Origin of the sequence: Celeribacter halophilus (assembly GCF_900114135.1) — a bacterium.
In the GTDB taxonomy this organism is placed as follows: domain Bacteria; phylum Pseudomonadota; class Alphaproteobacteria; order Rhodobacterales; family Rhodobacteraceae; genus Celeribacter; species Celeribacter halophilus.
This window is the reverse complement of record NZ_FORY01000004.1, coordinates 230,687-271,859: the sequence shown is the minus strand read 5'-3', so window position 1 is coordinate 271,859 and position 41,173 is coordinate 230,687. Positions and strand designations below refer to the sequence as shown.

Here is a 41,173-nt window from a genome sequence, read left to right as displayed (position 1 = left end):
CCGTCAGGGGATTTCCACCGCTGGACTGTCCGTGCATCAAGCCCTAACTCGGCGCAGGCCCTGAATTGACGTGCGCCTGCCGCCATAGCCTCATCAATGAGGGAAACAATCTTCTTGCGATCCGAAGCAGAGGTCATTCGTCCTCTCCCTCCGACTGGCCCCAGATCGCATTGGCTTTTTTTCGCAACACCATCAACGCGGCGGTCTCTGCCAGTGCTTTTTCCTTACGCAAGAGTTCGCGTTCCAGCTCCCGGATGCGTTTCTTGTCGCCCTTCGTCTCTTTCGCAATTTGACGGCTGGCGGCCTGATCCCAGTCATTGGCCCGCTCACACGCTGCGCGCCAAGTCTGGATCTGTTCCGGGTACAAGCCTCGCTCTCGGCAATACTCCGACAACTCGGCTTCATTCAGCGCTGCTGTTTCGACTACCACCGCAAACTTGTCACGTGCAGTCCATCCCTTTGGGCCTGACTGGCCGTCGGGAAGAAGTTTGCCTTGAGCGCGCGCCTCTGCGCGCCAGCGCGACAATGTTCCCTCGGAAATCCCTTCTTCCCGTGAAAGTTGCCGCAGAGATAAGTTGTGAGGGGGAAGCATCTTCGCAATCACTGATGCCTTACGCTCTCTTGAATAAGCCACGTTCGTATCCGTTCTCCGCCGTCCTCAGACCATTATGAAAGTTTGAAAACCAACCGGCAACTATCCTGACTGAGGGGGAAAGCCACTGGAAGATGTAGACAGGCTGGACCAGTACACTACCGAGGTCGCGCTGGCTCTCGGCAATGTCGAACTTCTCAAGGGACACTTCGGCGATAAGGCGCAGGAGAAAATAGACTTTGATGCCATCAAGGAAGCCATCAAAACAGCGGAAGGTGGCGAAAAGCGTAAGGAACTTGAAACGGCTATTATAGTCATCACTGCTCTGGAGACACTGGGAATCCACGACGCGGCGGCGATTAGGGAAGGGCAGAAAGAGGTCAAGGCGCTCATTGCCGAGCGAGATGAACTTCTGGCCGCGGCCCGCGGTGATCTGTTTGAAAAGCTCTATTCTGCGGCGCAGGACGTGGTCCAGAGCGATGTTTGGCCCCATGATGTCCAGTGCCGCTCTGCGAGAGCGATCTCAAGACCTCCATAAGTGCGCACATCAAGCACCAACTCACGCAGTACGCCGAAACAGCCTAATTGGCAGCAAAGCAATCCTTTTAGAAACGGGATCGTCGAGCAAGAGTAGAAGGGAGCCCGAAAACTGTTCCAGCGGGGATTAGTTCAAAAACCCGACTTTTGTCGTAAAGACGTAATTCCCGTGTCGGACGACACCATCTACACTATCATGAAAAATGGCGAGCCGTGGAGGACTCGAACCCCCGACCTGAGAATTAGAAGTTCCCTGCTCTAATCCAGCTGAGCTAACGGCCCGCACTTGTGGTGGCTGTATCTGCCAAATTCCCTATCCTTGTCAACTTGGTAGTCTTTCGTGACGCAAGCTTCGTGAATTTTCCTTTGATATATGGTGGCGCATGGCCTTTTGACGTGGGAAGGCCATGCAATTCGGGATCGGTGCGAGGCTGTTGGCGGCTAGGCAGCACACTCATTAATTCTTGTTTAATAGCATAGTCTTGTGATTCACTTCCGGACGGACATAGTATGGGAGGAGACGAATGGCACGGTCCGACATGAGCGATCTTGAATGGGAATTCATCAAGGCGGTCTTGCCCAACAAGACAAGGGGCAAAAAACGCGTTGATGACCGCCGTGTGATTAATGGCATTTTCTATGTCCTGCGCACCGGCATTCCTTGGGCTGATCTCCCCGAACAATACGGCCCGCCGACTACGGTCTACAACCGCTTCAACCGGTGGAGCTATGCGGGCCACTGGGACCGGATCATGGAGGCCATTGCCGACGCTCACAACGTCGACATGGTGATGGTCGATGGGACCAGCGTGCGGGCGCATCATTCTGCCACCACGCTCAAAAAAAGACCCGCGCCGCTGTTTAGGTCGTTCACGGGGCGGGTTAGGGACGAAAATACATGCACTTACCAATCAGGACGGGTTACCGATCCGATATGAATTGACGCCCGGCCAGGCCCATGATGCACCGCCGTGCAAGACACTGCTCGACAAGCTGCAGCCCGGTCAATTTGTGCTGGCGGACAAGGCATATGACGCTGACTGGATCAGGAACATGATCTGGGAGCAGGGCGCTATCGACGTGATACCTTCCAAGAGCAACCGCAAACTGCCCGCGGAATTTAATGCGGCAATCTACCGAGAACGCAACAGAATCGAGCGGTTCTTTGGGCGACTGAAAGCCTCGTTTCGCCGCATAGCAACCCGATACGAGAAAACATCACGAAATTTCATGTCGATGATCAAACTGGCATCCGTCAGGCTCTGGATCGAATTTTATGAGTCTGCTGCCTAGTCCTGACACAGGCTAGGGCAGGAAAAGAGGGTGCCGTGCCATGCGCCAAGGGCTGTGCGGGTTCCGACGATGAGCCAGATAACTGCGAGAGCCCCGATCAGGACAGCGGCCAGCCCTCCGATCAAAGCGACGCGTAGGTCAACACCAATTTTGACCGTGGCAACCGAGAAGACGCCGAGCGGGAATGTATAGCCCCACCAACCAAGGTTGAAGGGCAGGCCCTCACGAAGGTAACGCAGGGTGATGAGTGTCGCCATGGAGAGCCACCAGAGGCCGTAGCCCCACAGGAGCAGCCCGCCGATCAGGCCAACGCCGGTGAACGTCGCACTATATTGCTCAAGCCCCTGCGCGCTCAGAATAGCCGGAGCGGCATCGCCCAAGGTCATCAGACCGAGTGCGCCGGTGCCGATGGGGCCGAGCGCCAGCCAACTGGTCGCCGCCATCGAGGCATGGGGAAGCTTGTGCAGGACAAGCCGGAGAAGAAGTATGACGATCACACCCATAGCAATCGGCACGGACAGCGCCCAGAGCACATAGGACAGGACCAAGACCATCATTTGCATCTGCGGCGCAACAAGATGCGGGGCCAGCAATCCACCAGAGACTGCGGCGACCTCTGCGGCCACCATCGGCAGGAGCCAGACAGCAGTCATCTGTTCAACGCTATGATCCTGTCGGGTGAACATCAGATAGGGGACCGCAATGCCGCACAGGACAGACAAGCCGACGTCAATCCACCAAAGGGTCTCTGCAATGTGGACGGCTGTCTCTCCGAGGTGAGCGGTCCCGTAGATGAGAAATCCGTTTATGACCGTGGCCAGCCCCATCGGGATGCAGCCGAAGAACATGGAGACAACAGGGTGATTGAACACGCGCATGGCTTCGCCAAAGAATAAGACCCATCGGGCGATAAGCAAGACACTGAACAGAGTGAAGAGGAGGATATTGAACAGCCACAGAGCCTCACCAAGAGCAAAGAAAGGCGTTTTAGAGAGTGCAATGGACAGAATGCCCGTGCCCATTGTGGCGGCAAACCAGTTCGGGGTGAATTGCCGGATCACTTCACGAGGGTGTTGGAGTTGATTGAGCGGGCGATGTGAGCAGTCGTTGGTGCGCGTGTTTTGAAAGGTCATGGTGAATCTCCTTGAGGAGGAGATAGCGAAGCTTGATTGATCAATCTAACGGATTTAAGCTGTCATTATGATCGGGTTTTTCGATTGATCGGCAAGATTTGTTGGCAAGGCAGAGCATGACCCTCGAACAGCTTCGTATTTTCATCGCCGTCGCGGAACGGGAACATATGACAGACGCGGCACGGGCGCTGAACCTGACCCAGTCGGCCACCAGTGCTGCCATCGCCGCGCTGGAAGAGCGTCATGATGTGCGACTGTTCGACCGTGTTGGGCGCGGTATCGCCTTGACCGCACTGGGGCGTGACTTTCTACCGGAGGCGCGGGCGGTGGTTGCGCGGGCCGAGGACGCTGTCGCCTTTCTCGCGGCATCGGCAGGGTTACAGCGCGGACGGGTGCGGCTTGTCGCCAGCCAGACTGTCGCCAACTATTGGCTGCCTCCGCTTATGCAGGGTTTTCACGAAGATTATCCCGGCATCGAACTGCATTTGCAGATCATGAACACCCATGATGCAGGGCAGGCCATCACTGAAGGCGCTGCTGATCTGGGCTTTGTCGAGGATGAGGTCAGCTCGCCCGCCTTTACTCTGTTGCCTGCGGCGGAAGATCAGCTTGTGGTGGTGTCCGCCACGCCGGTTGCGGAGCTGGCCGCCGCCAAATGGGTGATGCGCGAGCGCGGGTCGGGGACGCGGGCGGTGCTCGAACAGGCGTTGGACAGGGTCGGGATTGTGCCGGATGTGCGGATGGAACTGCCATCCAACGAAGCTGTGCGCGCTGCGGTCATTGCCGGCAGTGGCGTATCTGCCTTGTCTCGCCTTGTCGTAAAAGTCCCGCTCGCTGCGGGACAGTTGGTGGAGATTGATGTCCCGATTCCGCCACGCCGCTTCTATGCCCTGCGCCCCGACCAGCGCCATGTCAGTTGCGCGGCGCAGGCATTTCTGGATTATGTGCTGAAATAGGCATCAAATCCCTGCATTGATGTGAAAAGGCATTTCGTGAGGCAGCAGCGCAGGTTCCTAGGGGTGCCATGCAACATATTGATGTCGTGGGCTTTCACAGCCAGCCCGCGTTGCAAGGCTATTGCAAAAAACGTCATTCCTTCGTTGCCACACCGAGAATCTCGCGTTAAGGTTGAATTGACCGTGCGTTAACCTCCTAGCCACCTGAATTCACTGCGCGGACGTGAACTGGTTACACCTCTCCGCCGGAACTATCGGCGCTCTGGCCGGTCATTCAGCAGATATAAAGCATTAGCCCCTATGTTTTGTCGATCACCCGCAATCCCCAGACAAACGGAACCGAGTAATGAGTGACCCGATGGAAGACCTGCCCTACGAGGACCGTATCGCACATATCCGGTTGCGGTTTGTGGACAGTCTGGCTGAACGGTTCGAGGAAATCCGGACCGCGCTCAAATCCGCGCCGGAGGAGGGCACGCGCGACAGTCATGTGCGCACGATCCACCGCCTTTTCCACGATATGGCAGGAAGCGCCGCAATGTTGGAGATTGAGGTGCTGGAAAGTGCCGTGCGTCCGGCGGTGCATATCGCGGAGCGGGTTGATGCGGCGCAAAGCGAACTGACTGATGTAGAGAAACACGAATTAGACGCGATTATTGAGCAAGCTCAAGCTGTCGCCGTTCAATTGAAAGAGCAATTTAGACCGACATGAAACACGTTCTTTTCGCAACCGTCTCGCTCTGTATTCTGGCCTTCGGCGCACAGGCGCAAACCACCTCCTTGACCCAAAATGAAGGCGCCGCTGCGGCTGCGCCCTCACGCATGGGGAACACCCTGATCCGCAACACATCCTTGCGGGACTTGGGATTTCGGGATGGCTTCGCCTTTAGCCGCCTGTCGGGCGAAGCGACGGTCTATTTTCCAGTGCTTGATGAGGCTCCGATGCGCGACGGTTTCTTGAGCCTCGATTTCGAGCACGGGGCTACAAACGGGGTAGAGCGGTTCTTGCAGGTCCGGATCGGTGAACGCATCGCTGCTTCGGTCGGCTTGCCGGAGGAGGGGGGGCGGCTTTCCGTGCCTGTTTCGATCCGGCCTGACGATTTGCGCGGCGGTTTTGTGGCCGTGACCTTGTCTTATTCCGGTGGGTTCTCCGAGTTTGTTTGTATCGACGAGCGGGCCTCTGGCGACTTTATCCAAATTTCGCCGGACTCGACGTTGTCCCTGACACTTGCCGCTGACGAGATCGACACGCCTTGGGAATTCAACGAGCTGCGTCCTGCGCAGATCTATGTGCAGATGCCACAAAGCGACCAGATGGCGGGCTTGGCGGCAGCAGTGCGTGCGGCAACCCTCTTCGGGGCCGAGCAAGGCGGCGTGCGTTTCGGGACGGAGCCTGTCGACACAAGCAGCTATGTCTGGGAGACCGGTGTGATTGCCTTGGACGTCACCACATCGGGCACGGCCAGCGAAATGGAAGTCGTGCAGGAGGGCGGGAAACCCGTTTTGCATCTACGCGGAACCGATCCCCAGATCGGACTGTGGCAAATCTCCTCCGACTGGGCCGAACTGGCGGACGCTCCTACGAGTGTGACGGGCGCCATCTCTGGCGGTGCCTTTGACGCAGACGCTTTGGCGCTGACGGATTTGGGTGCGGATCTGCAAGCAAGGCTTGTGGCATCGTCGACGCAATTCCAAGTCCCGTTCCAGTCCTCTGACCTTCCTGTCGGCAAGACCGTGTCCGAAGTTGACTTGATACTCGCGGCGGGGCTTGATCCGTCCGGTGCGGGGGCAACGGCGACCGTCTATCTCAACGACACTTTGCTCGGCTCGCGCCCCTTAGCGAAGGGGGAGCCGGAACGTGTGAAACTCTCTGTGCCTTCGGGCGTTGTCGGTCGGGACAATGCGCTGCGCGTGCTGATCCAGCGTCAGGTTTCGAGCGGTGCTTGTCGAGAGATGCCCCAATCCTATCCCGCGCAGGTCTTGCCGGGCAGCAAGCTGATCCTCTCCGAGGCGACTGGCGGGACCGATCAGTTCTATCAACTGCGTCAGGAGTTCGAGAGCGGCGCACAGATTTTTGTCGATCCTGACATGGGGCTGTCGCATAGCGATGTGCTGCCGTGGCTCGGCAATGTGGCGGGCACAATGGTTCCCGACCAAGCGCCGATCATTCCGCGCAATGCCTTGACTGACATTGAGGCAGGCACGCCCTTTATCATCCTTTCTGATACCAACCCCGGTGATGGCGATCCGCTGATCACGGTGGACGGAGGCCGGATCGAAATCCGCGACCGAGCAGGCAATGTGATGTTCGACGGCGAAGCCTTGGACCGTCTCGGCATTGTGCAGATCGTGACGCGCAACGGGGTGCATGGCCTTTGGGTCCGTCCCGGAAGCGGCCCTGCGCCAGTGACATCTGCGCAGACGCCTTTTGTGTTGGATCGCGGGGATGTGGCCCTGATTGCGGAAGAAGGCGTGATCGTTGCGACATCCACGAATGGCAGCCCTCTGATTGAGGTGGTCTATCCCGACCGCACCAACCTGAAGCAGATTCTCGATCAGTATCGTCCGTGGATCGTGGGCGGGTTGTGGCTGGCCTTGACCCTGATCGTTTTGGCAGCCTTCCAGAGGATATACCGCCGTCGTCGTTCATCTTCTTCAACGGATACATAGATCAAGATGCCGCTTGATGCCGAAAGCGAAGCGATTGGCACATTGTTGCTGGATCGGGGGATTTTGTCTCCCGATCAGCTTTTGACGGCGGAGGACCATGCCCGTGACTGGGGGGTGTCCTTGGTCAAGGTGCTCTTGTCGCGCCGCTGGATCACCTCTGACCAACTCTATGAACAGCTGTCCTATCACTATGATTTGCCGCTGGTCGATCTCATGGAGCATCGGCCTGATGACACACTGATCCGCAAATATGACCCGCGGATGATGAACGACCGGATGACCGTTCCGATCAAGGAGAGTGACGGCGTTCTGACTGTTGCCACGGCGCGTCCGGGACCGGAGACCCTACTTTATGTGCGCAAGACCTACGGGCCGCGCGTGCACATGGTGATTGCCTCGCATTTCGATTTGTCGTGGTCGCTGCAACGTGCGTTCCGTGAGCAACATTCCCATGAGGCGGTGTTCGCACTGGCCGAGATTGACCCCGAGATGTCCGCCCAACAGGTCATCACGCCGCCGCAGATTCTGGTGCTCTATCTGCTGCTTTCGATCTTCCTGCTGGGGATTGCTTTTGCTCCTGTCCCGACCTTGATCGTGCTCAACGTGCTTCTGACGGTGTTCTACACGGGGAATTTCCTGTTTAAGGCCGTGCTTGTCTGGGTCGGAGGGGCGGCGCAAGAGTCCTCTTCGCGCGCCATTGCGGCGGAAGCGGGCCTGTTGCGCGATGAGGATTTGCCCACCTATACAGTTCTGGTCCCGATGTTCCGTGAGCCCGAAGTGTTGCCGATCCTGACGCAGGCGCTGCGCAATCTGGACTATCCCTTGGCCAAGCTGGACATCAAGATTGTCCTTGAAGAAGGCGATCACGAGACCATCGAGGCGGCGCGGAGTCTGAACCTCGAAGGCGTCTTTGAAATCATCCGTGTGCCTGCCTCGCACCCGCAGACCAAACCTAAAGCCTGCAATTTCGCGCTGCGCTATTCGCAGGGGGATTTTCTGGTCATTTTCGATGCCGAGGACAAGCCCGAGCCGGACCAGTTGAAAAAGGTCGTCGCGGCCTTCAACCAGTCGCCCGACAACACCGCCTGCATCCAATGTCGCCTGAATTATTACAACGCGCGTGAGAACTGGCTGACACGGATGTTCACGCTGGACTATTCTCTGTGGTTCGATCTCATGCTGCCGGGGTTGGAACGGCTGAAAGTGCCGATCCCTTTGGGGGGCACTTCGAACCATTTTCGCATGGATGTGCTGCGCGAGCTGAATGCTTGGGATCCGTTTAATGTGACGGAAGACGCGGATTTGGGCATTCGCCTGACGCAAAAGGGCTACCGTGTGGGGGTAATCGATTCCACCACCTTCGAAGAGGCCAATGTCTCCATCCCCAACTGGATCCGTCAGAGGTCGCGCTGGATCAAAGGTTATATGCAGACCTTTTTGGTTCATAGCCGCCGTCCCATACATTTGTGGCGCTCGATTGGTCCGGCGGGGGTGTTTGGTTTTGTTTTCTTTATTGGTGGCACCTTTTTGTCCGGTCTGCTCAATCCGGTGTTCTGGGCGGTTTTCGCAATTTGGATGATCTTTGGCGAGGATATCATCTCACCTTATTTCCCGCTGCCGGTGCTTTACCTGTCCATGCTGAACCTTCTAGCCGGCAATGCGCTTCTGATCTATCTGACGATGGTGGCGCCATTCCGACGACGCTGGACCTATCTGGCTCCTTGGGGCGTGACGGTCATTGGATATTGGGTGCTGATGACCATTGCCTCCTACAAAGCGCTGTCGCAACTGGTGTTCAATCCCTTCTACTGGGAAAAGACCCAGCACGGTCTGTCCAAACACACTGCCAATGAAGTGGCCGAAGCGAGTGCTGATGTTGAGGAGGCCAAGGGATGATGCGGATCTCCGGACGTCTGGCAGTGTTTGTCATGCTGTTTCCCATGCTTTTGCTGAGCCTTGCATGGGCGCAGGCGCACGGGTTCATTTCCGCGCGAGCTGTGATGCTCTGGTCCAAGGCGATCATGCAGGTGGACGGGCCGGCCAGTTTCAATTCGACCGATGCGTTCTTTCCGCCATTGCCTTTTGTCCTCTCTATTGCTCTGCAATGGATCACCGGAGGGACCGAGGTTCCGATCCCCTTCCTTCTGTCCGCTGGCCTTGGCGCGTGGCTCTTGGTGATGTGGTATGACAATCTGCGCACAAATGGCGGGATTTCGGTTCTCACCTGTTGTCTCGCGCTGGTTCTGCTCGCGCTCAACCCGTTTTTCCTGCGTGTGCTGGCAGAGGGGCCGGAAGCGGTTCTTACCCTGATTGGCACATGGATTTTCGCACGAGGGATCGTCAACTTGCGGCTCTCCGGCAATGCGCCAGATATGATGAAAGTCGCCGTTGGCCTGTTGATTGTGTCTCTGTCCAACAGCTATGGTTTGCTGATCGGCCTCGGTGCCTTGCCCTTCATGGTCGTCGCCGCACGTCCCAGTATGCTGGTGGCCTCGCCAATCGGTTATCTCTTTGCGATGTTTTACCCTGTGGTGGCGGCGATCCTGTCTATGGCTTTCATCAGCAGCGTCTTTGACAGTGTGCTGGTGCCCTTGCTGACCGAAGAACCCGTGCCGATCTCGATGCAGAACCATCTTGTGATCCTCGCGGGTCTTGTTCCTTTGACACTCGTTGCTGCGCTGCGCAGTCTTTTCACTCCGCATTATGTCATGCCGCTGGTAGCGGCCTTCGGTGCGACTTTTGGCGCTTACCTGCTCAACAGCGTGTGGCATGTGGAATCTGATCCGACACTGGCTCTTGCCCCGATGCTGGCGGTGCTGGTTGTTGCCATCCGCTTCTGGCCCGCGCTAGCACTTCGCGAACCGATTGTCGTAGCGCTTCTGGCGCTTGGGGTCGCGCTGGGGGTGGTTTCCTTGCGCGCCAATCCGGTGTCAGAGACCCGCAACTGGGTGGCCGCAATGCAAGGGGACATCATCGGGGATCACGCTGCGACCCGTGATCTTGCCGCCTTTCTCGAAGATAAAGACGGTATCATGGTTGATGTGGAGCGAAACCCAGAGATCGTGCCGCAAATTGATGATATACATAGGCTCTTAGTCTCCGGCCAAACAATTTACGATTGGGCGTTGGAGGGGGGGAGACTGCAAGCCCGCTATGTTCTTGTGCCGAATATGCAGGGCGGCATGATCGAAGAAGACCGCATTTTGCGCCGGTTTCCCGAACTGAAGAACGGTCGGTTAGCATTTTATGAAGAGGTTTTCATGAATGATCGGTGGCGGGTTTTTAGGAGGATTGAATCGTGAGGGGACGTAAATGAGCCAACGCATCATGGCAGTCGATGATTCTGATGTTGCTCAGGAATTTATTCGAAGCAATCTGGCTGAACTGGGCTTCGAAAATGTTGTCAGCTTTATGGATCCGCGTGCGGCCCTTGAGGCGATCGAGAGCGGAGAGGCCGAGGCTGATTTGATCCTGATGGATATCATGATGCCGGAGATCGACGGGATCGAGCTTTGCGCGCGGATCAGGGTGATTGACGCATGGCGCGATATTCCGATCATCATGCTGACCAGTCGCAAAGATATGGACGCCCTGTCCAGCGCGTTTATGGCCGGTGCGAATGATTATGTGACCAAGCCGTTTGACCGGATCGAGTTGCAAGCGCGGATGCGTAGTTGTCTGCGTCTCAAGTCCGAACTGGATCGCCGACGTGCCATCGAACATCGCGACACTAGACGCGCTGGGCAGGGGGCTGCAAGCGCGTCGCAATCAGAGGTCTCGCATGTAATGCTTGGCAGTCAGGCAGGGTTGCAAGCGGATTTTAGAGCTATGTCGCCGGAGGCACAGTCCGATTTGGGCTTGGTGGTTCTGAAGATCGACAGCCTATGCGAAAAGCGGGCTTTGACAGACTTTCAAAAGGCGGAGGTCATTCAGGCCACGGCAAAGGCTTTGGCTCAAGTGTCGATTTCTGCTGGAGAAAACTTCGTGCATTGGGAGGAGGGCCTGTTCTGTTTTGCAAGCCCGAGCGCCTCCGAGGATGATCTGCGTGCGCGGGCACAGTCTTTCATCAAGGCTGTTCAGACCGCACAAATCATCACACCGGGCACTTGGGAAAAGACACCTGTGTCCATCAGCGCGGTTCTCGCGCCGAAACAAACCGGCACGATTGGTCACCGCCTTGGAAAAGCCATTCAATTGGTGGAGAACGTGTGTGAGACGGGCCAGCTTCAGACCATAACTGTCCTGACACCCCAACGGAATGACGCCTGACCTATGAGCCATATGTTCAACAGACCCTACACGGTCCACGGAAAGCCAGATAGCGGCCGTGTGTTTATCGCCTTGGTCTTGTCTCTTGTGGTGGTGTTCGTTGCGGGGATCACCCTTTTGGTGCGCTCCGATTACAAGCGCACGGTAAATGAATCCGGAGATCAGCTTGCCTATATCGCTGAATTGCTTGAGCAATCGGTGGAGTCCACGCTGGCTGTCGCCAATTTGCATATGTGGGGCATGATTGACCAAATCGCTCTGGCGGAACTCGGGACGACGGAAGAGATCGAAAGCCGCTATGGTGATTTGTTGCGCAAGACCGTAGAGGAAATCGACCAGATCAATAGCGTGGTCCTAATTGCCCCCGATGGTAATGTGATCTGGGCTTCGGTTGATAACCTCAGTGGGCGGTATCTTGGAGATCGTCAGTATTTCCGGGAGGCTCTACGTCTGGGGGAGGGGGAATATGCCGTCGGCGTGCCTTTGATCGCGCGAGGAAGCGGGCGGCGTGTGACGCCAATTGCTTGGCCGGTGGTTTCGCCCTATGGGCGGGTGCTTGGCGTGATCGTTTCGTCCTTGGGGGAAGAATATTTCTCGGACCTTCTGACTTTGACCGAGTTTCCACCTGATCTGCATGTCGATATTCAGGCCTCGAACGGAGCCGCGGCATTCCATTCAAACGAAGCCCCGCGCAAAATCGGCTCGACCATCATCAGCGCCACCAGAGAGATTGCCTCGCTGGGGCTGACGATTGATGTCAGCCGCAGCAAACATGCCGTCATGTCAGCCTTCTATTTTCGAACCGCCGGCTTTATCGCCGTTGCGATCATACTGTTTGCCACAGCAATCGGTATGGCCATCAGCCTGAAGGCGAAGTCCGTTCAACTTGCGACCGGATTGCATCGTTCGAAAGAGGATAACTACCGCATTGTCGCCGCGCAGCGTGAATTCAACACGATTTTTGACAATGTCGGAGACGGAATCGTTATCTTTTCCGAAGATGGAACCCTGAACCGCACCAACAAGATGGCGCGTGAAATTTTGGGGGCGGAACAGAACGAAGCGGCTGTTGCACGACTGCGCACGCTTCTGCCGGAGTTTTCGGATATCAACAGTGATTTCGAAGTACATCGCATCAAAACTGACGAGACGCAGCCGGATCAAGCGGTGCAATGTCGAGTGATGAAGCTGACAACCGGCGATCAGGAAATTGCCTATTGTGTGCTCACCGATGTCACGGCCGAAGAGCGGCTCGCAGCGGCGCGCACCAATTTTATCACCTCCATCAACCACGAATTGCGCACACCTTTGACCTCGCTTGCTGGTGCCTTGGAGCTTATGGAAAACAGATATGCCGAGAGCCTGCCTGCGCCTGCAAGGCGTTTGCTGGCGATGGGCTCGCGCAATGCGGACCGTTTGCTTTTGCTGGTAAATGACATCCTGACATTGCAAGCCATTGATCAGGGGAAGTTCCATGTGGATGCTGAACCTGTCTCGGTGGAGACTGCTTTGGAAGAAGCCATTTCGACCAATTCCGGCTATGGCGTAGCCACAGGTGTGAAACTAAAACGCATCGCTTCTGTCTCCGGCGATGTGTTTGTTGATCCGGACAGGTTGCAGCAGATTTTCTCGAACCTCATCTCGAATGCGATCAAATATTCCCGCCCCGAGGGGATCGTAGAGATCGGCGCGCAGGAGACGGGTGACGAGGTCACATTCTATGTGCGCGATGCGGGGCCGGGCATCCCGAAAGCCGCCCGCCATCGACTTTATGAACGCTTTACCACGCCGCTGCATGGGCGCGGTGTGCAGATGAGCGGCACGGGCCTTGGTCTTGCGATCACCAAGCAACTGGTCGAGCGGCAGGACGGCCAGATTACCTTTGAAACGCGCACGGAGGAAGACGGGCAACAGGACACGGGCACCGTTTTCTATGTCACCTTCAAACGCCCCGCTGCGCCCGCAACGGAGAAAACCGCATGAAAGTTCTGTTTGTCGATGACGAGGCCGATATCCGTGAGATGATTGAAATCGCTTTGATGGTCGAAGAGGATATCGACGCAACCTTCGCGTCCGGTGGTGCCGAGGCCATTGAGATCCTGAAGTCGGAAACCTTCGATGCGATCCTTCTTGATGTGATGATGCTGCCGCCGGATGGAGAAGAAGTCCTCCGCACCGCGCGCAGCCTTCCGGCGCACAAGACCACGAAAATTGTCATGTGCACGGCGAAAACTTCCCAAGAGACGGAACAGGAGCTCAAGGCGTTGGGGGCGGATCGTGTTCTGCACAAGCCTTTTAAGCCCGTCAAACTGGCAGGCTATCTGCGACAGCTTTTGGGAGCGGAATAGGACTGCGGCCCCGTGGGTTTGACGCGACATTTGAATGTTCTCTGCCTGTGACGCGCGAAGGCACTTCACTTCCTTGTTATCTTGCCGTCACCTGTGAGAAACGATGTCTCATCCTGTCCTAACGTGTTGGCAATGCATCAGAATACCACTGATTGCTCCCACTGCATTTCCTCGTTCGGAATGGGCGCAAGGAGGCAAACATTGGGAACGAGCTTTGCCGTGCCCCTATCCCGTGAGGGGCAGGGCTTGGTAAAATGTGATATGCCATCTATATCAAGCCGACTTTGCGCTCGGCGAATTTTTGCCGAGGAGGAAAGCTGCGGCGTGAGGTCCGGACATTATGTGTTCGAGGCAGCGGGCTTTGGCGAACCGCTGTATGATTGGAGACGGGTATGATTGATGCGGCAATTCAGCCGTTGCAACGACGCTTGCTGACCCCGATGGGGCAGTGGTTGGTCGCGCGTTGTGTTCAGGCGGACCACATCACGCTTGCTGGCTTTGGCCTTGGCCTTTTGGCAATTCCAGCGCTGGCTTTCGGGGTCTATGGTCTGGCCCTGGCTCTGCTCTTGGTAAACCGGCTGGCGGACGGGCTGGACGGCACGGTGGCGCGCCTGTCCAAGCCGACCGACCGTGGCGCGTTTCTGGATATCGCGCTCGACTTTGTTTTCTATGCACTGTTCCCCTTGGGCTTTGCGCTTGCGGACCCGATACAGAATGCTTTGCCCACAGCCGTCCTGATCGCCGCTTTCGTCGGCACGGGGTCGTCTTTTCTGGCCTTCGCGGCCATCGCCGCCAAGCGCGGGGAGACGGCAACGGAGTTCCCGTCCAAAGGCATCTACTATCTGGGTGGCCTGACCGAAGGGTTCGAGACCATTGCGGTGTTTGTCGTGATGTGTCTTTTCCCGCAGGGCTTTGCGCTGCTGGCCTATGGTTACGCAGCGGCATGTGCCTTGACCACCGTCCTGCGCTGGCACCAAGGTTGGCAAGCCTTCTCATCACGGAAATAATGGCAGCAACTGCGCGGCTGTATCGACCAAACTTGTTTCGGAGACCCTATGAAAACTTCTCTCATCCTCGCCCTGTCATTGCTTGCCACACCGGCCTTGGCCGATTGGCAACAGACCTTGGACGCCGCACGAGGGCAGACGGTCTACTGGAACGCATGGGGCGGCGATGCGCGCACCAATGCCTTTATTGACTGGGTGGAGGACCAGACCGAAGCGCTCTATGGCGTTGAGGTCGAACAGGTCAAACTGAGCGATACGGCCGAAGCTGTCACTCGCGTGCTTTCGGAGAAATCCGCGGGTCAGGATACGGGCGGGAGTGTGGATCTCATCTGGATCAACGGGCCGAATTTTCTGGCGATGAAGGAACAGGACCTGCTCTATGGTCCTTTCGTGGCTGACCTGCCCAATGCGCGCTATCTCGACCTCGGGCCGGACTCGCCCGCTTCGGTCGATTTCACCGTGCCTGTTGAGGGGATGGAAAGCCCGTGGCGACTTGCGCGCTTTGTGTTCAGCTATGACTCCGCGCGTGTGCCAGAGCCGCCGCGCACTATGGCCGATTTCGCAGATTGGGCCGCCGCGCATCCGGGGCGGTTTACCCACCCCGATCCGTCCAATTTCATGGGCGCGACCTTCCTGAAACAAGCCCTGATCGAACTGGCTCCTGATCGCGACATCTTGCAAGAACCCGTCACCGATGTCCGATTTGCCGAAGCCACAGCACCGCTTTGGGCGTGGTATGACGCACTGCGCCCGAACCTGTGGCGCGGGGGAGAGACCTATCCGGCCAATGAATCCGTGCAGCAACAGTTGCTCAATGATGGCGAGGTGGATATTGCCATGTCCTTTGATCCCGCCTCGACCGCCGCCGCCATCGCAGACGGGCTGTTGCCGGAAAGTGCCCGCGTCTTTGTTCCAGAAGGCGGCAGTCTCGGCAACATCAGCTTCGTCGCCATCCCCTATAACGCAGCCAATGCTGAAGGGGCGATGGTCGTCGCAAACTTCCTGCTCGACCCCGCCACGCAGGCTCATATGCAGAATATCGAAGTGTTGGGCTCCTTCTCCGTGCTGGACCCCGCGCGGCTGGATGCGGAGGCCAAAGCCGTGTTTGACGCGTTGCCAAGTGCGCCAGCCTTGCCGACACGGGAGGAGCTTGGTCCGACGCTTCTGGAGCCGCATGCAAGCTGGATGACGCGGCTGACGGAAGTCTGGGCGCAGCGTTACGTCGAATGAGCCGCACCGTATGAAACACCAAGGTCGCCTGCTGCGCATGGCTGTTCTGGCAGTGGTCGGGCTTGGCCTGATCGCCCCGATAGCCCTTGGCCTGTGGCAGACAGGACGCGCCGCCTTCGGCATCCTGCCGGCCTTGGGGCGGGACGTGGTCTCGCTTGATCCGTGGCGGGCCTTGGTCGAACTTCCGGGTTTTGCCACCAGCCTGCGCCTGACATTGGTGACTGGGCTTGGCTCGACCTTGCTTTCTCTGTTGCTGGCGGTCGGGTTTTGCGCCGCCGTCCATGCGCGGATCACACCCTCGTCAGGCGCGCGTATGCTGACGCCGTTTCTGGCCATTCCCCATGCGGCGATGGCGGTGGGGCTGGCTTTTGTTCTGGCTCCCTCCGGCTGGATCGCACGGATGATTGCGCCGATTGCTGGCTGGGCGCATCCGCCGGACATTGCCACCGTCAATGACAGCTGGGGGCTGGGTTTGATGATCGGTCTGATGGTCAAGGAATTGCCGTTTCTGTTGCTGGTGATTCTCTCCGCGCTCAGCCAGATCTCCGTGGCGCGTCATATGGCGGCGGGGCGTGCGCTTGGCTACGGGCGGGGCATTGTCTGGATCAAGGTCATCATGCCACAGGTCTGGCCGCTGATCCGTCTGCCGCTCTGGGTCGTGCTGGCCTATGCGCTCTCGGTCGTGGATATGGCCATCATCCTTGGTCCTTCGACTCCGCCGACCCTGGCGGTGGCTGTGACGCGCTGGTTCAGTGATCCTGATCCGGCGATGATCCTGCCCGCCTCTGCCGGTGCGATTTTGCAGGCTGTGATCGTAGGTGGGGCAGTGGCGCTGTTGATCGGATTGGAAGCTCTGGCCAAAAGGTTTGGTCGCTGGTGGCTCAGGCGCGGAGGACGGGGACTGTCGACTGAACCGGGATTGCGCCTGGCCACTGTGGTGGTGATGACGCTGATGGCATTGGGGGTGCTGGCGATCCTGTCGCTTGTGATCTGGTCGCTGGCGTGGCGCTGGTCCTTTCCGCAGATATGGCCGGAAAGCTGGTCGCCAAAGCCGTGGGCGCGGGCGCAAGGCGGCTGGATGGAGGCGCTTGGAACCACGCTGGTTCTGGCGCTGGCAACCGTTGGGCTGTCGCTCGCGCTGGCGATTGCGTGGCTGGAGGGTGAGGATCGCGCCAACCGCCGCCGCGCTCCTTGGGCCGAAGCGATGATCTATCTGCCGCTACTGATCCCGCAAATCGGTTTTCTCTACGGGTTGAATGCCGGTTTCCTTCATATCGGCCTGTCGGGCAGTCTCTGGGCCGTGATCTGGGGGCAGGTTCTCTTTGTTTTTCCCTACGTGATGATCGCGCTGACGGATCCTTGGCGCGCGTTGGACCCGCGTATGATCCGCGCCGCAGCAGCGTTGGGGGCAGGGCCGAACCGCAGGCTTTGGGCTATCAAACTGCCGGTTCTGCTCCGTCCGATCCTGACCTCTGCGGCCATCGGGGTGGCTGTCTCAGTGGCGCAATACCTGCCGACGCTTTTCATGGGGGCGGGCCGTGTTGTGACGCTGACAACGGAAGCCGTCACCCTGTCCTCCGGCTCGGATCGTCGTGTCACCGGAGTCTATGCCACGCTGCAAGCGGGCCTGCCCTTTGCCGCTTATCTCGTCGCCTTTGCGCTGCCTGCGGTCCTGCATCGCAACCGCCGTGCCCTTTCCGGAGCTTCTGCTACATGAGCCTTGATCTTGATGCACTATCCATCCGTGCAATGAACGGGCAGCCGTTGTTTGCCCCACTGAGCCTGACGATTCCGGCGGGAGAGGTGGTGACTGTGATGGGGCCGTCCGGTGTGGGCAAATCGACCCTGTTGGATGCAATTGGCGGGCATCTTGGTCACGGATTTCACTTCTCCGGCGCGGTGCGGTTGAACGGGCGTGATGTCACTAGTCTTCCCGCCGAAGCGCGGCGGATCGGATTGATGTTTCAGGATGCACTGCTCTTTCCGCATATGTCGGTTGGCGACAATCTGGCTTTTGGTCTGCCGTGCAGTTTGCGTGGGCGAGCAAAACGTCGCGCCGCGGTGGAAACGGCTTTGACGCAGGCGGGGCTGGAGGGGCTTTATGACCGTGATCCGGCGACATTGTCGGGCGGTCAACGTGCCCGCGCCGCGCTTATGCGCACATTGTTGGCCGAACCTGCGGCCTTGCTGCTGGATGAACCGTTCTCGAAACTGGATGCAGGGCTGCGTGAGGATATGCGGAGTTTTACCTTCGAACATGTGAGATCATGTGCCATCCCGACGCTGCTCGTCACCCATGACCCCGAAGATGCCGCCGCAGCTGGCGGCCCTGTCATCGCGTTGAAAGCGGGTGGGGCCTGAGAGAGGATGTTTTCTGTTGGGCCGGGCTGAAAAAGCCATCGCACCAAACGCGCCGCCGGCGGAGTTAAGGGGCGCATTTGGTGCGGATTAGTGCGCAGGTCGCGCAGTGCTTATTTGAGGAACACGCGTTGGATGGCTTCGGCGCGTGTCAGACCTTCGGCGGCCAGAGCATCGTCCGACATGTCGGCAACGCGGCGCGCTTCTTGTGTCATTGCGACCGCTTCGGCAAGGTTGTCGAGCATGTGGTTGATCGCGATGAAAGGCCGCGCCAGCTTGTGGCGCAGGTTGGATCCGTGATGATGTGCATTGGCATATGCCATTGGAAGAACTCCGCTTATGTAACTCGGTCTCTTCCTCCCTGCCTATAAGATGGGGCGCGGCGCCGCGATTGAGCACCCCGAAAATGCAGATACCCAATATGCAACAGACGCAACTCCGCTCAAAATCCGCGCACCCTTTGCACGGGCTTCAGGGGGCTGACTTGCAGGACAAAGTTACAGATACGCCGTGGGGATGGCGGTGGTGAATTTCAATTCTTCCATAGAGATCATGGAATTGACCTGACTGAACTCCAGTTTCTGGATCATCTGTTTGTATACGGCGTCATAACGGGCCATGTCCGGCACGACGACTTTGAGGATATAATCTACCGTGCCGGTCAGGCGGTAGGCTTCGACCACTTCGGGGATTTCGTCGATCAATTCCCGAAACTTGTTCAGCCAGTCGATTTCGTGATGCGAGGTGCTAACGCCGATGAACACGGTCAAGGGCACATTGGCGCGGGTCTGGTCCACCAGAGCGACCCGTTTTTTGATGACGCCCGCCTCTTCCATCCTCTTGATCCGGCGCCAACAGGGGTTGGCTGACAGGCCTACCGCTTCGGAAATGGCCTGAATCGGCGTGTCGCTGTCTCTTTGCAGGATTTCCAGAATGCGCCGATCTGTTTCATCGAAGGTAATGCTTTCGATCGGCTTTGATCCAGTCTTGCGGGGGCGCGGTTCTGTCATGCGGGAACAAACTCCATAACTACTCCTGCTGCAAATTCGGGGCCAACACAGACACCTTTCAATGTTTCAGAAAAAGCCACATCCGACTGCTCAAGGCAACTTTTCAGGCGGTCAAGGTCGTGGGTCTTGAGGCGCAGGGTTGTGAAAGCCCCTTGCGCGGTCGCTGCGAGATTTGTCGCAGGATAACGGGCTGCCATTGCGTCCGGTGTGCACAGGATCAGGGAGGCCGAATTCGGGCCGGTGGAGACCTTGTAGCCGCCTTCAACTTCGGAGATTTGTCCCGCCGCCCAGAGCCGCGCGAAGGCTTTTGCATCTTTTTCGGGGGTCTCGGAGATGGCCAGAATGGCATCAAGGCCGCAGGCGGTGTTCGCGTGGTCGAAAAGCTCCGGAATCCACACGGTCTCCCGCGTTTTGTGCTGACACATAAAGACGCTGCCGAGGGGTGTCTCCTCTGGTGCGAAGGCAACGGTCGAGAAAGCGGCGACCCCTTCGGAGCCGTCGGGCAGAGGCACGGGGCGGGAGAAGCTGCCCAAGCCTTGCGTTGCAATGCCACGTGCGGACAGGGCTTTCGCAGCCTCTTCCGCGTCGTCGATGCGGCAGGCGACGGCATGGAGCCCTTGCCCCTGTGTTGCCAAGGTCTCCCGGCGTGCCGCGTTCAGTTCTGTCGGGGCCAAAATGCCCAGCAATTCAAAATAGTCGTTCGGGAACATGATGGTGTAATTCGCCGTGCCCTTGGCCGCCGAATGGGCACCACGGGGCGAAAGCGTAAATCCGAGGGCTTGAAATTGCGCGGCGGCAGCATCGAGATCATCGACGAGAGCAAAGCAATGGTCGATACCTTTGGCAGGGTGGGTCATTTCAAATTCTCCAAAGAAATGGTTGGCGGCGTTATTTGCGGACGGGGGAGAGCACAATTTCCGGCAGGCTGATGCCGGGTTGCATCTCTGCGACGAACACGGCGGTTTTGGCCATGTCTTCGGGTTGGATCATTGCGGCGAGTTTGTCGGTGTCAAAGCCGGGGCGCTTGGCGAGAAGCGGTGTGGCGACCTCGGCGGGGCAGAGGGCTGTCGAGCGGATGCCGTTCTTGCCCTCTTCGTCGTTGAGACTCAGCGACAGGTCGGACAACGCATGTTTCGACGCGCCATACACCACACCACTGACCGGAGAGTGAAACCGTCCTGCCCAGCTTGAGGTATGGATCATCACCCCGTCCTGTTGCGCGCGCATGATCGGCAGACAGGCGGCAATGACATTGAGCGCACCGGTGATATTCACATCAATCACCTGATCCCAGCTTTCCCAGTCCAGATCCGCCCATGTGCGTTTCGGGATGTTCAATCCGGCATTGTTACAAAGCACCGTCAGATTGCCACTCCATGCGGCGATGTCTTGGGCGGCTTGCGCCATATCCGTGCGATTCGTCACATCACCGGCGCGGATGAAAACATCTTGAGCCGCGGGCATTTCGGCGGCAACAGCTTCGAGAGCGCCTTGATTGCGGGCGGTGAGCGCCACGCGATAGCCCGCTTGGGCAAATCCAGCGGCCATCGCAGCGCCGATTCCCGACCCTGCTCCGGTGATCCATGCTACTTTCTTCATATTTTTTCCCGAATTATCCGCAATAAAAAGATCGTAACACCACTTTTTGAGCAATGTGTAGGATAAAATCCCAATTTATCTAAAATATTTAGCTTTACATGTTGACTATACGTGATCCATCTCGTCATTTGAAGCTACAAGACGCACTGCACCAACAAAGCATAAGGCCAAGCGCAATAGGGCCGATCCAGACCATCAATCGGGAGAACGAGAGACGATGACATTCAATATGAAAAAGGCAGGGCTCACACTTGCCATGACGGGGGCTCTGAGTTCCGTGGCCTATGTGGCCAATGCGGAAGAAGAAGTCCAGAAAGGCGGCACGGCGATCATCCATATGATTTCCGAGCAACGCATCCTGAATCCGGGCCTGCGTGCCTCGACCGGCGTCTATAACATCACCGGCAAAATCATGGAGCCGCTGATCGACAAGAGCTACGAGGGCTACGAACCCGTTCTGGCGACGGAATGGTCAGGCTCTGAAGACGGCAAGGCGATCACAGTCAAACTGCGCGAGGGCGTGAACTGGCATGATGGCGAGCCCTTTACTTGTGACGATGTTGCCTTTTCCGCCATCGAGCTTTGGAAAGGTCTTCTGAACTACTCCTCCGCGCTTCAGGCCAATCTCGAAAGCGTCGATTGCCCCGATCCGCATACGGCTGTGTTCAACTATTCCAAACCTATGCCGCTTGAGCTTTTCGTCGCGGCCATGCCCGATCTGGGGCATCCAGTGCCGAAACACCTGTATGAAGGCACGGACATTCTCAAGAACGAATACAATACCGCGCCGGTTGGCACGGGACCGTTCAAGTTTGTTGAATACCAGCGCGGCCAATATGTGCTGGCGGAAAAAAACGACGACTACTGGCGCGAGGGCTATCCCTATCTCGACCGGATCGTCTGGCGCTTTATCAAGGACAAATCCGCCGCTGCCGCCGCTCTGGAAGCGGGCGAAGTGCATGAATCCGGCTTTATCGGTGTGTCCATGGCTGATGTGGACCGTTTCAGCAAAGACGACCGGTTCGATGTTGGCACACAGGGTTATGAAAATAACGTTGCCCACTCCACGGTCGAGTTCAATCACCGCAACCCGATCCTTGCCGACGTGAAAGTGCGTCAGGCTATGTATCACGGTCTCGACATCGATTATGCGATCCAAACTGTCATGCACGGTTTTGCAAAACCGGGCCGCGGTCCTGTGCCGAGTGCAGGTGGCATCAATTACACCGATGAAGTGCCAACCTATGCCTATGACACAGAACTGGCCAAGACCATGCTCGATGAGGCCGGCTATCCGGTGCAAGATGATGGCTATCGTTTCCACCTGCGTCACCGTCCGGCGCCTTGGGGGGAATATACCCAGCTTTGGGCCGAGTATTTCTCGCAAGCGATGAAAGAGATCGACATTGATGTTGAGATCCTCACCAACGATGCGCCGGGCTTTTTGAACGGTGTTTACCGTGACCATGATTTCGATACAGCGAACGGCTGGCACCAGTTCCGGTCCGACCCTGCTGTGTCCACAATGGTCTGGCTGCGCTCCGGTCAACCGGAAGGCACTCCTTGGACCAACCAGTTCGGCTGGAAAAGCGATGAAATGGATCAACTGATCGATACTGCGGCGTCCGAGTTGGACGTAGAGAAACGTGCAGCAATGTATCACGAGATTCAAACCAAAGCGATGGAAGAGCTGCCGGTGATCTTCGCGATCGAGCATCCGTTCATCTCGGTCACCTCCAAAAAGCTCCACAACCACCACAACACGCCGCGGTGGAATTCGTCGAGCTGGTATGACCTCTGGCTCGAACAGTAAGACCTGTTCTCTGGCGGGCGCGTGACCCTTCGCGCCCGCCTTTTTTCCAAGACTTTCCAATGGCACGATCCCGAAGGATCCAACGACAATGACACTGCACATGCCTCCGATTCTGGTCTACGCGCTGAGGCGTCTGGCTCAGGCCATCCCCGTGGTCATCCTGATCATGATTGGCACGTTTCTTTTGCTTAAACTCGCACCGGGCGACACGGTGGACGCTTTGGTCGGTGATATGGGCGGGGCCGATGCCGCATTTATTGCGCGACTGCGGGCCGAATACGGGCTGGATCAACCGATCTGGGTCCAGCTTTGGCGCTATATGGTCAAGCTGGCCTCTTTTGATTTCGGCTGGTCCTTTGTCTATGAACAACCTGTATCAACGGTCCTGATGGAACGCCTCGGGACCACGTTGATGCTGATGGCGGCGTCTTTGAGCATTGCCTTCACCGCGGGTATCGCGCTTGGAGCGATTGCTGCGCGCCGCGCCTATTCCGCGACGGACAACCTGATCTCCGTTCTGGGCCTCGTGTTCTACGCAACGCCATCGTTTTTCCTCTCCCTGATGTTGATGCTGGTTTTCTCCGTCAAACTCGGCTGGTTGCCGGTGGGCGGGATCAAGACCATTGCCGCTTTCTACACCGGTTGGGATCACGTCTGGGATGTCATTCGCCACCTGATCATGCCGACCGCCGCGCTGTCGCTGATCTATCTGGCCTTCTACCTACGCCTGATGCGGGCCTCTGTGATGGAAGTGGCCGATCTCGATTATGTCCGCACCGCACGGGCCAAAGGCGCCAAGGAAGGCCGCCTCATGATCCACCACATCATGCGCAACGCGCTGTTACCTGTGATCACGCTTCTGGGGTTGCAATTCTCCACCGTGCTGGGGGGCTCTATCGTGGTCGAAACCATCTTCACCCTGCCCGGACTGGGACAGCTTGCCTACCAGTCTGTTGTGCAGCGCGACATGAACACCTTGATGGGGATCATCTTCCTCTGCGCCATCATCGTCGTCGTCGTCAACTTTCTCACCGACCTGCTTTACGCACGTCTCGACAGCCGGATTGAACTCGCATGACCCTTGCTGATACTGAAATCGCCCCGCCCGAGCCGCCGCGCTATGTGATGTTCTGGCGCCGCTACAAACGCAACCGTGCTGCCGTTCTGGGCCTCGTTCTCTTTGCCGTCGTGGTGCTCATGGCGCTCTCTGCTGGCCTCATCGAGCCGGGAGACCCGCTGCGTCGTGCAGGCGATCCGCTGACCCCGCCTTTCGTCAACTGGGCCACGCCTCTGGGCACGGATCAACTTGGGCGGGATGTGCTCGCAGGAGTCTTCTACGGCGCGCGCATCTCCCTTTTGATCGGGGTGGTTGCCACATTGGTTGCCATCGTGATCGGTGTCGTCATTGGCGCTCTGGCCGGATATTTTGGCGGATGGGTCGATGATGTCCTGATGCGGATTACCGAAGCCTTCCAGACCATTCCGAACTTTGTCCTTCTGCTGACACTCGTCGCGATCATGGGGTCCAAGATCGAATGGATCACGCTGGCCATCGGCATCGTGAGCTGGACCGCGCCCGCCCGTATGGTGCGTGCCGAGTTCATGTCCCTGAGAAATCGCGAATTTGTCGATGCCGCGCGCAATCTGGGCGTGTCGAACACCTCCATCATCTTTCGTGAAATCCTGCCCAATGCCATGCCGCCGATTGTGGTCTACGCCTCCGTCATCATGGCGCTGTCGATCCTGATGGAAAGCGCACTGGCCTTTCTTGCGCTTGGAGACCCGAACTATGCCAGCTGGGGCAATATGATTGGTCAGGGTCGTGCTGTGCTGCGCTCCGCACCTTACTGCGCCGTGATCCCCGGCATCGCGATCATCCTCACCGTGCTTTCCTTTTCGCTTCTGGGCGAGGGGCTCAATGATGCGCTCAATCCGAGGCAGAAAAAATGACCAAGACACCTCCTCCCGTCCTCGAACTGTGCAATCTTGAAATTTCGCTTCCGAAAGGCGCGGACCGTCCCTATGCCCTCGAAGGGCTTGACCTGATCATTGAACCCGGTGAGATCGTCTGCCTTGTGGGGGAAAGCGGCTCGGGCAAATCGCTTTGCGCCGGTGCGATCATGGGGCTTTTGCCGGAGCCGCATGTGCGCGTTACCGGCGGTGCGATCCGGTTTCTGGGCGAAGAATTGCGCGGCAAAACCGACGCCGAAATGCGCAATCTGCGTGGGGCCGACATTTCGATGATCTTCCAAGAGCCGATGACGGCTCTCAACCCGCAAAAGACTGTGGGTTGGCAGATCGACGAAGTGTTGCGTCTGCACACGAAACTGGGCAAGGCTGATCGGAAGGCCCGCGCTATCGAGATGCTCGAACGGGTGCATATCACTGATCCCGCATCGGCCTACAACGCCTACCCGCACCAGATTTCCGGCGGGCAGCGTCAGCGGGTGATGATCGCCATGTCGCTCGTTTTGTCGCCCAAGCTGATCATTGCGGACGAGCCGACCACGGCGCTCGACGTCACCACGCAGTTGCAAATTCTCAAACTCATTCGGGAATTGCAGGAAGAAGAAGGCGCGGGGGTTCTGTTCATCACCCACGACTTCGGTGTTGTGGCCGAAATCGCTGACAAGGTGGCCGTGCTGTGCCGTGGCGAACTGGTCGAAAGCGGCACCACGGATCAGGTGTTGAACCATCCGCAACACCCTTACACACGGGCCCTGATCGGCGCCGTGCCGGCACTGACGCCGCCGCCGCTCAAAATCGCGTCTGACGCGCCAGTGGTTCTCAAGGGCACAGGTCTCAAAAAGACCTTTGCGGCACGAGGCGGGATGTTTGCGGGCAAGCGCAAGGCCGTGACTGCGGTCAAGGATCTGAGCTTTGAGTTGCGTCAGGGGGAAACACTTGGTGTTGTGGGCGAAAGCGGTTCAGGCAAAACCACGGTCTCGCGGATCGTCACGCGGCTCCTGGAATGTGACCAAGGCTCTGTCGAACTGGACGGCAGTGACCTGCTGGCGGCAACACCCAAAGAATTGCGGGCTTTGCGTCAGCATATCCAAATGGTGTTCCAAGACCCGATGGCTTCGCTCAATCCCCGCAAGCGGGTGGTTGATCTGATTGCTCAGGGGCCGATTGTGCATGGCACCGATCCGGCGCAGGCCCGTGAAGAGGCCAAAAAGCTTTTGGAGCTTGTCGAACTTTCTCCCGCTGCGGCCAACCGTTTCCCGCATGAGTTTTCCGGCGGGCAGCGTCAGCGCATCGGCATTGCGCGCGCGTTGGCGCTTGAGCCGAAAGTCATCGTTGCCGATGAACCTGTCTCGGCGCTGGATGTGTCTGTGCAGGCGCAGGTTCTTAAATTGCTTGCCGATTTGCGCGATCGGTTGAACCTCTCGCTGCTGTTTGTGACCCACGATCTCAGGGTCGCAGCCCAGCTTTGTGATCGCGTCATCGTCATGCAAAAGGGTGAAATCGTGGAGACCGGCCTGACCGCCGAAGTCTTCGCCAACCCGCAGCACCCCTACACGCAAAATCTGTTGTCTTCTATTCCGGGCCGCGACTGGACACCTCCGTCGCTGCACGTGGATGTTGCTTAAGGATCTGAAATGTCACTGGAATTTAAAGATATCCGCAGCGCGTTGATCGGCGAAGGGGCGTCAATCTCCGGCCCCTTCGGTCCCCGCGCGTTGATTTACGCCGATTATGTCGCCTCAGGACGTGCGCTCAGCTTTATCGAAGATGCCATCCGCACCCATGTTCTGCCCTATTACGGCAACACCCACACAGAGACCTCTTTCGTCGGGCGGCGCACCACGCAGTTGCGCGAAATGGCCCGCGAGGCGGTGCGCAAAGCGGTCAAGGCAGACGAGAACCATGCGGTGATCTTCACCGGATCGGGGGCGACCGGCGCGGTGGACAAGCTGGTGCGTGCTTTTTCGATGAAGGGACTCTCGGACGGCGTTGTGTTTGTCGGCCCCTATGAGCATCACTCCAACGATCTGCCTTGGCGCGAAAGCGGCGCGACGGTGGTGCGGGTGCCTTTGAATGCGGCGGGCACGATCTGTCTTGAAACGCTGGAGCGTGAAATTGCGGCCCATGCGGACGCGCCGCTCAAAATCGGGGCGTTTTCGGCGGCTTCCAATGTCACCGGCGTGCGCACTGATCTGCGTGCAGTAGCGCAGTTGCTTCATGCGCATGACGCGTTCTTCGTGGCAGACTTCGCGGCGGCCGCGCCATATATGCCCGTTGAGCTTGCGGAAAGCGTCAAGGGCGCGGGCGACCGGATCGACGCCGCGGTGATCTCGCCGCACAAGTTCCCCGGCGGTCCCGGTGCCTCCGGTCTGTTGATTGCCGAGCGCAGCCTGTTTGACAGCGCCCGCCCAACCCTGACAGGGGGCGGCACGGTGAGTTATGTGACTGCCGAAGGGCATAGCTATATTTCCGATCCGGAACATCGCGAGGAAGGCGGGACACCTGCTATTGTCGACAACATTCGTGCAGGCATGGTGATGCAACTCAAACGGGATATGGACGAAACCCGCGTCGAGGCCCGCGAAACTGTGCTCACCCGCCGGATGGAAGACGCCCTGCGAGCCATTCCGGGTATGGAGCTTCTGGGGCCGTCCAATGTGCCGCGTCTCGGGATCTTTTCTTTCAACCTGCGGGTCAAAGGGCGGCTGTTGCATCACAACTATGTTGTGGCGCTGCTCAATGATCTCTTCGGGATTCAAGCCCGAGGCGGGTGCTCCTGTGCCGGTCCTTACGGACATGCCTTGCTCGACATTGACCAGACCACCAGCGCACGTCACGAAGCGGCGGTGCAGCATGGTCATTCGATCTTCCGTCCGGGCTGGGCGCGGTTCGGGATCAACTGGTTCTTTGACGAAGAAGACGTGGACAAGATCGCCGCCGCAATCCGTTTTGTTGCAGAACACGGGCTCGACATGCTGGCTTATTATCGCCTCGACGCGGTCGAAGGCATCTGGCGCGCCACACCTGCTTTCGAAGACACATGCCCTTCCGCACTTTCCGCTCTGTGGCTGGGGCAGGGAGCATCTGCCGATCTGGTGCCCGATTTCGAGACCTGTCTGGCAGAGGCTCGCCGGCTGGCGGAAGAGGCCAGAAAACAGAGCTGTGCCCACGGGCCGGAGTTATCCTCCGAGGAAGAGGCGCTGCGCTGGTTCTGGTTGCCTCATGAGGTGACTGACAAGAAAACGAAAGGGGCTGCGTGATGGCTGTCGAGTTTCCGAAATCGCTCTGGGCGGCAACCGCGCCGGAGCGGCCCCTGTCTTCCCCGCTGCAAGGCGTCGAAGAAACGGATGTCGCAATCATTGGCGCAGGGTTTACAGGCCTGTCTGCGGCCATTGAAGCCCGCAAGCGTGGCCATGCGACCACTGTGATCGAGGGCAAGGCTGCGGGCTGGGGCGCCTCCGGTCGCAACAACGGTCAGGTCATTCCGATTCTGACCTCTGCGGAGCCGGATGTCTGGGTCTCGCGCTATGGAGACGCGGGCAAACGTATGGTGCGCCTCATAGGCAATTCGGGTGATGTGCTGTTTGATCTCGTGCGTGAATTCGGAATGCAGGCCGAGGCCGAGCAAAGTGGTTGGTTCCAACCTGCGCATAGTCCGGGTCGTGTGAAACTGTCGCAGAAACGGGTCGATGCGTGGCAGCGTTACGGGTTTCCGGCGGAATTGAAAGACGCCCAAGCCTGTGCCGATATTCTGGGATCGGAGTTCTGGCATGGCGGGATGTATAACCCGACCGGCGGCCATATCAACCCGCTGGCGCTGGCGCGTGAAATGGCGCGTGTGGCGGAGCATCTGGGCGCTGTGATCCATGAGGAAAACCCCGCGACCTCTTTTGAGCGTGTGGGCAGTCAATGGATCATCAAAACGCCCGAAGGCACGTTGAAAGCCCGCGCGCTGATTATGGCGAGCAACGCCTATACGGGCGAGTTGGCCCCGCGCCTTGCACCGCGCATTGCCCGCTCGATCGTGCCGGTTCTGAGCTGGCAAATGGCGACAGAACCCGTGGGCGACAATCTGCGCCAGAAACTCCTGCCGGGACGTCAGGCCGTCTCGGACACCCGTGGCGATCTGCGGTTCTTCCGCTATGACGCACGCAACCGCTTGATCACTGGCGGAGCTGTGATCGGCTCTATTGATGTAGCCAACCGTGTGCGCCGGAAAGCGGCGACAAATCTGGCCGAAGCCTTCCCCGAACTGGGGGTGCCGGAGATGACCCATGTCTGGTCCGGCTATATCGGCATGAACTGGGACCGCTTCCCGCGCGTGCACAGGCTTGGCCCTGATGGTTGGGCATGGATCGGCTGCAACGGGCGCGGCGTGGCGCTTGGCACGTCCTTGGGGCGCGAGTTGGCCCGTGCGGCAACCGGACAGCCCGAAGATGAACTGGCCCTGCCGGTGACCGAGCCGCATCCCTTCCCGATGCACGGGATCGTGCGGCGCGTCGCCCCCACCTATTTAACCTGGCTCAAACGTCAGGACCATAAGGAGATCAACCTGTGACGGAGACACCCATGGCAGAAGCCAAAGGCATGGATTTAAACGACATTCCGATCCTTCTACGTCGGAAGATCGAAGCAATGATCCTCAAGCATGTGTTTGATGTCATCAGTGAACGGTCGGGGCGGGAAGAAGCCGAAGCTGTACTCGATGCCGCCGTGTCGAAATCCGCAATCGAACAGGGAAAGATGCTGGCCGACGAGTTGGGCCATGCCCCCGATCTGACGGATTTTGCGGCGATCCAGCCCAACTGGATCCGCGAGGACGCGCTCAGGATCGAGACCATCGAAATGTCCGAAGAAAAGATGGATTTCAATGTTGTGAAATGCCGCTATGCGGAGATGTATCAGGAGATGGGACTGGGCGACATCGGGCACCTTCTGTCGTGCAATCGCGACGGGGATTTCTGCATCGGTTACAACCCCGATATCGAGATGACACGCACTCAGACCATCATGAAAGGCGCAAGCCATTGCGACTTCCGCTACCGCATGAAAAAGGAGGCCTGAGCTATGGCTGTTGAAAACTGGGTTGCCCAGCAGGTTGCCGATCTGACGGAGTTTCGCCGCGATCTGCATATGAACCCCGAACTTCTCTATGACGTCAAACGTACAGCCCAGAAGGTTGCCGAAGCCCTGCGTGCGGCTGGGGTGGACGAGGTCCATGAAGGCATCGGCCAGACCGGCGTTGTCGGTGTGATCAAAGGCCAGAGCGATGCATCCGGTCGCATGATCGGTCTGCGCGCGGATATGGATGCGCTTCCCATCATCGAGGAAACGGGCAAGCCCTACGCCTCGCAAGTGGCGGGAAAGATGCATGCCTGCGGGCATGATGGCCACACGACAATGCTCTTGGGCGCAGCACGGCATCTTGCCGAAAGCCGCGCGTTTGACGGCACGGTGATCGTGATTTTCCAGCCCGCCGAAGAAGGCGGCGCCGGTGCGCGCGCGATGATCGAGGACGGTCTTTTCACCCGCTGGCCTTGCAATGAGGTCTACGGGATGCACAACCGCCCGAATCTGCCGCTTGGACAGTTTACCATCAATTCGGGTCCGATCATGGGCTCTGTCGATGAGGTGAAGATCACCATCACCGGACGCGGCGGCCATGCGGCGCGGCCCGAGCAGAACATTGACCCGCTGCCGGTTGCGGGCGCACTTTTGCAAGCGGTGCAGACCCTCACCTCGCGCAATATGGACCCGATTGACAGTGCGGTGGTTTCGCTTTGCACCATTCAGGCGGGCAATGCGTTCAACGTCATTCCCCAAGATGTCACCCTGACCGGCACTGTGCGGACATTGCGCGAAGAGGTGCGCGATATGATCGAAGAACGTCTCCACATCATGACCGGCAATATCGCGGCGGCCTTCGGTGCGGTGGGGAAACTCGACTATATCCGGCACTATCCTGTGACGGTGAACCACGAGCATGAAACCGAACTGGCCGCGAAAGCCGCGCAGGAGGTTGCGGGCGTCGAAAATGTCCATCTCGACATGCCGCAAACTCTTGGGGGAGAGGACTTTTCCTTCATGCTCAACGAAGTGCCCGGCGCGATGATCAACATCGGCAACGGCCCTTCGGCGGCATTGCATCATCCGAAATATGACTTCAATGATGACGTTATTCCTTGGGGCAGCTCCTATTGGACCACATTGGTGCGTCAGAGATTGCCTCTTGGGTGAGTGATACCTTTCCCGATATGTCGGGAGGTATTTGCAGAATGTCAAAACACCGGCTCCGAGAGGGGCCGGTGTTAAGCATTTCAATCTGGGACATGGGCGGTTTTGGCACTCAATCTGTGCCGTCTGCCTGTTTTCAGTCCGAGATTGCGCCTTCTTCATCGCGCGAGCTATGCATCTTTGTTTTCACCTTGCGCCCGATGATCAAGGGCAAGATGAACCCGATGATTGCGATGAGCCAGAGCGTGATCGACAGCGGGCTGTCAATTAGGGTCATCCAGTCGCCGTTATCGATACTGATGGCGCGGCGCAGGTTGTTCTCCATCGAGTTGCCAAGAAGCGTTCCGAGAATGATCGGCACCAAGGGGACATCCAGTTTGCGCAGCACCCACCCCATGACGCCGAAGCCGATCATGACGAGGAGATCGAAAGACGATCCGGAAATCCCGTAAATGCCGACAAAAGAAACCATTGCAACAATCGGCATCAGGATGCGGGGCGGTACCATTAACACGCGCGTGAACAGGCCGATCATTGGAATGTTCATCGCCAGCAGCATGATGTTTGCAATAAAGAGTGCTGCAATGAGGCCCCAGACCACGTCCGGATTTTGTGAAAACAGCAACGGTCCCGGAGTGATATTGAGCGAGAGGAGCACAGCCAACAGGACGGCGGTTGTGCCAGACCCCGGCACACCCAGCGCGAGCATTGGCACGAGTGCGCCACCTGCGGCTGCGTTGTTGCCTGCTTCAGGGGCGGCAACACCACGCGGATCGCCTTTGCCGAATGTTTTGCCTTCGCTATCCACCAGACGCTTTTCAAACGCATAGGAGATGAAGGAGCCGAGCGAAGCCCCTGCACCGGGCAGAACTCCGGCGACAAAACCGAGGGCTGTGGAGCGGATCATGGTGGGTGTGGTTTGTTTGAGCATCGACAGCGGAGGGGTGAGACGTCCCACTTGAATTTTGTCGGCGCTTCCGTTTGCATCCCCGTGGCGATGCTCAAGAAAGATGAAGACTTCAGACAGTGCAAACAGACCTACGATCGCCACAAGGAAATCCAACCCGTCATAGAGATGCACTTCACCAAAGGTAAAGCGCGGCACGCCGGTCTGAGTATCCACGCCGATCATCGCGAGGCCAAGCCCCAGAGCTGCGGCAAATGCGGATTTGGCCTGATTGGTGGAGGAAACTCCGCCAAGGGTCATAAAGGCCAGAGCAAAGAGGGCGAAATATTCTGCAGGGCCGAACAGAAGTGCAATTTTGACGAGTTGAGGGGCCAGAAAAATCAGACCCCAAGTGGCAAAGAAGGCCCCGACAAAAGAGGCGATACCAGAAAGAGACAGGGCCTGCCCTGCCATCCCGTTTTTCGCCATAGGGTGCCCATCAAGACACGTCATCATCGCCGGTTCGTCACCGGGGATATTGAGCAAGATCGAGGAGATGCGCCCACCATACATGGCGCCGTAATACACGGACGTCAGGAGAATGAGGGAAGGGGTGGCTCCGAGCCCGAGTGTGAAGGCCAATGGGATAAGAATAGCCACGCCATTCGATGGTCCGAGGCCGGGCAATGCACCCATGATTGTGCCCAGAAAACATCCCAACAGAGCAAGTAGGAGGTTCTGCCACGTCAGCGCGATAGCAAAGCCGTCAGCAAGAGAAATCAGAGTATCCATGTGACTCTTCCTTTTAAAAGCCGAGCGGTCCGCGCGCGAGCGAAAGACCAAGGAGAAGGTGGAAAACGACGTAGATGCCAAGTGATGTGCCGACACCGGTCACAACGGAGGCAACGGCACCGGAACCCAGCCGCCATGTGAGGTAGGTCGCGGCGAATGCGGTCGAGAAAACAAAGCCGATGACGGGAAGAAGCTCGGCGTAGAGGACCATGACGACAACTGCGGCCATAATTTCAACGAAACGCCCGAGATCGGGCCAGGATGGCGATGCGTCGGGCTTGAGTGCGATTCCGATGGAACTCAGCCCCAGAATGGTGGCGATAATCAACGGAAATGCTTTGGGTCCAACAGCATCGGATAGAAAGCTTTCTTCAATCGCCAAGGACGCAAAGGCGAACCCGATGGCGAGAAGAAGACCGAAAAGACCAAAAACGCGATCACTCATGATGGTCTCCTTATATAAGGGATGAGACACGGCACGTTTGCCGCTAAAGGAGAGCGCCGCACATAAAATGCGACGCTCAGCACGATCACTTGAGACAGGCTTATCTGAGAATGCCGATCTCTTTGGAGATTTTCTGGATTTGAGCCACGTTGTCTGCCACGAAGGCTTCGAACTCGGGGCCTTGCAGATCAAGAGGTGCGAGGCCGTTATTCGTCATGATGTTTTTCCATTCGTCGGAGGCATAAAGCGCGCCGATTTTGGAGACCCAAGTATCATAGGCTTCATCGCTCATGTCGCCGGGGGCATAAAATCCGCGCCAGTTTGCACCGATGGCGTCAACACCTTGTTCTCGTGCTGTCGGAAAGTCCGCAAATTCACCTGCCAGACGCTCCGGAGCGAGGACCGCAATCACGCGAATGTCGCCACTGTCGACGAACCCTTTGGCTTCGGAAAGGTCTCCCGTGAAGGCTTGGACCGAACCGGCCAGAAGCTGGGTTACGGCTTCACCGCCACCATCAAAGGCGATGTATTTTACGGTACGCACATCTTCGACACCATAGGCGTCAGCAGCAATCAGAACTTTCAGGTGATCCCAGCCACCCACAGCAGAGCCGCCAGCGACCGAAACCGAAGTAGAATCGGTCTTGATCATCTCAAGCAGGGCCGGGAGGTCCGCAATGTCACTATCTGCGGCCACGGCAATCACACCATAATCCGCCCCGACAGAAGCCAGCCAGCGCACCTGATCCATCGTGTTGCCCGGAAATGCACCTTGCGCCAAGCGGGTCGCGGTCGCCGAAGATGCGGCGACAATCAGGTTGTCGTCATCGCTACGTTTGTTGACGACTTCAGCAAAGGCAACGCCGCCGCCACCGCCGGCAAGGTTGACGACTTGAAGGGTTTTGTCGAGCAAGCCAAGGTCTTGCATGGATTTACCCACCTGACGGCAGGTAAAATCCCAACCGCCGCCGGGGTTGGCCGGTGCGATACATTCAGGGTTTTCAAGGGTGAACCCGTCAGCAAATGCACCGAATGTAGATGCGCCGAGCAGGGCAGCAGCGAGGGTGAGGCGTGTGGCCTTGATAATCATGTGTTTTACTCCTCCACATAGTTTTCTGTCGGGCCGTATGGCCGCCCGAAGTCCGAAACTTTCGCACCGTAGCTTTTCGGTCTCCTCGCGAAAGGTTATGAGAGAGATGTAATCGGCAAACCTGTCACGAACCTGTCATGAGCGACAAGGATCGGTTTTTGGAGGAAGCATGCGGGTACTGATCGTCGAAGATGCAGCGGATGTTTCCGAAGCTATTGCCATACGCTTGGGCAAGTTCGGAATGGCCTGCGATATTGCAGACACCTGTGACTCTGCGGAAGACTACCTTGCGGTTCAGCGCTATGATGTGGTTGTGCTTGATATCAACCTGCCTGACCGCAACGGCACCGAATTGTTGCAAGACATGCGTGCCTCCGGGAACCGGACGCCTGTGCTGATGTTGACGGCTTTGTTCTCTGTCGATGATCGCGTGACAGCACTTGATCTTGGTGCAGACGACTATCTTATCAAACCCTTCGATCAACGCGAACTCGAAGCGCGGCTGCGCGCTTTGGTGCGTCGAGAGGCTGAGCAAAAATCCGATGTCGTCACGCTTGGCCCGCTCAAGTTCTCGCCTGCCGGACTTTCCGCCACCTTGGAGGGCGTGCCTCTCAACCTCACCCGGCGGGAGGCAACTCTGCTGGAGCTTTTGCTGCGCAATCAAAAAACTCCGTTGAGCAAGAAACGCCTCTATGACGGTCTTTTTGCGTTTGAGGATGCGGATGTTGGCGTGAATGCAATCGAGCTTTATATCGCGCGTTTGCGCAAGAAACTCGCCGATTCGAGTATCTCTATCGAGACTCGCCGTGGGGTCGGGTACCGGATTTGCAATGATGGATGATCCTCTCGACGCCATCGCCGCTCGTACGGCGGGAAGCGAACGATCCTTACTTGCGCGTGTGATGGCGGGAGTGTTCACGCTTCTGGCAATGGGTGGCATTGTGGTCGCCCTTGCAGCCTTCGCCTATGGTCGCAACGCCGCACGCCAGTCGTTTGATAGAATCCTCCTCGGCGCGGCCAATGATATTGCCGAAAGTCTAATTGTCCAAGACGGCCAACCGGTTGCCAATATTCCGGCATCTGCCTTCGGGTTGCTGGCGCTGGCAGAGAACGACCGCATATATTATTCGATTCAGGGGCCTGATGGTGCCGTACTCACCGGATATTCGGGCGGGGCGAAAACGGCCAATCTCAGTGATACGCTTACCTCACCCGTGTTTTATGACAACCGGATGCAAGCAGAGCGGGCGCGGTTTGTCACTGTGGCGCGGCTGTTTTCGGAGCGTGACTTTTCGGGGGCCGTGTATGTCACGGTCGGACATACGCTAAGAGCGCGCAATGCTATGGCGCTGGGTCTGACGAAAGGGGCCTTGGTGATGACAGGGTTCGGCGGCTTGGCGCTGCTTTTGGGGGCGTTTCTTGTGATCCGCTCCTCCATGAAACCCTTGGAAACTCTTACGCGCGAGCTTTCCCAACGCAATCCATATGATCTCACGCCCATGTCGACGCAGGGACCGGCAGAGGTCGCTGTTATGGTGCATGCCCTCAACCGGTTCATGCAACGGCTGGATCGTCAAGTTGACGCTATGAAGCATCTTATCTCCGATACGGCGCATCAATTACGTACTCCGGTTGCGGCCATCCGCGCACAGGCAGAACTTGCCATAGAAGATGATGCAGAAGACCGTCGGGTCCAGCGTCTCGAACGTTTGGTAAAACGCACACGCTCTCTGGGGACGTTACTTGATCAAATGTTGTCCCGCGCCTTGGTCATCCACCGCACAGACAATGCGCCACCCGCGTCCATTGATTTGCGAGATATTGCCTTGCGTATTTTTGAAGAAAGAGATCACGAGTTTCTCGCACCGGATATTGAGGTGGGGCTTTCGATCGGAGAGCATCCGGTGATCGTGATTGCCGATGACATTTCTCTTACTGAGGCCGTAAAAAACATGCTGACCAACGGTCTGCGACATGGAGTTTCTCCTGTCACTTTGGGAGTTTCCAAGGAACAAGGCTGTGCCATGATCTGGGTTCAGGATTCCGGCTCAGGCCCTCCACACGAAGTCATGAGCACAATAGGACAACGTTTCGAGCGCTCCGCCGCCTCCAAAGGTGACAGCGCCGGTCTCGGATTGTCGATTGTTCAGGCTGTTGCCAGAGCGTTCAACGGCAAGGTTCTGATGGAACATCTTGATACGGGATTTCGTGTCACCTTGTCATTTCCCGCACAAGAAGAGGACAGCTTGCCATGAAGCGCGTGACATTTGTCAGAAGCCTCGTCACCACTTTGATTGCTTGCGCCTTTTCCTTGCCCGGTCATGCGCAAGAGGCCACCGCGATTTTCTCGTCTCCTGAGGATACAGCGGAAATCACGCTCTCGGTCCGGTCGACAACGGACATTGCCACTTTTGCACAGATTCTTGATGCATTTGTCGCGGCCCATCCGAACGTTGAACTCTATTATGAGCAATGGGGCTCGAACAATCTCTACGCTGATAGCCTCAGCGCCTGTGACGGCAGGCGTCAGTCAGCGGATGTGGTCATTTCTTCCGGCGTTCACCAGATGGTCGATCTCGTCAATCGCGCTTGTGCAAGCGCTTACCAATCTGACCTCACAGCGCAATTGCCCGTCCAACGCAAATGGCGGGACGAGCTTTGGGGGATTACTCGGGAGGCGGCCGTTATTGTCTACAACAAGAGCCTTGTCCCTGCCGCGGATGTGCCCCGCACGAGGTTTGCGCTTCTTGATCTGATGCGACGTCCTTCGAATGCCTATCGGGGCAAGATTGCAACCTACGACATTGAACGCTCCGGCCTCGGTTTTTTGTTTGCGTTTATGGATAGTCAGCAGGCAACCACATTTGGCGGGATGCTGGAATCCTTCTCGCGTGCTGATGCTGTTGCCACTTGTTGTTCTGCAGAGCTGATCGCCAGCGTAAATGATGGTCAGTACAAGATAGCGTATAATGTCCTTGGTTCCTATGTGGACATAAAATCCTACAGAAACCTTGGCGTCATATTTCCTGAAGATTACACGATGTATCTGTCGCGCGCACTTATGATACCGAAAGATGCCCGTCACAAAGAGGCGGCAGCACAGTTTCTGGATTTTCTCCTCTCACCAGAAGGGCGTGCGCTTTTGCAAGAGGCAAACCTTATTCAGAACAGCGATCAAGCGGAGAACGCTCGATCGGATAGCAATGATCGCTACATTCCGATTGCGCCGACATTGCTGGTTGCGATGGATGCACATAGACGTGACCAGTTCATCGCCAAATGGCACGACAGCTTTAAAGCGGAGGACGCGCCCTAGCATCTTTTTCATTACGCGATATATCCGCGAGGTTTGGCTGACGTCTCCAACCACTACAAAGAGTTTGTCTGGCGAGCCATAGCCGCCCGCCAGACCGTGACGCCGCTCTTAGAACGGGCTGTCTTCGTAGTAGAAGTCCATCGCGTTGTCTTGTGTGACCAGAACAGAGCCGATTGTGAATGTGCCCGACACGGCCGCGTTGGAGGTCAGACCGACAGCCGTCATCTCAATCGCCGTTGAAATCATGGACGGCGGATAGGTCACATCGGCTGGGATCATCGGGTCACCATCTGCAACCCGCTTGATCATTTCCTTCATCCCCGCACCGCCGAGAACGAACTGGATATCATCGCGTCCGGCCGCCTCGATTGCAGCGAGCACACCGATGGCCATATCGTCATCAGAGGCCCAGACCGCGTCAATATGCGGGTATTTGGACAGGTAGTCTTCCATGACGGTAAAACTGTCATCACGGTTCCAGTTGCCATGCTCCATCGCCAGAACATTGATGCCGGAGCCTTCGATTGCAGCGGTGAAAGCATCGACGCGTTCATTGTCAATCGTGGTCGGAATGCCGCGCAGCACGACAATGTCGCCACCATCGGGCATTTGGGAGACCATAAATTCGCCGGAGACCCGCCCGAAGCCACTGTTGTCACCAGCGACATAGAGATCTTCAATGCCGGGCACCGACAGGCCACGGTCCACCACAGTGACCCAAGCGCCGGATTCGGCGACGGCCTGAACGGGCGGGGTCAGGGGATCGGATTCAAAGGGCAGGACGACCAGAGCGTCGATATTGCGCACGGCGACCATGTCCTCGATATCGTTGACCTGTGTGCCCGGATCTGGCGCGGTGGCGAGGACAAAGTCGAGATCTGGGTAGACCTCTTCGAGCCGCTCGACGGTTTGCTTGGCATGAAAGTTCATCCCGCCAGCCCAGCCGTGGGTGGCGGCAGGAATGGACACGCCGATCACCTTCGTGTCCTGCTCTTGTGCATAGGCAGACGTCCCGATGAGAGTGGCCACTGTTGCGGCCATGATTTTGGCAGAAAGTTTCATTTTGCTCCTCCCTGAGCTTGGTTCTGACAGCTATTGTGCCGCCTTGCGTTCGCGCTGCAAGATAACAGCGAGAATAATGATAACCCCTTGGATCGCGCCGTTCAGATAGGGTGAAACAAAGTCGGTCAAATTCAGAATGTTGTCGATCAGGCTGAGGATCAGCACACCGATCACAGTGCCCCAGACCCGTCCGAATCCGCCTTTGAGCACGGTGCCGCCGATGATAACGGCGGCGATGGCTTCGAGTTCCCAAAGCACGCCGGTGGAGGCCGAGGCAGACCCGAGGCGCGGCACATACATGATGGTGGCGACCCCGACGAGCAACCCAAGAGCCGCATAGGTCAGCATCCGTGTGCGATTGATATTGACGTTAGAATAATGCGCAACGTGTTCATTAGAGCCTGTTGCGGCGCAATGGCGCCCGAAGGCCGTGCGCGACATGATGATTTCTCCGACGATCACCACGATGGCAAAGACGATAATGGGCCAACTGATCCCGAAAATGCCGTCAAAGTAGACAGGCCGGTAAAACGTGCGCAGACCGAAATCCAGCGACAGGGTGCCCCCGTCGGCCAGCCATGTGACGAGGCTGCGGTAGATGCCCATAGAACCAAGGGTGACGATGAAGGCTTCGATGCCCAATGTCGTGATCAGAAAGCCGTTGAGCAGACCTGCAATCACACCGGCAACAAGCGCCACAGCCATGCCCAGCAGAATGATGGGCACGCCGACTCCCAAACTCGGCAGAGCGGCGTTCATGGTCAGGATCATCAATCCGGCAATAAAAGCCGCCATAGAGCCAACCGAGAGGTCAAGCCCGCCTGCAGTGATAACAAAGGTCATGCCAACGGCGATGATCCCGATAAAGGCAGAGCGGGCCAGCACATTGGTGATATTGGCCGCGCTGAGGAAGTTCGGGTTCATCATGGCCCCGATTGCGATCAGCACGACCAGTGCCAGCACCGGTCCGAGCACGGACATGGAGGGCAGTTTGGCGCGGGTCTTTCCGGCTGGTGTTGAGGTCACATCAGTCATTTGGTCAAGCTCCTTGCGTCGCGGAGACGGGGGATTGTTCGGACGTCGCGCTCAGCCCCATGGACAGGCGGACAATGGCGTCTTCGGTGATGGCATCTTGGGTCACTTCTCCGCTGATCCGGCCCAGACGCATCACGAGAATCCGGTCTGCAAGGCCCATCAGTTCGGGCATCTCCGAAGAAATGACGATGATCGGCACGCCTTGGGCGGCCAGATCACGCAAGAAGGCGTAGATTTGTTGTTTCGTCCCGATGTCGATGCCACGGGTGGGTTCATCCACGATCAGGATGCGCGGTTCGGAAAGCATGACTTTCGCCAGAAGCAGCTTTTGCTGGTTGCCGCCCGAAAGATTGCCGACCTTCACATCTCGGCGGCCTGCGCGGATATCGAATTCGTCAATGGCGTTATCCAGCGCTTTTTCCTCGGCCTTCCGGTCAATGAAACGCGCACCGAACCTGTCCAGCGTTTGCAGGGTCAGGTTCTCACGCATCCCCCATCCCAAAAGAAGACCGCGCAGTTTGCGATCTTCGGTCAGGTAGCAAAGGCCGTGGCGCTGTGCATCTGCAGGGGTGCGGATGTTAACGGTGTTACCAAAAATCGTGATCCGGTCCGCCGAGGCGGGTCGCAAACCGGCAAGGCCCTCCATCACTTCGGTGCGCCCCGCGCCAATCAATCCGCCCAGCCCCAGAATCTCGCCCGCACGCAGGTCAAAAGAGACGTTTTCGGCAAATCCCGGCACGGTGAGGTTCTGGACTGACAGCACCACCTCTCCGACTCCGCTTTCGGGCTTGGCAGGGTAGAGGTCGGAGACATCGCGGCCAACCATGCCTGTAGCCATGCCATCTTCGTCAATCTCTTTGGCCGGCCCGGAATGGACCACACGCCCGTCGCGCATGATGGTCACGACATCGGAAATACCGGCCACTTCATCGAGCTTGTGCGAAGTGAACAGGATTGCGGTTCCCTGTTCTCTGAGAGCGCGGACCTGATCCATCAAAACCGCGGTTTCCCGCGTGGTCAGCACTGCTGTCGGCTCGTCCATAATCAGGACACGCGCATCCCGCGACAGGGCCTTGGCGATCTCGACCATCTGCTTTTCCGAGTTGGACAGAGAGGACACCGGCGCATCCGGATCAACGGCGCATTTCACCCGTTCAAGATAGCTGCGTGTAAGTCGCCGCATCCGCGCTTTATCAAGCAAGGGGCCGCGCCGCAGTTCCCGCCCCAGAAAGATGTTCTGCTCGACCGTTAGCTGTTCAGCGAGATTGAACTCCTGATGGATCATCACGACACCAGCCGCCTCACCCTCATGCAGACTGTCAAACCGCACAGGCGTTCCGTCCAACATCACGTTGCCGCTTGTGGCGGGCTGATAGCCGGAGAGGATTTTCATCGTCGTGGATTTCCCCGCCCCGTTCTCCCCGATCAAAGCGTGCACCTCTCCGGCCCTCAGGGACAGATCAATCTCGTGCAGCACCTCGATCGGGCCGAAGCTCTTACTGACGCCGGACAGGGCGAGAACAGGATGTG

Annotated in this window: 35 protein-coding genes, 1 tRNA gene and 3 pseudogenes (1 of these 39 only partly in view); 24 read left to right on the top strand and 15 right to left on the bottom strand. The window is 57.7% G+C overall.

The genetic code is table 11. From position 1 onward, the window contains the following. The 4 genes and pseudogenes from BM152_RS19700 to BM152_RS05890 all read right to left on the bottom strand — a co-directional run. Positions 1-271, bottom strand: a pseudogene (locus BM152_RS19700) (IS3 family transposase); the annotation flags it as partial. Between the two features lie 258 nt (positions 272-529). Then, a pseudogene (locus BM152_RS19695) lies at positions 530-592 on the bottom strand (hypothetical protein); the annotation flags it as partial. A 19-nt stretch (positions 593-611) separates the two neighbouring features. Continuing rightward, positions 612-1,085 (bottom strand): hypothetical protein, encoded by a 474-nt coding sequence (locus BM152_RS05895; RefSeq protein WP_066601251.1) that lies wholly within the window; start codon positions 1,083-1,085, stop codon positions 612-614. Between the two features lie 248 nt (positions 1,086-1,333). Beyond that, a tRNA-Arg gene (locus BM152_RS05890) sits at positions 1,334-1,411 on the bottom strand. 242 nt (positions 1,412-1,653) lie between these two features. Between BM152_RS05890 and BM152_RS18790 the strand changes: the two are divergent. Next, positions 1,654-2,422 (top strand): annotated as a pseudogene (locus tag BM152_RS18790) (IS5 family transposase). On the opposite strand, the gene BM152_RS05875 reads toward BM152_RS18790, so the two are convergent. Further along, positions 2,419-3,555 (bottom strand): TDT family transporter, encoded by a 1,137-nt coding sequence (locus BM152_RS05875; RefSeq protein ID WP_066601258.1) that lies wholly within the window; start codon positions 3,553-3,555, stop codon positions 2,419-2,421. The pseudogene BM152_RS18790 and the gene BM152_RS05875 sit on opposite strands and share 4 nt — an antisense overlap. Before the next feature lie 116 nt (positions 3,556-3,671). Between BM152_RS05875 and BM152_RS05870 the strand changes: the two genes are divergently transcribed. From BM152_RS05870 to BM152_RS05815, 12 genes are all read left to right on the top strand, one after another. After that, positions 3,672-4,511 (top strand): LysR substrate-binding domain-containing protein, encoded by an 840-nt coding sequence (locus tag BM152_RS05870; RefSeq protein ID WP_066601259.1) that lies wholly within the window; start codon positions 3,672-3,674, stop codon positions 4,509-4,511. A gap of 346 nt (positions 4,512-4,857) precedes the next feature. After that, entirely contained in the window at positions 4,858-5,223 is a 366-nt protein-coding gene (locus tag BM152_RS05865; protein WP_066601260.1) for an Hpt domain-containing protein, read from the top strand. Further along, positions 5,220-7,181: a cellulose biosynthesis cyclic di-GMP-binding regulatory protein BcsB gene (locus tag BM152_RS05860; RefSeq protein WP_066601261.1), complete on the top strand. Its 1,962-nt coding sequence runs from the start codon at positions 5,220-5,222 to the stop codon at positions 7,179-7,181. The genes BM152_RS05865 and BM152_RS05860 overlap by 4 nt, the downstream gene beginning before the upstream one ends. A 6-nt stretch (positions 7,182-7,187) precedes the next feature. Beyond that, complete coding sequence (locus tag BM152_RS05855) at positions 7,188-9,077, top strand: glycosyltransferase family 2 protein (RefSeq protein ID WP_066601269.1); 1,890 nt, start codon at positions 7,188-7,190, stop codon at positions 9,075-9,077. Next, positions 9,074-10,483, top strand: a complete 1,410-nt coding sequence (locus BM152_RS05850) for a hypothetical protein (RefSeq protein WP_066601272.1) — start codon at positions 9,074-9,076, stop codon at positions 10,481-10,483. Before BM152_RS05855 ends, BM152_RS05850 begins: the two co-directional genes overlap by 4 nt. A gap of 10 nt (positions 10,484-10,493) precedes the next feature. Beyond that, the gene (locus BM152_RS05845; RefSeq protein WP_066601273.1) at positions 10,494-11,450 is read left to right on the top strand and encodes a response regulator; all 957 of its coding nucleotides are present in this window, start codon (positions 10,494-10,496) and stop codon (positions 11,448-11,450) included. 3 nt (positions 11,451-11,453) lie between these two features. Then, a complete protein-coding gene (locus tag BM152_RS05840) occupies positions 11,454-13,433 on the top strand; it encodes an ATP-binding protein (protein ID WP_082715306.1) in 1,980 nt (659 codons plus the stop codon). Next, positions 13,430-13,798 (top strand): response regulator, encoded by a 369-nt coding sequence (locus tag BM152_RS05835; protein ID WP_066601278.1) that lies wholly within the window; start codon positions 13,430-13,432, stop codon positions 13,796-13,798. The genes BM152_RS05840 and BM152_RS05835 overlap by 4 nt, the downstream gene beginning before the upstream one ends. A 392-nt stretch (positions 13,799-14,190) precedes the next feature. Continuing rightward, positions 14,191-14,805, top strand: a complete 615-nt coding sequence (locus BM152_RS05830; protein ID WP_066601279.1) for a CDP-alcohol phosphatidyltransferase family protein — start codon at positions 14,191-14,193, stop codon at positions 14,803-14,805. 48 nt (positions 14,806-14,853) lie between these two features. Then, complete coding sequence (locus tag BM152_RS05825) at positions 14,854-16,035, top strand: ABC transporter substrate-binding protein (RefSeq protein WP_066601281.1); 1,182 nt, start codon at positions 14,854-14,856, stop codon at positions 16,033-16,035. Between the two features lie 10 nt (positions 16,036-16,045). Next, positions 16,046-17,752, top strand: a complete 1,707-nt coding sequence (locus tag BM152_RS05820) for an ABC transporter permease (RefSeq protein ID WP_197418766.1) — start codon at positions 16,046-16,048, stop codon at positions 17,750-17,752. Further along, complete coding sequence (locus BM152_RS05815) at positions 17,749-18,396, top strand: ATP-binding cassette domain-containing protein (RefSeq protein ID WP_082715307.1); 648 nt, start codon at positions 17,749-17,751, stop codon at positions 18,394-18,396. Before BM152_RS05820 ends, BM152_RS05815 begins: the two co-directional genes overlap by 4 nt. A 110-nt stretch (positions 18,397-18,506) precedes the next feature. Here BM152_RS05815 and BM152_RS05810 read toward each other — a convergent pair whose 3' ends face one another. From BM152_RS05810 to BM152_RS05795, 4 genes are all read right to left on the bottom strand, one after another. Next, on the bottom strand, positions 18,507-18,716 hold the full coding sequence (locus BM152_RS05810) for a hypothetical protein (protein WP_066601287.1): 210 nt from the start codon (positions 18,714-18,716) through the stop codon (positions 18,507-18,509). A 174-nt stretch (positions 18,717-18,890) separates the two neighbouring features. Continuing rightward, entirely contained in the window at positions 18,891-19,403 is a 513-nt protein-coding gene (locus BM152_RS05805) for an Lrp/AsnC family transcriptional regulator (protein WP_082715308.1), read from the bottom strand. Beyond that, positions 19,400-20,260, bottom strand: a complete 861-nt coding sequence (locus BM152_RS05800) for a VOC family protein (RefSeq protein WP_066601289.1) — start codon at positions 20,258-20,260, stop codon at positions 19,400-19,402. The genes BM152_RS05805 and BM152_RS05800 overlap by 4 nt, the downstream gene beginning before the upstream one ends. 31 nt (positions 20,261-20,291) lie before the next feature. Then, on the bottom strand, positions 20,292-21,002 hold the full coding sequence (locus tag BM152_RS05795) for an SDR family oxidoreductase (RefSeq protein WP_066601291.1): 711 nt from the start codon (positions 21,000-21,002) through the stop codon (positions 20,292-20,294). A 217-nt stretch (positions 21,003-21,219) separates the two neighbouring features. On the opposite strand from BM152_RS05795, the gene BM152_RS05790 reads away from it, so the two are divergent. The 8 genes from BM152_RS05790 (at position 21,220) to BM152_RS05755 (ending at position 31,020) form a co-directional block, all read left to right on the top strand. Continuing rightward, positions 21,220-22,815, top strand: a complete 1,596-nt coding sequence (locus BM152_RS05790) for an ABC transporter substrate-binding protein (RefSeq protein WP_066601294.1) — start codon at positions 21,220-21,222, stop codon at positions 22,813-22,815. A gap of 88 nt (positions 22,816-22,903) precedes the next feature. After that, complete coding sequence (locus BM152_RS05785; protein ID WP_066601296.1) at positions 22,904-23,893, top strand: ABC transporter permease; 990 nt, start codon at positions 22,904-22,906, stop codon at positions 23,891-23,893. Then, entirely contained in the window at positions 23,890-24,765 is an 876-nt protein-coding gene (locus tag BM152_RS05780; RefSeq protein ID WP_066601298.1) for an ABC transporter permease, read from the top strand. The genes BM152_RS05785 and BM152_RS05780 overlap by 4 nt, the downstream gene beginning before the upstream one ends. Continuing rightward, positions 24,762-26,408: an ABC transporter ATP-binding protein gene (locus tag BM152_RS05775; protein WP_066601300.1), complete on the top strand. Its 1,647-nt coding sequence runs from the start codon at positions 24,762-24,764 to the stop codon at positions 26,406-26,408. Before BM152_RS05780 ends, BM152_RS05775 begins: the two co-directional genes overlap by 4 nt. A gap of 9 nt (positions 26,409-26,417) precedes the next feature. Then, positions 26,418-28,043, top strand: a complete 1,626-nt coding sequence (locus BM152_RS05770) for an aminotransferase class V-fold PLP-dependent enzyme (protein WP_066601302.1) — start codon at positions 26,418-26,420, stop codon at positions 28,041-28,043. Continuing rightward, positions 28,043-29,341 carry an NAD(P)/FAD-dependent oxidoreductase gene (locus tag BM152_RS05765; protein WP_066601306.1) on the top strand — a complete coding sequence of 433 codons (1,299 nt, stop codon included), beginning with the start codon at positions 28,043-28,045 and terminating at the stop codon, positions 29,339-29,341. The genes BM152_RS05770 and BM152_RS05765 overlap by 1 nt, the downstream gene beginning before the upstream one ends. Continuing rightward, complete coding sequence (locus tag BM152_RS05760; RefSeq protein WP_231730491.1) at positions 29,338-29,847, top strand: L-2-amino-thiazoline-4-carboxylic acid hydrolase; 510 nt, start codon at positions 29,338-29,340, stop codon at positions 29,845-29,847. The genes BM152_RS05765 and BM152_RS05760 overlap by 4 nt, the downstream gene beginning before the upstream one ends. Positions 29,848-29,850: 3 nt before the next feature. Then, the gene (locus BM152_RS05755; RefSeq protein ID WP_066601310.1) at positions 29,851-31,020 is read left to right on the top strand and encodes a M20 aminoacylase family protein; all 1,170 of its coding nucleotides are present in this window, start codon (positions 29,851-29,853) and stop codon (positions 31,018-31,020) included. Between the two features lie 133 nt (positions 31,021-31,153). Here the strand turns inward: BM152_RS05755 and BM152_RS05750 are convergent, their stop codons facing one another. From BM152_RS05750 to BM152_RS05740, 3 genes are all read right to left on the bottom strand, one after another. After that, on the bottom strand, positions 31,154-32,695 hold the full coding sequence (locus tag BM152_RS05750; RefSeq protein ID WP_066601312.1) for a tripartite tricarboxylate transporter permease: 1,542 nt from the start codon (positions 32,693-32,695) through the stop codon (positions 31,154-31,156). A gap of 13 nt (positions 32,696-32,708) precedes the next feature. Then, entirely contained in the window at positions 32,709-33,140 is a 432-nt protein-coding gene (locus BM152_RS05745) for a tripartite tricarboxylate transporter TctB family protein (protein WP_066601313.1), read from the bottom strand. A gap of 100 nt (positions 33,141-33,240) precedes the next feature. After that, positions 33,241-34,230 (bottom strand): Bug family tripartite tricarboxylate transporter substrate binding protein, encoded by a 990-nt coding sequence (locus BM152_RS05740; protein WP_066601314.1) that lies wholly within the window; start codon positions 34,228-34,230, stop codon positions 33,241-33,243. 169 nt (positions 34,231-34,399) lie between these two features. On the opposite strand from BM152_RS05740, the gene BM152_RS05735 reads away from it, so the two are divergent. Genes BM152_RS05735 through BM152_RS05725 form a run of 3 tightly spaced genes read left to right on the top strand, consistent with a single transcriptional unit; the run spans position 34,400 to position 37,546 of the window. Further along, complete coding sequence (locus BM152_RS05735) at positions 34,400-35,071, top strand: response regulator transcription factor (RefSeq protein ID WP_066601315.1); 672 nt, start codon at positions 34,400-34,402, stop codon at positions 35,069-35,071. Next, complete coding sequence (locus BM152_RS05730) at positions 35,061-36,485, top strand: sensor histidine kinase (protein WP_231730492.1); 1,425 nt, start codon at positions 35,061-35,063, stop codon at positions 36,483-36,485. Before BM152_RS05735 ends, BM152_RS05730 begins: the two co-directional genes overlap by 11 nt. Positions 36,486-36,541: 56 nt before the next feature. Next, positions 36,542-37,546: an ABC transporter substrate-binding protein gene (locus BM152_RS05725; protein WP_231730493.1), complete on the top strand. Its 1,005-nt coding sequence runs from the start codon at positions 36,542-36,544 to the stop codon at positions 37,544-37,546. A gap of 108 nt (positions 37,547-37,654) precedes the next feature. On the opposite strand, the gene BM152_RS05720 is transcribed toward BM152_RS05725, so the two are convergent. The 3 genes in view from BM152_RS05720 to BM152_RS05710 are tightly spaced (at most 30 nt apart) and all read right to left on the bottom strand, a layout consistent with a single transcriptional unit that may run on beyond the window. Next, a complete protein-coding gene (locus BM152_RS05720) occupies positions 37,655-38,608 on the bottom strand; it encodes an ABC transporter substrate-binding protein (protein WP_066601319.1) in 954 nt (317 codons plus the stop codon). A gap of 30 nt (positions 38,609-38,638) precedes the next feature. Further along, entirely contained in the window at positions 38,639-39,643 is a 1,005-nt protein-coding gene (locus tag BM152_RS05715) for an ABC transporter permease (RefSeq protein ID WP_074914019.1), read from the bottom strand. Between the two features lie 4 nt (positions 39,644-39,647). Then, on the bottom strand, positions 39,648-41,173 hold the 3' portion of the coding sequence (locus BM152_RS05710; RefSeq protein ID WP_066601320.1) for a sugar ABC transporter ATP-binding protein. The gene runs 4 nt beyond the window's last position; 1,526 of the gene's 1,530 nt are visible here — the last part of the coding sequence; its start codon lies off the right edge, out of view; the stop codon is at positions 39,648-39,650.

Excerpts from the sequence above, each read along its gene's own strand:
- BM152_RS05895 (WP_066601251.1), bottom strand. The coding sequence starts at position 1,085 with ATGGGGCCAAACATCGCTCTGGACCACGTCCTGCGCCGCAGAATAGAG.
- BM152_RS05875 (WP_066601258.1), bottom strand. The coding sequence starts at position 3,555 with ATGACCTTTCAAAACACGCGCACCAACGACTGCTCACATCGCCCGCTC.
- BM152_RS05870 (WP_066601259.1), top strand. The coding sequence starts at position 3,672 with ATGACCCTCGAACAGCTTCGTATTTTCATCGCCGTCGCGGAACGGGAA.
- BM152_RS05865 (WP_066601260.1), top strand. The coding sequence starts at position 4,858 with ATGAGTGACCCGATGGAAGACCTGCCCTACGAGGACCGTATCGCACAT.
- BM152_RS05860 (WP_066601261.1), top strand. The coding sequence starts at position 5,220 with ATGAAACACGTTCTTTTCGCAACCGTCTCGCTCTGTATTCTGGCCTTC.
- BM152_RS05855 (WP_066601269.1), top strand. The coding sequence starts at position 7,188 with ATGCCGCTTGATGCCGAAAGCGAAGCGATTGGCACATTGTTGCTGGAT.
- BM152_RS05850 (WP_066601272.1), top strand. The coding sequence starts at position 9,074 with ATGATGCGGATCTCCGGACGTCTGGCAGTGTTTGTCATGCTGTTTCCC.
- BM152_RS05845 (WP_066601273.1), top strand. The coding sequence starts at position 10,494 with ATGAGCCAACGCATCATGGCAGTCGATGATTCTGATGTTGCTCAGGAA.
- BM152_RS05840 (WP_082715306.1), top strand. The coding sequence starts at position 11,454 with ATGAGCCATATGTTCAACAGACCCTACACGGTCCACGGAAAGCCAGAT.
- BM152_RS05835 (WP_066601278.1), top strand. The coding sequence starts at position 13,430 with ATGAAAGTTCTGTTTGTCGATGACGAGGCCGATATCCGTGAGATGATT.
- BM152_RS05830 (WP_066601279.1), top strand. The coding sequence starts at position 14,191 with ATGATTGATGCGGCAATTCAGCCGTTGCAACGACGCTTGCTGACCCCG.
- BM152_RS05825 (WP_066601281.1), top strand. The coding sequence starts at position 14,854 with ATGAAAACTTCTCTCATCCTCGCCCTGTCATTGCTTGCCACACCGGCC.
- BM152_RS05820 (WP_197418766.1), top strand. The coding sequence starts at position 16,046 with ATGAAACACCAAGGTCGCCTGCTGCGCATGGCTGTTCTGGCAGTGGTC.
- BM152_RS05815 (WP_082715307.1), top strand. The coding sequence starts at position 17,749 with ATGAGCCTTGATCTTGATGCACTATCCATCCGTGCAATGAACGGGCAG.
- BM152_RS05810 (WP_066601287.1), bottom strand. The coding sequence starts at position 18,716 with ATGGCATATGCCAATGCACATCATCACGGATCCAACCTGCGCCACAAG.
- BM152_RS05805 (WP_082715308.1), bottom strand. The coding sequence starts at position 19,403 with ATGACAGAACCGCGCCCCCGCAAGACTGGATCAAAGCCGATCGAAAGC.
- BM152_RS05800 (WP_066601289.1), bottom strand. The coding sequence starts at position 20,260 with ATGACCCACCCTGCCAAAGGTATCGACCATTGCTTTGCTCTCGTCGAT.
- BM152_RS05795 (WP_066601291.1), bottom strand. The coding sequence starts at position 21,002 with ATGAAGAAAGTAGCATGGATCACCGGAGCAGGGTCGGGAATCGGCGCT.
- BM152_RS05790 (WP_066601294.1), top strand. The coding sequence starts at position 21,220 with ATGACATTCAATATGAAAAAGGCAGGGCTCACACTTGCCATGACGGGG.
- BM152_RS05785 (WP_066601296.1), top strand. The coding sequence starts at position 22,904 with ATGACACTGCACATGCCTCCGATTCTGGTCTACGCGCTGAGGCGTCTG.
- BM152_RS05780 (WP_066601298.1), top strand. The coding sequence starts at position 23,890 with ATGACCCTTGCTGATACTGAAATCGCCCCGCCCGAGCCGCCGCGCTAT.
- BM152_RS05775 (WP_066601300.1), top strand. The coding sequence starts at position 24,762 with ATGACCAAGACACCTCCTCCCGTCCTCGAACTGTGCAATCTTGAAATT.
- BM152_RS05770 (WP_066601302.1), top strand. The coding sequence starts at position 26,418 with ATGTCACTGGAATTTAAAGATATCCGCAGCGCGTTGATCGGCGAAGGG.
- BM152_RS05765 (WP_066601306.1), top strand. The coding sequence starts at position 28,043 with ATGGCTGTCGAGTTTCCGAAATCGCTCTGGGCGGCAACCGCGCCGGAG.
- BM152_RS05755 (WP_066601310.1), top strand. The coding sequence starts at position 29,851 with ATGGCTGTTGAAAACTGGGTTGCCCAGCAGGTTGCCGATCTGACGGAG.
- BM152_RS05750 (WP_066601312.1), bottom strand. The coding sequence starts at position 32,695 with ATGGATACTCTGATTTCTCTTGCTGACGGCTTTGCTATCGCGCTGACG.
- BM152_RS05745 (WP_066601313.1), bottom strand. The coding sequence starts at position 33,140 with ATGAGTGATCGCGTTTTTGGTCTTTTCGGTCTTCTTCTCGCCATCGGG.
- BM152_RS05740 (WP_066601314.1), bottom strand. The coding sequence starts at position 34,230 with ATGATTATCAAGGCCACACGCCTCACCCTCGCTGCTGCCCTGCTCGGC.
- BM152_RS05735 (WP_066601315.1), top strand. The coding sequence starts at position 34,400 with ATGCGGGTACTGATCGTCGAAGATGCAGCGGATGTTTCCGAAGCTATT.
- BM152_RS05730 (WP_231730492.1), top strand. The coding sequence starts at position 35,061 with ATGATGGATGATCCTCTCGACGCCATCGCCGCTCGTACGGCGGGAAGC.
- BM152_RS05720 (WP_066601319.1), bottom strand. The coding sequence starts at position 38,608 with ATGAAACTTTCTGCCAAAATCATGGCCGCAACAGTGGCCACTCTCATC.
- BM152_RS05715 (WP_074914019.1), bottom strand. The coding sequence starts at position 39,643 with ATGACTGATGTGACCTCAACACCAGCCGGAAAGACCCGCGCCAAACTG.